Below are 57,671 nucleotides of genomic sequence, written 5' to 3'. Positions count from 1 at the left end.
TGTTACATAGGTTGTCAGGGTATTACTAGCAGTGTCCCAATTGGGGGCTTTAGTTTTAGTAGCACCTATAAAGCTAATAAAGTTCCAACCTGGCATACCTGCAAAGGAAGTCTTGAATTCATTAAACATACTGGCAATGGCCAACATTTCCGCAGGATTATTTGCTGCTGGCTCCACAAGATGTCCCTTATTGTTCGTCGCAGTAGTCACAGCATCGTTAAAAGTCATGCTATTCTGTCTTGCCACGTATACAAAATAACGCCCATCGTAAGCACGCGCAGATGTTTTCCCATCACTCAGCGGTGCCCCTGGCACTACGTTTACTGTGACCTTTTGGGTTTTCTCTGAATCTTGCTTAAATGTCATACCTTGAATTGCTGCCTGGATGTCCTCATAGGTATTGGAGCTTGTAAAATTGAATATCCGATGGGTAGCAGAGGATTTGTCAGTGGTAATACCGCTGATTTTGATACCATCCGTTAACTCAGTAATACCGCTGGCAAGAGTTCCGACGGCAATCGAACCGTTATTTACAGCCACTGTAAAGTATCCGCCCGTTGCTTTAACGACACCTGTGCTTCCAAATGCAGCATTTGCTAGCTGATAGGTCGTTTCGGATAATCGAACGGGGGTACCAGGATCAAGTGCTGGTGTAGCCGCTGCTCTTACTTGTGACGGATGAAATGGCAATATCGTCAATACCATAACGATTGCCATTAGCACCGACAATATTCTTCGATTTTTTAGTTTCACCTTTTTTCCCGCTAACGAAAGCATGTAGGAATGCCCTATTGCCAATTTCTTTCGATTAGCAGATTTCCCCCTTTTTATAGAATGATTGGTCGACTACTTTCAACTCAAGCGCCTCAGCTCTTGCACAACAATTAAACACTCGACAAAAGCTGACACTTTCACATTATAATGACCAAACCTCTACAAAATCTCAACATTCCGAAACATTTTTCGCTTAGGTGTTGACAGCATTCCATTCCCGCAGTATATTTATCTCAATTTAAAGATTATTAATAAAAAGATTCCATTAAGGCTGGTGATTATCATGCCTCTTCAACTGAACGATGCCCAAGCCACTTCACTCAAGTTATTCGTCGTTCTCTCCAAAGCCTACAAAGCCATTTCAGATCAGGTCATAAAGGATATTAGACAATACGGTCTATCCCCTTCCGAATTTATGATTCTGGAGGTGCTATATACGAAGCGGCGTATCCCCCTGCAGCAAATTGGGGAAAAAATATTAGTGACAAGCGGCAGCATCACCTATAATATCGACAAGCTGGAGAAGAAGCTGCTGTTAAGACGCGTTCCCTGCCGGGAAGACCGCAGAGTGATTTATGCTGAAATTACCGACGCCGGCGATGAGTTGTTCAATCGGATCTTTCCGGACCATGCGGCAATTGTCCACCATTTAATGAGTGGAGTTGACCAGGATGATCAGGAGGCGGCGATTGCGCTGCTCAAGAGATTGGGGAAAAGCGTGAAGCCAGGTTAGGCGCACCTCTATCCTTCATATCCTTCATATCCTTCATAATAGTAGCAATTTTACGTTTTCAAAAGGAGGCTGATCATTCATGCAACCAAGAGTATATACCCCTGCCATGCAGGGAAAGGGCGAATTTGACGGCGGGAAAATCAAGGAACAAAAGCCCATCGGCTTCTCGGGCGAAGGATCGGTCATCAAACGTGTCGGACCCCTATTTTATTGGGCCTGGGGAACCTCAAACGCGGACGCCATCATCGGTCTGCACCCACATGAAGGCTTTGAGATTTTGACCTATGTAGTGGAAGGCTGGTCCTCTCACAAGGATACCCTGGGAACGGACAGCGCAGTGGGCGCAGGCGGGGCACAGGTCATGCAAACCGGCTCGGGAGTCAGCCATCAGGAAAAGCTCAGCTCGGATACAGAGTTTTTTCAAATCTGGTTTGAGCCTTATTTGGCGGAAGCGATGCTGAGACAACCGGCCTATCACCAATATGAGCATGCAGATTTCCCACTTGAAAGCTATGAAGCAGGTTATAAAGTAAAAACGGTACTTGGCAGCAACGCCCCTATCAAGCTCGTGGCCGACGCAGAAATGTGGGACGTTGAAGTCAGCGGCGGAGCCCGGTATGAGCACACAGTACCTGCAGGCTACACTTTAACGGCTCTTGCTATTCGCGGGGACGGAGCATGGGGAGAAGCTGGCGCAGCGAAACAGCCCATTCCTTTTCATCATAAAGATTTCGTTGTTGGGTATGCGGATTCAGGTACAACGGTAGAAATCACGAGCCCGAATCAAGGGACTCTGCGGCTAATCCTTATCAAGGTGCCGACAACCGTCAGCTATCCGCTTCAACCGAAGCGTTAATATCAGGAGTGTTAAGCTATGCGCTCCATATATCCCGGCAGATTATTGCCATCGGAGCGCCCAATTTTCCATTTCGGTCAGTGACTGTTTAAAGTCCATTCCTTTCTCCGTCAGACTATACTCAACCGTAACCGGCACGGTAGGAAATACCTTGCGGTGCACGATTCCTTTCACCTCAAGATGCTTAAGCGCGTTCGTTAATGACTGTGTTCTGACGACAGCCACATCACGATGCAGCTGCTTGAATCGTTTCGGCCCGGCAGCCAGCTTGGCAATAATGAGAATCGACCATTTGGCCTCAAGCACCTCCAAGAATGCGCAGGTATGCATAAACTCCTCGTTCATATCCATGATGTACCCTCCACTTTCTAAAGTATAGTTGATCAATTTATTTGGTTTATATCCATTCATTTTGCCTTCTTATCTAAGGTTAGCTTCTTCATTATAATACAACCAAGACTTAAGAAGGGAATGGTACTCATGTATCGATCAGCTATTTACCTGCTTGCGCTGGCGGTGTTTCTGACGGCTACTTCGGAGCTGGTCATCTCCGGTATTCTGTCCATCGTTGCGAACGATATGGGCATTTCACTTGCCGCTGCCGGGCAGCTCATCACCTTTTACTCACTTTCATTTGCCATTGGCACTCCTGTTGTGATATCACTAACGTCCCGCATAGGACGTAAAAAGCTTCTTTTCTCGGCCATGGTTGCTTTCACAGCAGGCTGTGCGTTATCAGCTATAAGCGTATCGGCGGCCATGCTGATGGTGTCGCGGATTATACTTGGCGCAAGTTCCGGCGTTTTTCTGGTCACCGCATTTGGCATAGCAGCCAAGCTGGTGCCCGCTGAGAAGCTGGGCAGCGCGCTCGGAACTATTATTCTCGGCTTCAGTACCGCCATGATTTTGGGCGTGCCCGCAGGCATTACGATCACGGAGTGGCTGAATTGGAAATCCATTTTTGTGCTGCTTGGATTGCTGGGCATCGTGATTGGTATTGTCCTGTTTCGCCTGCTGCCGGAGATGGAAGGAGACGAACCGGCTCCATTTTTTCAGCAATTCAAATGGCTGGGGAGCTCCGCCGTGATTATCGGCCTGTTGATCACTTTGTTCCGTGAAGGCGGGAACTCCGTTATGATGACGTATTTAACGCCATATTTGCAGGAGCTGTATCATTTGCAAACATCGGAGTTGGGGCTTGTTATGCTGGGGCTGGGAGTCATCGGTGCGATTGGTTCCCGGATAGGCGGGTATGGTGTCGACCGCTGGGGGCCCGCCGTTGTCATAGGTTATGCCCTTCTGACTCATGCGGCAGCGTTCATGCTGCTCCCCTTATCCGGCCACGTTCCTGGATTCGGATTTATTTTGATCGCCTTTGCTATTTTGGCCATGTTTGCTGCAGGACCGGCCATGCAGAGCTATTTTATTCAGAAAGCGCCCCATTCAGCTAATTTTATTCTGAGCATAAACACATCCGTCATCCATCTTGGACTGGCGGCAGGAGCAGGCATTGGCGGCATCGCCGTTAACCGGGTAGCAACACTCGCATATCATCCCTGGATTTCGGGCGTTCTGCTGCTGCTCGGGCTATCAGCCTGGACGTGCGGGGCCGTATTGGGCAGAAAACGCGCCGAAACGGTGCAGTGATCATCAATAACCGTTGATAAAAGAAACTGGTTCCTCCTCTGCATTTTTTTATTCATGAGCTAGAAGGATATAAATTCAAGTAACAAGATGATATCGCACCATTTTGAAAATAAACAAGCAAAAAAGCGGCCCTTTCCGGTCGCTTCTGTCATATACATTAACAGTCATCTCCGTTCGCCCCCGTCAACGGATACGATTAACATCCGGTCACCTCACGTGTAAATGACCTTCCATACAGTTTGGACACTTGTCCGGAAACCGTAAACCATCGCTCATGTAATATTCCGGATTCGTCTCTTCAAATATAAAAGGGCCTCCGCAGGACTGACATGCCAAAAAAATCGGGTCCTGCGAGCTAATGATGAGTGATCGGGCACGCTCCGCCAATAACTGCTTCCATTCCGCATCATCCATATCATCGCTCTTTTGCAGCGCCTGGATCACATGGCGTATTTCAGCCTGTACTTTTTTGAAATCGATGCGTTCCCACAAAATCAAAAAGGAAATATACTTCCTATTTCTGGAGCATAAAATTTTGTACAAGAACAAGAAGATCATACCCCGATTTCGTTCTTTCAAATATTCCATGCTGATTGGAGTTACGTTATTCTCCAGCCAGCGATTCCATTCTTGCAGGAACTCTTCAGCCCGTCTCTCCCTCTCGATCGCCCATCCACGAGGAGTAAATACAATTAGAGGGTACTTGCCGCGAGTCTCCGTTTCCAAAAAATCGGTCCGGATCATCTGATCCACTTTATCCATGATCTGCTCCAATGTAAGGTCTTTATAGTAACCATACGAAGGGTTTTGATCTAATCCAAGCTCCAGCACCTTACGATCCTTTGAACCTTTCAAAATTTTCGCAAGCAGCGTCCTTCCGCCCTGGGCAATAATTTCGTCGGCTGCCCGCAGAATGGCCCGTAGTTCAGATTCTGGCAATGGTTCCACTCTCTTTCTCATTCCTCTTCGTCCTCCGGTCTATCAAAAATCAGCCATTTCTCATCCTCACGAACCTACGCTTCATAACTCTCATGCGGAATCGTAGCGTAAAGGCTTTCCTGATCGGCAAGCCTGTCCATCTCCTCCCATGTTATACCATAAGGAAATCCCCACCCCGTATACCCGGCAATATATGCAAACGTCCCATCAGACCATGGAGCTTCGCCTAATTGCTGCTCTCGTTGCCTTGCGGATCTGTCTTGCTCTTGCAGCCGCCTCTCTCTGTTCATTCTTTTGCCCCTTCCGTAGACTTACAAAAAGAACAGCTCAACTTTCCTCAGAATGCTCTTCCAGAATAGAGGCGATGGTCTCCACCGAATGCAACCCTTTAGCAATATCGACGATAAACTCCACGGCATATTTACGTTCCATTTTTAGATGGTTTCCATTTAATATTAAGAACGATTTTGTAACAATATAGGCAGTGCGTTTATTCCCATTATGAAAGCTATGATTTTTGACCAGAGATTCTAACAACGCCGCTGCCTTATCAAATAAGGTTGAATACGCATCTTCTCCAAATATACTTTGCTGAGGTCTATGTATCGCAGATTCCAGTAGGCCATGATCTTTTACACCTGCCTGCTCTGCGTCATTCATTCTTTTCATCATAAAATAGTGTGCTGCAACAACTTCTTCTTTGGTCAAAAGTTTTGTCATATCATCGGTCCCTTAAATCCTCAAAAATCTCCTTGTCCTCTTCAAACACATCAAAGAAAGCTTCCAAAACCTCGGGGCGAACATGATCAGGCAGCTTGCCTTGGCGAGCTTTTTTAACTGTTATTTCACCACGTTCATTTTCAATGAATACGATTTCGTCTCCCTGCGTTACATTTAATTTTTCGGCAAGACTTTTAGGCAAGCTTACACCCAAACTATTTCCCATTCTCCCTACTTTTCTGAAATAACGAGTCACTTCCTGTTTGTCGTTCGCCACCTTGACCACACCATTCATTTTATATTCTCCTATCCATAGTATGATCGATACTCATTCAGTTATACCTTATAATTGTAATAACAGTTGTAACATATTTATGTACATTTATAAAGCAAACCAAACTAATAGTGCTATACTGCTTTATCTCAAATAGGATGCCACCCGTTCTCTCATCTCAAGCGGCGGCTCCAGCCCCAGCTCCATGCGATAAGAAGCCTCGAACCGCGCATAATGCCTGGCGATTTTCTCCTTAAACCCGCGGTCTGCATACATGTCTAACAATATCTGATTCATCTCCTCATCCAGCGGGTACACGGCCAAGTACGCATGGAGCCTGTGCTCTGCACCGATCCAGTTTTCCTCCGATAAATCACGCTGGATCAAACTTCGGGTTAGCGCCGTGAAATGCTTTCCTAACGCTTCCTCATGTGGAACCTTCCACAGATAAGGCTTTCCATCCAATAGCGGTCCCCGGTACAAGGAACAGAGCCGCTCTGCTTCCCCATAATCCGCCAATCGTTCGGTGCGGGTCGGATCAAACCGCTGGTAATCAAGCACATCGAAATGTTCGTCAAGGGTTTCGAGCACGTAGCCATCCCGCGTTTTCCGAATATCCATACCAATGGCATGCCCTTTCAACATTTTCTTGATCTGATAGATCGTTTGGTGCAAGCTGTGGGAAGCCCGTTCTTCCTCAATATCCGGCCACAACAAGTCCGTCAGCAGCCATTTGCCAATCTCCCTGTTCGAATGGCATAGAAAATACGCAAACAATTCTTCCGTCTTGCGGGTTGGAAAACGGATCTGCGCTCCTTTCGGATTGCGCACCTCGAAACTCCCGAAACAACGAATGACGGAAGCACCTCTGCCCCTTCCGCCCGGAACAGCATCATTCTTCCTGTTTGCCAGACGCTCCGTGACCCGCTCGATAGCGGCCGGTGTCACAGGCTTGAGTATATAGTCAAGCGCCTGAACTCCGAACGCATCCAACGCGTATTCCTTGTAGGCCGTCGTGAAGACAATCTGCGTCTGCTTCGATAACTCATTGATATTTTGTGCAAGCTCAAGCCCATTCATCTTGGGCATTTCCACATCGAGGAAAGCGACATCCGGTCTGAGCTCAGACAGACAGGCCAGCGCCTCAAGCGGATTGGTGAAGGCTCCTGTAATCGTATAGTGGGGATTTCGCCCAATGACAACTTTCATTAAATCCAGAATCGGCTTTTCGTCTTCGACAATGACAGTGTTAAACAATTTCGTCCCTCCGATTGTTGGCTATTCAACTCTTTTGGCTTCCGTCCTGATGAAGAGGTAAATATATCGTCACCTTAGTCCCGCGCCCGATCTCGGAGCTTACGGTCAGTGCAGCCCCAGGGATGGAATCGAGACGTCTACGAATGTTGGAGATGCCGATGCCCCCGATGGACCGTTCACCATTCGATATTTGATAAAGAAGATCATCCGGAATGCCGACACCATCGTCTTCGATCACGACCTTCATATAACGGTCTCCCTCGTGAATCGTAAGTGCAATCTGCCCATGTCCCTCTTTCTCGAACAGTCCGTGCCGGATCGCATTTTCAACAAACGGCTGGATGCATAAAGAAGGAATTTCTATATGATGAAGGCTTTCGTCAACATGGCAAACAAAGTCGAACCGCTCCCCGAAACGGGCCATCTCGATCTCGACATATGCATGAATCAGCTCCAGTTCCCGGTATAGAGGAACATACAAAGTAGAACGATCCATCTCCAGAATATAGCGAAAATATTGACTGAGCATCGATAATAAATAGGCCGCTTTTTCTCCATCCGTATAGCAAAATGAAATAACGCTGCTCAGAGCGTTGTACAGAAAGTGCGGCTTGATCTGGGCTTGATGGAATGCATGTTCATTGCGGATCGCCTCCTGAATCGAGGTTTTCATCGCAATCAGCGTCTGAATTCTGGCGATCAGCGTCTCCCCGTCAAACGGCTTGGTCACATAATCGTTCGCCCCTGCCCTGAAGCCGAGCGCAACGTCCTGCGGCGTATCCTTGACCGTCGCAAACAAGATGGGCAGATCAAGAATGGAATAATGAGCGCGCAGCGTCTGGCACAGCTCGATACCTGAAATTCCCGGCATCATCACATCCAGAATGACAAGATCGACATTCGAATACTCGTTCATTTTGGCTATCGCCTCTTTAGCCGAGAACGCTGTAATCACATTGTACCTATGCCTTGTTAGAATATTCAGCAGAATATGGATATTGGAAGCTTCATCATCCACGATCAGGATTGTATGCTCATGCTGGTCCACAATATCCAGCGAAGCATCGTTTAAGGTGTTTCGGGGCCGATCCTCGGCGGTATAAGCCGCTTCATGAAAAGCCGGCATCCGTTCCACACCCGGCAGCGAGAACGCCATTCGTGTTCCTTGTCCGACCTCCGACCAGTCCACCTGGATTTCTCCGCCCATCTGCTCGACGAGCTTCCGGCTAATGTACAGACCAACTCCCATACTTGTATACCCGTCCTGCGGAAGCGGCCCATCAAGCTGTTCGAAGTAATCGAATATCGCTTCATGTTTATCCTCGGGAATCCCGGTTCCCGTATCCTCGACAGAAATACATATCGTATCGCCGGTCACACTTGACATCACCTTGATTGTCCCTTTTTCAGTATACTTCATCGCATTATGGACAAGGTTATACATCACCTGGCGCAGCCGGTTCTCGTCGGCCAGTACCCAGACATCGGGACCGACTTGATTATCCAATCGCACAGCTTTACCTGCAAGCTCAAACTGCAGCACATCACATACAATTTGCGCAGCCACCCTGACATCCACAATCGTCTGCTGCAAGCGCAGCTCCCCATGCCTCAAGCGGGTAACGTCGATCAAATCGTGAATGAGCATGGACAGCTTGACGGACGTATCCTTGATCAACCACAGGTTCTGCTTTTGCTTCTGCGACAGATTTCTTTCCTCATCATCCAGCAGATGGGACGCCATATTCAAAATGCCATGCAGCGGGGTCTTGAGCTCATGGGAAGTGTTCATCAAAAACTCGTCCTTGAGCTGATTGGAGACCTTCAACTGATGCGTAAGGATCTCTGTCTTCTCATAAGCATTCGAGAATCGGACCGCAAGCAAAATATTTATGAAAATGATGAAACAAATCACCCCGAATTTTCCAGCCAAATCCGTCGGCACTACATTCTCTGAATAGAGGCTTCCGTCCACCAGAAAGATCATCAACGCCATACTCCCGCCAATAAACAGCAGCAGTTCCTTCCGCTCGGATGAATCTCTCTTGCTTTGGACATACAGATAAACCATTCTGCCCATAATGTAGATGATAGCCATTCCCATATAAAGAAAGAAAACATATTTTGCTTGGATATGCACACGATAAGGCAACACAACAACCGCCGCAATATATAGGACTACCGGAGCCAGTATCAGTTTCATCATCCGAAGCGACATGAGACGAGCTTCCACAGAGCAGAAAAACAGGATGATCATCGCCGCGCTGATAAATTCGCTTACATCCAGCAGCTTGTAGGCAATGTCAAAAGGAAGGTCAGGCAGCGTCCTCTGCAAAATCTTCTCGCCGTAAAGCGCTTTTTCGAGCAATATAAGCAGCAAATACAGCCCGCTGAGCAAATACGTTTTCTCTCTTCGCCCAAGGAAGTAGAAGCTGAGATGATAGGCTCCGAACATGCCAAGAACCAATATAGTCCCGATATCGGTGCCGAGCTGGATCGCGCTTAGCCTCGCCACATCTTTATCCAATCCGAACGAGATTGGACCAGCGATCCCACCGGTGACAAATACGTAGTTGGACACTTGAATCACAATTTCGATTTCTTTGGAATCGGTATGAAAAAACACTGAATAAGGCGTATTGCCGGGCTGATGCGCCGAGTCATCGGCTGCAGGATGCCCGCTCTCTCCCTTCAGTTTTCCATTCACGAACAACCGATGGGACATGCGGATGCTCTTTATTTTTAGACCTAACACTTCATCCGTCACTTGATCTGTAACCAGCACCTTCAACCGGTACGTTCCGTATCCTTTTCGGTTCATACCGCCATTCGCCGATTTTCCTTTCCATGTGCCAGGTACAGATAAATACGAGACCTCCGGACGCGTTCCTTCACGAAAATCGGCAGGCTCCAGCAATTCGCCTTCATAAAATTCCCATTCTCCATCCAGGTTGACCCATCCCTGCTTATGGAAATCCCAATTTGACAAATCCAACACTCCCCGCTTCGCAGGCGGCATGTCCCGATTCGGTATCGTTTGGGCATAAATAGCGGCGAACAAAGCAATAGAGAATGAAAAGATCAAGCCGATTCCGATGATCTTGCGGTAACGCCCCCTTTTCAATACACAGTCCCCTTCCTTCGCAATTCAACTCTGCTCTTTTCATTCTATCATTACGCACTCACAAAAAAGCAAGGGCCGCCCTTCAGCTTCATATCCGCTTTCGGACGGCCCTGCTCGGGCTGCATATTACTTGTAATCTCTGTCGTCGATCAGCTTAGCCTTTTCCAGCATCCGCTGCACGATGGCCGCAGTCTCCGCTCTCGTAATGTCGCTCGTCGGCTTCAGCCCGGCATCTCTGCCTTGAACCAATCCGCTCTTCACAGCCACAGCGACCGATTGCTTCGCCCACGCGTCTACCGCAGCGCCGTCCGCAAATGCGGCAATGGCTGATACCGCGTCTGTGCTGTTGACGTTTGTGTCGAGTCCCGTCCACTTCATCGCCCGTGCTATCATCACCATCGCTTCTTCACGCGTGATCGTCTTCGCCGGACGGAATGTTCCATCCTCATACCCCTCAATGATGCCGTATTCCTGCGCTTTCGCCACCGCGCCGACGTACCAGTCGCCAGACTTCACATCACCGTACGCTGAGGTTTTCCCGTTGTCGGCCAGTCCCAGTGCTCTGACGATAATCGCCGCAAACTCGGCGCGGGTGATTGCCGCATCCGGATTGTAATGCGTCTCGTCAACCCCGTTCACGATCAGACGCGAAGCCATGTCGCTCACTGCTTCCTTGGACCAATGACCTTCTGTGTCCGCAAACGTCATCGGGTGCCAAATCAAGGTGTACGTGCTGTTCGTCAAGCTGTTCACAACTGCGTAATACTTTCCGTCATGAACGGCACTGAAGGTCGGCACATGAAAGACCGTTCCGTCCGCCGCAAGCACGGTAGCGGTTGTAATCTTGTTGGGATCGATGCCGTCCGGCAGCGGAATTTCACGTTCTACATACGCATTGAACTTGTCTACGTCCGCCGTTTTACCGTTGTACGAAGCAGTTACCGTGAAATCGACCGGCGGTACGACGATGCTGAATTTCCCTTTCTCCGCCGCACTTTCTGCGAGTTTGTTCTTCGCTGCGTCGCTTTTCGCAATGTCCACATGAACGACGATGTCCGGCAGCTTCACTTGCCCGCCAAGCTGCTCCGACAAGCGGGCGATCGCGATTTCCGCCGCAGGCAGCTTGTAGTTTCCGTTAGCCGTCTGCACTTCCAATACGGCCTGCCTGTTCTCCATAGCTTTTATTGCGTCCCCTGTCAATACAACCGTCACTTTGTCCGCACTCACCGAGGCAACAGGAATGATGATGACCGGCTTGTCGCCCTCTTTTGCAAGCTGCTCCATCAATTTGGCCGTATCCACCGTCGCCGCCAGCACCGTTTTTCCGTCCTCATGGGTTGTAGTGCCTGTGGCGATTTGATCATACTTCTTGCCGTTCACAATGACGCTGAACCCTGTCGAGTTATTAGAAGCTGCGCCCCCGCTGTTGGTGGAAGGCGAGCCCGTCGAAGACGAACCGGAGGAGGAAGAGCCTGTACCCGACGAGCGCGTCACCGTCACGGTGTACGTCTGCATCGTGCCGTCCTGCGCCGTCACGACCACCTTGATCGTGTTGATGCCTACGCTCAGCGGCAGCGAATCGGAAGCTGCTCCGCTCGTCAACGCGATCGGACCCATTACCAAAGTGCCTGCGCTGTTATATACGCTCGCCGTCACCGTGGCGTGAGCGGAATCATATACCGCCTCCGTCACTGTCGCATTGCTGTAGCTCACCGTCGGCGTTACCGTAATACTGCTCACACGGTTTCCCACGCTCGCCGTATAGCTTGTCGTGCCCGCCGCAAACGCCGGACTTAAGCTCCCGCTCGACAGCGTCAAGCCGCTCAATTCCGCTTTGCTGCTCAACACGCGCGTTACCGTTACGGTGTACGTATTGGTTGTACCATCCTGCGCCGTCACTACGACCTGGATGGTGTTGACGCCTACATCTAACGGAAGCGAAACCCCCGCTGCTTCGCTGGTCAGGGAAATCGGGCCGTACGTGCCGGAACTATTGTATACGCTCGCCGTTACTGTCGCATTGCTGTCGCTCACCGTCGGCGTTACCATAATGCTGCCCACGCTGTTCGCCACGCTCGCTGTATAGCTTGTCGTGTCTGACGCAAACGCCGGACTTAAGCTCCCGCTCGATAGTGTCAAGCCGCTCAATTCCGCTTTGCTGCTCAACATACGCGTTACCGTCACCGTGTACGTCTGCTTCGTAGTTCCGTCCTGCGCCGTCACCACGACCGTAATCGTGTTGCTGCTCCCCACGCCCAGGCTGATTTCACCCGACGCCGAACCGCTCGTCACTTCCGTTCCGTTCACCGTTACTGTCGCATTGCTGTCGCTCACCGTCGGCGTTACTGTGATGCTGCCCACGCTGTTCGCCACGCTCGCCGTATAGCTTGTCGTGTCTGACGCAAACACCGGACTTAAGCTCCCGCTCGATAGCGTCAAGCCGCTCAATTCCGCTTTGCTGCTCGACGCACGCGTTACCGTCACCGTATACGTCTGCTTCGTAGTTCCGTCCTGCGCCGTCACCACGACCGTAATCGTGTTGCTGCTCCCCACGCTCAGGCTGATTTCACCCGACGCCGAACCGCTCGTCACTTCCGTTCCGTTCACCGTCACTGTCGCATTGCTGTCGCTCACCGTCGGCGTTACTGTTATACTGCCCACGCTGTTCGCCACGCTCGCCGTATAGCTTGTCGTGTCTGACGCAAACGCCGGACTTAAGCTCCCGCTCGATAGCGTCAAACCACTCAAGTTCACGTTGCTGGATGTGAGTCCTACTTTCCGAATCCGATTGTTATTAAAATCCGCGATATACAGATTGCCACTGTTGTCCACAGCTACTCCAAACGGATTATTCAATTGGGCCGTCGTCGCCGCTCCTCCGTCTCCCGAATAGCCCGCTTCTCCCGTGCCCGCCACCGTGCTGATGTTCCCCAACGAATCTACTTTCCGAATCCGTTGGTTAATCGCATCCGCTATGTACAGATTGCCACTGCTGTCCACAGCTACATCAAACGGATAATACAATTGGGCTGTCGTCGCCGCTCCTCCGTCTCCCGAGTAGCCCCACTCACCTGTGCCCGCCACCGTGCTGATGTTCCCCGATGAATCTACTTTCCGAATCCGATTGTTACCCCTATCCGCGATATACAGATTGCCGCTACTATCCACAGCTACTCCTTGCGGGTCACTTAATTGGGCCGTCGTCGCCGCTCCTCCGTCTCCCGAATAGCCATTTTCACCCGTGCCCGCTACCGTGCTAATGTTCCCCGACGAATCTACTTTCCGGATCCGATTGTTCATAAAATCCGCGATATACAGATTGCCGCTGTTGTCCACAGCCACTCCAGTCGGGCCCGCCAATTGGGCTGTCGTCGCCGCTCTTCCGTCTCCCGAATAGCCCTCTGAACCCGTGCCCGCCACTGTACTGATATTCCCCAACGAATCTACTTTCCGAATCCGATTGTTATTAAAATCCGCGATATACAGATTACCACTGTTGTCCACAGCTACTCCAAACGGATTATTCAATTGGGCCGTCGTCGCCGCTCTTCCGTCTCCCGAATAGCCCTCTGAACCCGTGCCCGCCACTGTACTGATATTCCCCGACGAATCTACTTTTCGGACCCGATTGTTCGCATAATCTGCGATATACAGATTGCCACTGCTGTCCGTAGCCACTCCAGTCGGGTTCGCTAATTGGGCCGTCGTCGCCGCTCCTCCGTCTCCCGAATAACCGCTAGTCCCATTACCTGCCGCCGTGCTGATGGCGCCGCTGCTTGCAGCATGGGCTTTTCCCCCTGACAGTTCAGGCAGCATGGCCGCCAACAGCAGAACAATCAGCACACAGGCCATAAGCTGTTTTACCTTTTTACGCATTCATTTTCCTCCATCGCATCGTTAATCACATCTATCCTTGCTTACAACTGTCGAAAACTTGTACAAATCGCGCGTAATAACCGTTCCATTGCTCCTCCTTTCCCATGAAAATCGACTCCTCCCCGGTTGAAACGGCAGCTCGCCTACACGGATGATGCATCGCCATACAGTCTATCAAACCGTTCTCAAAAGATTCTCAAAAAAATCGCGAATGCTGCCGCATCCAATAACGATTAAAAGTATGAAAAATGTTCCTAGAGGAACCTAAAAAATACAATATCTTTGAGCAGGTGCAGAGAAATGCTGCGCAAAAAGAGGCTGTCCCTAAGTCATTCTTCAATGACATTTAGAAACAGCCTCTTTTCCGCTATTTAAGCGAAGTAACGTTCGTATGTTGTATTCTTCCCTCGTCAGATAGCTCTTTTAACTGTACCTGCTTAGTACTTTCCGCCAATACGTTACAACGCGGCGTAGACTTTGTTCATGCTGCTCTCGTTACTCCGTTCAGGACTGTCGTCAGCCGCGCAAATGCTTTCGAAGTGTGACCAAAGTCAGATCATCGCGGAGCGGTACGCCTACACTTGGATCGTCATAAGGAAATGGCTCAATCTCGCCGGTCCGTTGATAGCCCCTTCGCTCGTACCAATTGATCAGTGTGTCCCGAGCGTCGATGACCGAAATCTTCAGGGATCGCGCGCCGCGTTCGACCACGAATGTCTCGGCGGCCGCCATGATCGATTTACCAAGTCCCGCAGTTTGAGATACCGGGCTGACGGCCAGCATCGACAGATACCATTCTGCGTTTTCAGTCGGGCGAACAGCGACGCATCCTTGTATCTCGTCGGATGTCTGTTCCCTTGCGAGCAGAATTGTTGTTGGTCCAGTTTCGATATTGTGAACGAGGGCCTCCCGGTCGACACGAGGTCCTTCAATTAGATCGGCTTCTGTCGTCCAGCCCTGTGACGAGGCGCCGCGATACGCCTGATTGACAAGTTCAACAACGTTGTCGAGATCATCGTAGCCAGCAATTATCAGTTGCATATTATCATTTCTTCCTCCATTGAAAATGGCTCATCTGTCCGAATCAGCATACCCAAGCAATCCCACGGGAGGATCATAGCTGTGAGTGATTTTTTTAGGCGCGAACGCGAAATCATATGCCAATTCTTCTCCTAAATGAGCCAATAATACTGGGAACTTTGCATCAATCCTCGGGAAAATCACTTGGTTAATTTCCTGCTACAATTGTCAATTGTTTTGAATCAATCATCAATCTCTACCTCAAAGCCTTCCTGCAAAACTAGACCTACTTTAACAAAATCAAATTTCTTGGAATACACGATCTCTACTCCGCCTACACCCCTAATTTTGTTCAGAAAGTCTCCAGGTTCAATCTTAACCCCAATATCATCCACTGCATCGGCACCAAAAATCGTCCCCGCCGATCCCGTATAAAGTAATACATTTTTCAAGTGAAGTTCTCTTCCAAGGTAACAAATGGTAACTTCAATAAATGGAAGACCATATCTCACATTAATTTTCATCGCGGTCCTCTTACTCCCGCCCATTTCTCACGAAGTTTCAACATTTCTCGGGAAGTGTGAAAAAAACCATATTCCCGATGAGGCTGCCCTCGGTGCAATTCATAATAGCGTTTCATTGCAATTGTAGAATCGTTAAATCGATCAATCAACGCCACTTCGTCGATAAACCAATACCCGTCCTCTGAACGAGATTTTAATGCCTCACAGACCACCCACTCATTATGAAACTGTTCACGGACTTCCTCCCATCGCATCCTCATCACCTCTGGAAGAATTAATTATTTCCAACGTAGCATAAACGACTAAAACAAAAAGATATGTATGTGTACACGCCTGTTGATTAACCAAAATAAGGTATCTAAAAATTGAAAAAAGGCCGATCTTTCGGTAAAATCGATTCCACCACAGAACTCGATTCGAAAGAGGCGACCTCATGAAAAAGTCTACCACGTTTACAAACCTAGTTCAAATGCTTTTGAAAGAATCAAAGTCGAAGATCTTTTGACTTTGATGGCATTTTATCCATATTGTCCCTTGGTGCAGTCGTTGGAATCGAGCAGTACGACAAACTGTTTTTCTTCCCCAACTACGCCTCTCCCACAACATCTGCATAATCAGTTAAACTTCATCCTCGTCATTCTCATCCGAGAAGCCGCCATACTGATCGGGCGCCTCTCCTTTAGCTTCCAGGAGAGCAGGCAGCTTCGTGCCTCTCAGGTCTCCATCTTCCAAATATTGAACAATGAACCTCCACTCATCACCATAGTCGAATAACAGCAGCATCTTTTGTTTGGGTGTATGAAACACCTTGCTGACTTTAGCCTTCCTCACACCCGGAAAATTCATCCTTTCGCCGACATCGGCAAACAACTCGTATCCTTCCTCAGACCGGGCCCAGTTTTTCAAGTTGTCATAGAATCCGAACAAATGATCCATATCAAAATCAAACTCAGCCAGCGCGACCGCCGCAAGATTGTACAGGCTCGCATTCTCCTGTATGGCAATTTTACGGTAAGGTTTCCCACGAACTGCCCCATTCCAATCCGTCAAGGTTATCTTGAAAATTTTCGCCATATACGTTCACACCAACCCATGGATTTTTTCTTATTCGACAAGCTTTTTTCTTTTCATAGTTTGTGAGAAATTCCGATTCAACTTATGATAGTTACAAAATCAACGTTTTTAGGTCTTCTTAAATCAACTTTCGCATTGGGTAAAGTGAGAGTGACGAACCCCTGTCCGAAGATAACGCCACATAAGCTTCTACGGTGTAGTCACGGTTGTGATGTCACGTAGGCTGACGCCCCATTTAAATAAGTCGCAGGTAAAGATCAAAAGTTCTGTTTAGAGTCCTAGTGACCAAACCTATAAATTGGCTATGATCACCTGTAGTATGAGCCAAATCAAGTGCCCTGTAATATTCAGCTCGATCTTCCTTTTCAATAACGATTGGGGGATAGCCGTTCTTCATCAATTCAAAGTTCAACAGTAAACGAGCTGTTCTACCGTTACCATCGATAAATGAGTGAATTTTCACAAACTCAATGTGAAGTAAAGAGGCCCTCTCCAGAGCATGTACATTCGTTTGCCAATGAAGATCATAATGTTGTATGAGCTCTTCCATAAGAGCCTTTACTTGAACAAAATCAGACGGGATATGTGTGGCCCCGCTAATAATAACATTTTCATTCCGGTAAGCTCCAGCATGTTCGTCATCAATACTCTTAAGTATAAGGCGATGTATGCTCTTAATTTGCCACTCTGATAAAGGCTCCTGCCGTCTAACGATATCCTCCACATAAAGAATGGCTTCTTTATGATTAATCACTTCCAAATGCTCTTTAATGGTTTTTCCACCGATCGTGATTCCTTCGAGGGCTACTTTTGTTTCAGATAACGTTAGGGTGTTCCCTTCTATAGCATTGGAGTGGTATGTCCAGTTTACAATCAGATGCTCTCGGATACTTCGCAAAGTGTGTACGGGCAAGGGCCTCTTTTGATCAAGCTCCTGTTTCTTTTTATCTATTTCCTCAAACATTAACTGTCACTTCCCTTCCCAATACTCAAAATCGATCACCGTTATTATACAACAACTTCATAAACAAAAGAAAAGTACCCACTTGGCTAACTAACTCCCGACTCCCTTACTTTACATATAAACGTGGCTCTTTGGTATATGCCCTCCCTTCAAACCTTCTTCTTTTAGGCAAATATACCGCGTCCGCCACATTTCTAGCCTTGTGAAAAGCAAAAAAGCACATACAGTCCGCATGCACTTTTGCATTAATAAGTACACACCAGCCCTGTCTAGCTTAGCACTAATACCGAGTTTGCAAGTCTCTTTTCTCCACCGAGCACCGTTGTATAGTACCGTTGCTCTATACCATAGAGCAATTTCTTAAGATCATCTTCTGATTTTAGCTTAAAATGAGACTTACTTTCATCATACTGCAAATCTTCACAGTATCCCTTGATATATGAGAATATACTCTGACGGTCTTCATCTGAATAAGTGGAAAGGGTATCCACAGTCAAAGCAATACGCTTCCTATTTGCAGTCTTCACCTTGTTTGCTTCATAACCATCTTCAAGTTGAATGAAATTATTTTGTAGGAACTGTTCAGTCTCTGACTGTGTTGCCTCCTTATACAAGGAAGCAATCCCACAAAAAATACTTGAAATAGTACTTATATCGTCATGACAGGTTGATGTTTATTCAAAACACTTCCGCTCCGTCCGCTTTCCCTGTGAGTCGAATATGATCTCGAATTTATTCCCGTCCGCATCTTCACGAATACGTTTGTTATCTTTGATATAGTACACGGATGCTCCAGATTGCTTGGCTTGTTGACGAGCACGTTGATTGGCCTTCTTAAGTATATGTTGAAGCTGTTCTCGATCGACTGCCATAACATGAACCTCCTTATGCTTTCTGTTCATTGCTTTACATTATTATACACAATAAAAAAGCCATCAACCACATCATTGGCTGAAGGCTTTTTCGTCTTGCTTTTATGGAGGCGAGGGGAGTCGAACCCCTGTCCGAAGATAACGCCACATAAGCTTCTACGGGTGTAGTAACAGTTTTGATGTCACCCTAGAGACTCCCCGTTACCGGATTCCCTTCGGGTCAGCCTGATTGTCTTCTTCAGCTAGCCGCAGGCGGAGACTAGACAGCGTATCCCACTAAAGTTGAGCCCTCATCCCGGTACATGGGCGATACAGAGCGAGAGCACGTGTGCAGGTTATTAAGCTGCTACAGCGTAGTTAGTTGTTTGTTTGCCGTTTAATAGGCTTTAGCGTTGATGAAGCGGACGCGTCCCCACTACCCGCTACTCATGCTCGAACTATCCCCGTCGAATCCATAAACGCCCCCTCATTATAAAAGGGCTTCTGGATTATATCCGGCAATGCCGGGCATAAGCAATGATCTATTCCACATCCTCCCCCTCCATAAAAAGGAAGGATGCTCAGAAGCATCAAGGTGCAGTGCTCATAAGAACACTACTCCGTCAGTATACCATACATCAGCCTTAAAATATATACGTTCTGCTATACTGAGGGTATATAAATTACCCCAATGTAGTTCATCTGAACCTGCGCAAGCAACATGTACCTATACATCCAAATCCGCTTAACGCGCCACCTTCTGCTTCTCGCGCAGCGCACGCTGGATGTCACGCTGGGCATCCCGTTTGGCCGCCGAGTCACGCTTGTCGTATTGCTTCTTACCTTTACCCAACCCAAGCAGCAGCTTCGCGTAACCGTTGCGGACATAAATTTTCAGCGGGACGATCGCATAACCATCCTGCTTCGACAAACCCAACAGCTTGTTGATCTGCTCCTTATGCAGCAGCAGCTTGCGCGTGCGTGTCGGATCGTCGGGATTATGCCGGTTGCCCTGCTCGAACGGGCTGATGTGCATGTTATGAATATGAATTTCTCCGTTGCGGATGGTTGCAAAAGCGTCGCTAATATTGGAACGCCCGTTGCGAACGGACTTGATTTCCGTTCCCGTCAGCACCATGCCCGCCTCATAGGTATCCTCGATAAAATAATCATGGGAAGCTTTTTTGTTCTGGGCGAGCACTTTCCCATCGGCTTTTTTCCCCATGACGATCACTCCCTCAATAAATTGATGTTCCTTTAACCAATATAGCACAGCCAGATATTAATTGTAGCAAATGCGGCTCGGCAAAAGCAAGGATATCCGGCAGCACTTAGAGCATTCGGCATTCAAAGCAGCCCCACAAGCAAACAGTCTGGCGTCATGATGTCCATGATAGGCGGCTTGTCATGGCGTCCATGACAGGCCGCTCGCCGGGAGCACCCATGACTGACTGCCCGCCGTGACGCCCATAGCGGGCCGCTCGTCGGGCGCTGTCCGTGGCCTCTGAGGTAACGACGGCCCACATGCAGGTCGTTCTGCCGTGCTTGCACATAGATCGCCTGTCCGTTTATTTTTTCTTCTTGCGGACAAAGGTTGCCGTCGCATTTCCGCCACTGCCGTCTTTGGACTTCTTCCGCTTGCGGCGCACCGGACCGCTGGCATCGCTGCCCGGCGTGGCCGACTCGCCGATGAAGACGCCGCTCGCCGATGTCTTCTTGCGGCGGCTTCCATTGCCGCCGCTGCCACCTGCAGGCGAGTTGTAGCCGCCCTTACCACTGCCGAATCCGAAGCTGACCGCCGGAGCCGAAGCAGCGCCCCGTTCGGAGCGGCCTCTGTCGCCGCTCCGCTTGCCTTTTCCGCCTCCATTGCCGCCGGAACGGCCCACTTCCGACGCTGCAGCCGCACCATCGCGGCCGCCTCCATTACCGCCCCGCTTACCTTTGCCTCCGGGGCGGCTTCCCTCGGCAGCGACTGCACCGCCACGACCGTCTCCCTTGCCTCGACCACCGCCGCTCTTGCCACGTCCACCTGGCCGTCCTGAGCCGCCGCCTGCCCAGTCAGGCCGTCCACGCTCGCTACGCGGCTTCATGTCCACCAGCTCGAAGTCGATGGTGTGCTCATCCATGTTGACACGCGCCACTCGCACTTTCACTTCATCACCTATACGGAATACGCGGGAGGTGCGCTCCCCGATCAGAGCCATGTGGGCCTCATCAAAGTGATAATAGTCGTCCGTCAGGCCGCCCATCCGGATGAGACCCTCCACCGTATTTTCCAGCTCGATGAACATACCAAAGCCGGTAACGCTGCTGATAATACCGTCGAATTCTTCCCCGACCTTATCCAGCATGTATTCCGCTTTCTTCATCTGCTCTACATCCCGTTCGGCATCCACCGCAACCCGCTCACGCTCGGAGGACTGCTGCGCAATATCCTGCATACGGGAGGCGAGGTATTCCTGCCGCTCCGGCGAAAGTGTGCCGCCGCTCTCCACCACCTCCCGGATCACCCGGTGAATCACCAGATCGGGATAACGCCGGATCGGTGACGTAAAATGCGAATAATATTCTGCTGCCAGCCCAAAATGGCCCGTGGACTCCGCATCATATTTCGCCTGCTTCATCGAACGCAGCATCATCGTGCTCAACACGGTTCGCTCCTTCGTGCCCTGAATATCCTCCAGCAGCGTCTGCAGCGCACGGGGATGAATGGAATTGCCCCGCCCCTTAATCTGATAGCCGAAATTCGCGGCAAACGCCATAAAGTTCTGCAGCTTTTCCTGATCCGGGTCCTCGTGAATCCGATAAATAAACGGCACCTTCAACCAGTGAAAATGCTCCGCCACCGTCTCATTTGCCGCCAGCATGAACTCCTCGATAATCTGCTCGGCTACGGTACGTTCTCTTTTAATAATATCGACGGCCTTGCCTTCCTCATCCACGATAACTTTGGCTTCGTCAAAGTCAAAATCCACCGCGCCCCGTTTCATCCGATGGCTGCGCAGCTTCATCGCCAGCTCTTTCATCAGTTTGAAGGTATCCACCAGATCCTTGTACCGCTCCAGTAGCTCCGGTTCCTCTTCGTCAAGGATTTTGCGAACGTTTTTGTAGGTCATCCGTTCCTTCGTCTTGATCACGCTTGTAAAAATATCATGCCGTACGACCTTCATATTCGAATCGAATTCCATTTCACACGACATCGTCAGCCGGTCTACCTGCGGGTTCAGGGAGCAGATCCCGTTAGACAGACGGTGCGGAAGCATCGGAATAACCCGGTCCACCAGATACACGCTGCAGCCGCGGTTATACGCCTCCTGATCAAGCTTGGAGTTCTCGCGCACATAATACCCTACATCGGCAATATGAACACCGAGCAGGTAGTTTCCGTTTGGCAGGCGCTCCACATTGACAGCATCATCAAGGTCCTTTGCGTCTTCACCGTCGATCGTCACAATCGTTTTGCCGCGCAGATCCCGTCTCCCCTGGCGGATGATCTCATCCTCCGTAATGGAATCGGGAGCCGCCTCCGCTTCCCCCATAACCTCCTCGGGAAAAGATTCCGGAAGCTGATGCTTGCGGATAATGGACAGAATATCCACGCCCGGGTCGTCCTTATGACCAAGAATTTCAATGATTTCACCCTCAGCAGCCGCGCGGCCCTCGGGGTAATTCACAATTTTTACAACGACCTTCTGTCCATTGACCGCTCCATGAAAGCTGGGTTGGGGAATAAAAATATCCCGATTAATCCGTTTGTCATCAGGAATTACGAAGCCGTACACTTCATGGCTCTGGAACACGCCAACCACCTGCAGAATACCACGCTCAACGATCCGTACCACTTCACCTTCCAGGCGTCCGCCCGCAGGTCCTCTGGAGGTCACACGGATGAGCACGGTATCGCCGTTCATCGCCCCCTTGAGATCATTGGCATGAATATAGACGTCAGGATGGTCCCTGTCCTCAGGAATGAGAAAAGCAAAACCCTTGGCGTGAGCTTGCAGGCGTCCGCGCACCAGATTCATTCGCTCCGGAACGCCGTACCGGTTGCCGCTGTTGAGCAAAAGCTTGCCGCTTTCCTCCAAAGCGTTCAGCAGCTTGAGGAATTCCCTGAAATCCGTCGCACTGTCAATCCCGAAATGCTTCTCCAGCTCCTGATAAGTCATCGGCTTGTATGCGGCATCCCGCATAAATTCAAGTATTTGTTCTTCTGTTATCATTTTGTCCACCTCGGGTGACCTTTAATTTCGGCCCATTATCTCTGATCTGTTCCTGCAATACGTCCATGAGTGCAGGCTTCTCATCCGGTCAGGATATGACCAGTCCTAGTATACTCATACCCTAGTATACACAGATTCAATCCCTGGCATCCCTGCTCCAGTGTAAGTATGGATTTCCTATATTAGAATATCGCTTGTTATGTATCTCGGTCACAGCCGTTTGTATTTAAAAAGCCCCCGTTTCGGTTGAAACGAAGGCTTTAAATGTTCGTATTAGCTCACCAGGACGGCAACCAGTATGGCAACGATCATAAACGCCGCTCCAAGCCCGGCTGTAACACGCTGCAGGATCAGATCCATCCCGCGTGCTTTGGTTTTGCCAAACAGATGCTCCGCTCCGCCGGAGATGGCACCGGACAATCCTGCACTCTTACCTTTCTGCAACAACACAACCGCAACCACAGCAATGGACAATACAACGAGCACAATTTTCAAAAACAGTTCCATGTATTCCACCTCCTAAGCCTGAGCATCACTTTTATGCATTAATAATGAAGAGTTCACGTTTCATAAACAGCATTTTCATTTTATCACACCCGTTCGTTTAACACAACCAAACTTTGAATAGCAAAACGCCATCATTAACTCTCGGAAGACAGTCATTCTCCCAAAAAAAACAGGGTATTCCCAGCTATAAGGCCAGGAATACCCTGTTTTGCGTTTACTGCCGAATCAGACAATTATTTCTTCAGGTTGTAAAAGGACTTCAAGCCGTTGTATTGAGCCAGCTCGCCGAGATCGTCTTCGATACGAAGCAGTTGGTTGTATTTCGCGATACGATCCGTACGGGAAGGAGCACCGGTTTTGATTTGACCAGCGTTCGTTGCAACCGCGATATCAGCGATCGTGCTGTCTTCGGACTCACCGGAACGGTGGGATATTACCGCTGTGTAACCAGCGCGTTTCGCCATTTCGATCGCGTCGAACGTTTCAGTCAGGGTACCGATTTGGTTCACCTTGATCAGGATGGAGTTGCCGATGCCTTCTTCGATACCTTTATTCAGACGCTCGGTGTTGGTTACGAACAGGTCGTCACCAACCAGCTGGATTTTGTTGCCCAGCTTCTCGGTAAGCAGCTTCCAGCCTTCCCAATCGTCTTCGGCGCAGCCGTCTTCGATCGTAACGATCGGATATTTATCAACCCAGGAAGCCAGCAGGTCTACGAACTCAGCAGAAGTGAAGGATTTTCCTTCGCCTTCCAGTGTGTACTTGCCGTCCTTGTAGAACTCCGTGGAAGCTACGTCCATGCCGAGCAGAACGTCTTCACCTGGCTTGTACCCTGCTTTTTCAATCGCTTCGATAATGGAGGACAGCGCATCTTCGTTGGATGTGAAGTTAGGAGCAAAGCCGCCTTCGTCGCCAACTGCCGTATTCAGGCCTTTGCCTTTCAGAACGGATTTCAGGTTGTGGAAGATTTCCGCACCCATACGCAGCGCTTCTTTGAAGCTTGGAGCACCTACTGGCAGGACCATGAACTCTTGCACGTCAACGTTGTTGTCGGCATGGGCGCCGCCGTTCACGATGTTCATCATTGGCACAGGCAGTTGCTTCGCGTTGAATCCGCCGAGATATACATACAGAGGCAGACCCAGAGCGTCTGCAGCAGCACGGGCTACAGCCATGGATACCGCCAGAATTGCGTTTGCGCCCAGCTTGCCTTTGTTAGGCGTGCCGTCCAGAGCGATCATCTTTTTGTCGATTTCGAGCTGATTTACAGCGTCTAAACCGATGACTTCCGGTGCGATCACTTCATTTACGTTTTTAACGGCTTGCAGAACACCTTTGCCGAGGTAACGGTCTTTATCGTTATCGCGCAGCTCTACAGCTTCATGCGCACCTGTGGAAGCGCCGGAAGGAACGATTGCGCGTCCCATCGCACCGGATTCCAGATATACTTCAACTTCTACAGTCGGGTTGCCGCGGGAGTCAAGGACTTCGCGAGCGTACACGTCAGAAATAATAGTCATTGTACAGATCTCCTTTTGGTATGTTTATTCTATTCCTAAATTAGCACATCTTATTTACGTCCTGCAATCATGGACGTTCCAGTCATTTCCGCAGGCAACGGCAGACCCATCAGGTCCAGCAGTGTTGGAGCCACGTCAGCCAGGATACCGCCTTCGCGCAGCACCAGGTTTTCATCAGTCACGATGAACGGAACCGGGTTGGTCGTGTGAGCGGTGAAAGGACGTCCCTGCTCATCGATTTCCATATCCGCGTTGCCGTGATCGGCAATGATAACCACAGTACCACCTTTGGCCTTCACGGCGTTCACTACACGTCCAACGCACTCATCCGTCACTTCTACCGCTTTAATCGTAGGCTCCATTTTACCGGAGTGTCCCACCATGTCCGGGTTCGCAAAATTCAGGATAATCGCATCATGCTTGTCGGACTCGATTTCCTTCACGCAAGCATCCGCCACTTCATAAGCGCTCATTTCCGGCTGCAGGTCGTAGGTAGCAACCTTCGGCGAGTTGATCAGAACCCGTGTCTCGCCAGGAAGCTCGACATCACGTCCGCCGCTGAAGAAGAACGTCACGTGCGGGTACTTCTCGGTTTCGGCAATACGCAGTTGCTTCTTGTTATGCTGTACAAGCACTTCACCGAACGTATTGTCCAGATTCTTCGGTTCGTAAGCCACAAAACCGTTCACCGTTTCGCTGAACAAAGTCAGACATACGAAATGTAAATTTTCCGGAAATTTCGGTCCTCTGTCAAATCCGCGGAAATCCGCGTTGGTGAATACTTGAGACAGTTGGATGGCACGGTCAGGACGGAAGTTCAGGAACACAACGGAATCGCCGCTCTCCACCAGTCCTACCGGGCTGCCGTCTGCCTCGGTAATCACGGTCGGTTCCACAAACTCGTCAAATACGGACTTCTCATACGATTCACGCAGGGCCTGCATGGGATCCGTATATTTCGGACCATCTCCGTACACGATGGCACGGTACGATTTCTCAACCCGTTCCCAACGCTTGTCGCGGTCCATTGCATAATAGCGGCCTTGTACGGTCGCGATTTTGCCAACGCCGCTTTCCTGAATTTTGGAAATCAGCTTCTCCATGAAACCAACGCCGCTGTCAGGCATGACGTCACGGCCATCCATAAATGCATGAATATAAACTTCGTGCAAATCCTCTTTCTTCGCCAGGTCGATCATGGCAAACAGATGATCAATGTGGCTGTGTACACCGCCGTCGGACAGCAGTCCGTACAGATGTAGCTTCTTGTTGTTGTTCTTCGCGTAACGAACCGCCTCAACCAATGTTTCGTTATCGAAGAACTCCCCCTCCCGGATGGACTTAGAGATTCTGGTCAGATCCTGATATACAGTCCGCCCTGCGCCAATGTTCAGGTGACCTACCTCCGAGTTGCCCATCTGTCCTTCCGGCAGTCCAACCGCTTCACCGGACGCTGTCAGCGTCGTGTGCGGGTAAATACTTAAGTATTTGTCGTAGTTCGGCTTGTTGGCCTGTGCAACGGCATTGCCTTCCACAGTGTCTCGAAGTCCGAATCCGTCCATAATAATTAATGCAACCGGTCTTGGTGCGGTCATGTTACTTCGCCCCCTCAACAAGCGCGATATAAGAATCCGGCTGCAGGCTTGCCCCGCCGACCAGTGCGCCGTCGATGTCGCTTTGACCCATGTATTCTGTTACATTTTCGGGCTTTACGCTGCCGCCGTATTGAATGCGAACCGCATTGGCCGTGCTCTCATCATACAGTTCTGTAATCAAGGTACGGATATAAGCAATTACCTCGTTGGCATCCTGCGCTGTGGAGGACTTGCCTGTTCCGATCGCCCAGATGGGCTCGTAAGCCACGACAACCTGTGCTGCCTGATCCTTGGCAAGACCCGCAAAAGCCGCCTCTGTCTGCACTTTGCAGACTTCCTTCGTCTGTCCGGCTTCACGCTCTTCCAGCTTCTCGCCAACACATACGATTGGAATCAGATCGTTGCGGAAGGCGGCGTGAACTTTCTTGTTCACCGTTTCATCCGTTTCCGCGAAATATTGACGGCGCTCGGAGTGTCCGATAATAACGTAATCCACGCCCAGATCCTTCAGCATACGGCCGCTGATTTCGCCCGTATAAGCACCGTCCTCAGCGAAGTGAAGGTTTTGTGCTCCAATTTTGATGGAGGTTCCTTTCACAGCTTCCACCAGAGCAGGCAGATTCGTGAATGGCGCACAGATCACGCTCTCCACGCCTTCCACTTCGGCTTTGCCTTTTACGCTCTGGATGAAGTCTGTTGCTTCAGGAACGGTTTTGAACATTTTCCAGTTGCCTGCAATAATCGGTGTTCTCACTTTTTTCAGCTCCCTGCTAATTACTTGTCGTTCAATGCCACAACGCCCGGAAGCGCCTTGCCTTCCATGAACTCAAGGGAAGCGCCGCCACCTGTGGAGATGTGGTCCATTTTATCAGCCAGACCGAATTTCTCGGCTGCAGCCGCAGAATCGCCGCCGCCGATGATGGTGTAGCCTTCGGTTGTTGCGCAAGCTTCCGCTACTTCGCGAGTACCGTTGGAGAATGGTTCAATTTCGAATACACCCATAGGTCCGTTCCACACGACCAGCTTGGAGTTTTTGATCACATCGGCATAGATGGCACGGGTTTTCGGACCGATGTCCACGCCTTCCCAGCCAGCAGGGATACCGTCGATATCAACGATCTGTGTATTGGCAGAAGCGCTGAAATCATCGGCAACCACGATGTCCACCGGAAGGTAGAAGTTTTTGCCCAGGCTTTTCGCTTTTTCGATAAAACCAAGGGATACGTCCAGCTTGGACTCATCCAGCAAGGATAGGCCAATTTCATGACCCTGAGCCTTGAAGAAGGTATAGGTCAGGCCACCGCCGATAATGATGTTGTCCGCAAGGGTGATCAGGTTGTCGATCACGTCGATTTTGTCTTTTACCTTGGAACCGCCAATAATGGCCGTGAACGGACGATCCGGATTGGACAGCGCTTTGCCCAACACGGACAACTCTCTCTCCATCAATAGGCCGGATACGGCCGGCAGTTGATGTGCAATGCCTTCTGTGGAAGCATGCGCACGGTGAGCAGCGCCAAATGCGTCGTTGACGAACAGGTCTGCCAGCTCGGCAAATTGCTTCGCCAGCTCAGGATCGTTCTTCTCTTCGCCTGGATAAAAGCGGACGTTTTCGAGCAACAGTACGTCACCGTTTTGCAGCTCCGCCACTTGTGCTTTCACCGCTTCACCAACAGCCTCATCAGCCTTGGCTACAGGTTTGCCCAGCAGCTCGGACAGGCGTGCCGCCACAGGTGTCAAGCGCATGGATTCAACCACTTCGCCCTTCGGACGTCCGAAATGGCTTGCCAAAATAATTTTAGCACCTTTTTCGATCAGGTAGTTAATCGTTGGCAAGGTTTCACGGATACGCTTGTCGTCAGTAATTTTGCCGTCTTCCACAGGAACGTTGAAATCTACGCGGACAAACACCTTTTTGCCGCTTACTTCTACATCGCGAACGCTTTTTTTGTTCATATCGATACTCCTCCGCACCAGGGATTTGATGATGTGCAAGTCATATATAAAGAGCGGAAACAATAGTCTGTTTCCGCTCTATGTGGTTGCATAACGCCAAGCCGTTATTACTTAGCCAGCTTCGCGAAGTGCTCCAGGGTACGAACCAGCTGAGCTGTGTAGGACATTTCATTGTCGTACCAAGCTACAGTTTTAACCAGTTGTTTGTCGCCAACAGTCAGCACTTTAGTTTGAGTTGCATCAAACAAGGATCCGAAAGTCATACCTTTGATATCGGAAGATACGATCTCGTCTTCAGTGTATCCGTAAGTTTCAGGATCGGAAGCTGCTTTCATAGCTGCGTTAACTTCGTCTACAGTTACGTTTTTCTCCAGAACCGTTACCAGCTCAGTCAGGGAACCAGTTGCAACCGGAACGCGCTGTGCAGCACCGTCCAGTTTGCCTTGCAGTTCAGGAATAACCAGACCGATTGCTTTAGCAGCACCAGTTGTGTTAGGGATGATGTTCTCGGCAGCAGCGCGCGCACGACGGAAGTCGCCTTTGGCATGCGGAGCATCAAGTGTATTTTGGTCGCCTGTGTAAGCGTGGATGGTAGTCATCAGACCTTCCACAACACCGAACTTGTCGTTCAATGTTTTAGCCATAGGAGCCAGGCAGTTAGTTGTACAGGAAGCACCGGAAATTACAGTTTCAGTACCGTCCAGTGTGTTGTGGTTTACGTTGTACACGATCGTTTTCATGTCGCCTGTAGCTGGCGCGGAGATTACAACTTTCTTGGCGCCGCCTTTCAGGTGCTTTTCAGCTGCTTCTTTAGTTGTGAAGAAACCTGTGCACTCCAGCACGATGTCAACGCCCAGCTCGCCCCAAGGCAGTTCTTCAGGGTTGCGGTTAGCCAGAACTTTAACTTCTTTGCCGTTTACTTTGAAGAAGCCGTCATGTACTTCAACGTCTCCGTCGAAACGTCCTTGCGTTGTATCATATTTCAGCAAATGAGCCAGCATTTTGGCATCAGTAAGGTCGTTGATTGCTACTACTTCAATGCCTTCCACATTTTGAATACGACGGAAAGCCAGTCTGCCGATACGTCCAAAACCGTTAATACCTACTTTAACCATGAGTAAGTTCCTCCCAAGTTTTGTTTGTTTTTATTTATTCAAGACAAGTGGTTAGACCTGTCAAGACAACAATTATTAATGCTTCATTTAAAAATAACTCAGCAATTGCGCACGATGATTTCCGCCGCCGCTTCGTCGGTGACCAAAATGTCCTCCTGGCCAAACCGCAATACGGCTTGTATCGCCGCCGCCTTGCTTGCGCCCCCGGCGATGCCGAGTACGATTTCTGTCCGCTTGATGTCTTCGAGGCGCAGCCCAATAGTAAGCATCCGGTGTACAACTACACCCTGTTCGTTAAAGTAGTAGCCAAAAGACTCAGCCACCGCTCCCTCACCCTGGATCTCCGCCACAGTGTCCGCGTCCAGCCTGCGCCTTTTCGCCATTTCCATGGCATTGCCAATCCCGTGGATGATAATCCGGCTCTTACGGATCGTCTCCACGATCTCCTGAATCATATGATCCTGAACAAGCGACTCATAGGCTTCCTGGCTCAACAGATCCGGCACATGCAGCAGCCTGTACTGTGCTCCTACGTTGCGGGCCATATTGGATACGATGGAATTCGCCTGCATTTCCAGACTTTCCCCCAACCCTCCGCGGGCTGGAACAAACCATCCGCCCTTCAGCGGTCCGCTGGACGGTGTTGTCAAATGCTCCGCTACATCGGCGATAGTCGTACCACCCGTAACGGCAACGACATCCTCATCTCCCATGACGCTCAGCAGCGCCTTGGCTCCCGCCCGGCCTAATTCCCGTTTGGTCATCGGCGACGTATCCGAATCACCCGGCACGACGATTACCTTGCGCAGGTTATATGCCTGACGGATTTGATCTTCAAGCAAAGACAATCCAAACAGCTCTTTGGCAATGGGTTCAAGCTGCTCCAGCAGCTCCCTGCCGGCTTCGCTCACCCGCATACCAATGCTCTCAATCTCTATAAGGCCTTGGGCTTTCAAAAGATCGGTTTCGGCTCGCAGCACACGTTCGGTCATATGCAATGAGGCCGCAAGCGTTCTGCGTCCGATGATGTCTGACAGCATGATCTGATGCAGGATGGTATACCTTTTCTTCAATACATCCGTGAGATCTGGCAGAAGCTGCTTCTGAATTTCTAATATATTTCGCATGCTTTCCACTCCCGCAGACTTCCTACTGGTTCATATACACTTATGTCCTTTGTGCTGGCCTCAAAATGTCCCGGGTTAACTTTTTAAGTCCCACAATCATTTTAACCAATTCCAACCTCACATGCAAGTGTCAGAACCTATATTTCTCACTCCTTCAACCGATTGTGCGCAGCGTTTTAGCATCCATTATTAACATAAAAGCCTTTCATCAGACCACCGAAATAAAAACTTGCATTTTGCTCAAGAGTCACATATAATCATTTTTGTGTCCTATTTCTAAGGAATGTTGAATATGCGCCCGTGGTCCAACGGATATGACGTAGGCCTCCGGAGCCTGAGATCGAGGTTCGATTCCTCGCGGGCGCGCCATTTTTATTGATGTTATATATAAGTGTTAACCAACGAGAGCGCAGAGGGCTCTTTTTTTTCGCCAATAGTTTGACTTTCTTTGACTTTTTGCTTGAAATTGTTTATGATGTGGGTAATACGGTAACAGTTTATTATGGAGACTTTACCTGTATCAGGTAGTACGTATCCTAGCACATATTTAAGGGAGGGTTTTACGTGAGCTACATTCCTATGGTCGTTGAACAAACCAACCGCGGTGAGAGAGCCTATGACATTTACTCCAGATTGCTGAAGGACCGCATCATTTTCCTCGGATCTGACGTGAATGACGTGGTCGCCAACTCCATTATCGCGCAAATGCTGTTTCTGTCTGCGGAAGATCCGGAAAAAGACATCCACCTCTACATCAACAGCCCCGGCGGCTCCATCACAGCCGGCATGGCGATTTTCGATACGATGCAGTTTATCAAACCCGACGTATCCACCATCTGTGTGGGGATGGCCGCTTCCATGGGAGCATTCCTGCTGAATGCAGGCGCCAAAGGCAAGCGCTTCGCCCTGCCAAACAGTGAGGTTATGATTCACCAGCCTTTGGGCGGCGCTCAAGGTCAAGCGACAGATATTGAAATCCGCGCACGCCGTATCCTGAAAATGCGGGATAAGCTGAACCGCATCCTCGCCGAGCGTACCGGTCAGCCGCTGGACCGCATCGAGAAGGATACCGATCGTGACTACTTCATGTCGGCTGACGAAGCCAAAGAATACGGTCTCATCGATCAGGTGATTTCCAGCACTCCGACACCAGGAGTCTAACCCGTAACACAAGTCTTTTAAGTCCCATTTGCAAAAAAATCCGTCCCATGTTCCTGTTGCAGGAACGCGGGACGGATTTTTCTTTTCTCCTGGATGATTACTTTCCGAACGGCTTGGCCCCAGCAGGAAGAAGCTCCGTGAAAGCAAAAGGGAACTCCGGAATGCCTGCCGCATAAGCTGTGTACTCGTACTGTTGGAAGAAGATGACGATGCCTGTTCCAGTGACGTAGAAGTCCGGCTGATCCGATAGCCCCTTAAAGTCTCCCAAATCCAAATATCCGTTAGATGCCGGCACTTGTTTGAGCAGCTTGTTGTTCAGTGTTTTCTTGTAATTCGGGTTGGCCTTCAGCACATCGCCAAGCCCCAGCTGCTTGCCATCCGCCAGCGAGAACGTATACCCTGTACGGGTCGTGGAGCCGTGAGCGCCGCCATAGTAGGAGTAGTCCTCTACAATCAGGCTGATATAACCTCCCCTGTTGTAGATCACGGCATAATTGTTTCCAAATTGATAAGGTCGGTCCGCAGTAGCTTCTCCGATCTCTTTGATTTGCTTCTTGATCTCTGCCAGCACCTTTTCTTCATGCTGCTTCAGCACGGCATTGATTTTATCAATACCGGCCTGGCTGCCTGTAAGCTGAGGGTATTTCAGATCGAAGTTCATCGTATCCGATTTTTCCTGAGACAGGCTGACCGTTTTGATGGAGATGGAATTCAGCTGGCCTTTGGTCATGCTGACCGTCTTAGCGGCCGCGTTCCAGGCAGCGTCAATGCCGAGATAAGCCTTCAGGTGGCCGATAGGAACATAAAGCCGGTTGCTGACCATCCGGGCCTGCATATCATACGTGTGCACCCCGTTTACATTGATGTACGGCTCATCGTACCCTGTCGTAATTTCCAGCTTGTTATAGCCGGCACCGATTGTATAAGATTTCTCGGACGCGTTATATGACACAGGCAGCTTCAGATCATCCCTGAGGGCCGCTACAGGGATCAGGGTCTGCCCTTTGAGCATGAGCCCTTTCGTTTGCAGGGTCTTGCCGTTCCATTTCAAGGTTACCTGAGTTTGCTGAGCAGTTTGGGCTGCACCAGCTGCGTGCAGTTCGGAAAAAGGCGCAGTAACGCCGCCGGTGACCAGAGCAGCCGCAAGCATTATTGTACCCAGTCGTTTTGTGTGAATGTTCATTTGTTAATATCCTCCTCTGATCCTTGACGCAAGTCGTGGGATGAAAAAACCATCTGAGTGATATCTTAAAATACTTTGAGCCGGAAAATGTTACAGGCTGGGTTACAATCCTGACTCATTTCCGGCTCATTGATCACTTTCGTGTAATCAGTTCATTTCATACTGGGCACTTAACTGGGTATTGAGCTTAATCTCCCCCGGCTCTACCGCAGTGTTGGCGCCTGCAGAGTCTGCAGCCTTGGCCACAGCAGCCTCCTGATAAAAAACAGGCGGCTGGGCATTCTCCAACGATACATTAAGCAGGCTTCCCAATTGGCGATTGGCCGCTTTAGCCACCGCACCCGCTTTCATCTGCGCGTTGGCGAGCGCTTTGGCAATTACTTCTTGTTCATACTTCTCCGGATTCTCTACCGTAAACCGGACACCGTCAATGTTGTTGGCACCAGCACTTGCTGCTGCGTCAAGCAGCTGCCCAATCTTGGACAAATCACGATAAGCCACGTTCAGCGTATGATAAGCTGTATAACCTTTTAGCTTCTGACCCTCTTGTTCGCTGTAGGCGTAATCTGGCTGAACCGAAAACTGGGTTGTCTTGATATCCTTTGCGTTAATCCCCCAGGTTGTCTTGAGCAGACTGTTCACTTTGTCCATGATCTGTGCATTCTCTTTCTGGGCGGCGACTGCCGTCTTCCCCTGAGTCTGTACACCGATGGACAGGTAGGCGATATCCGGACTTACGGAAATTTCACCTTCGCCATTAACACTGATGACATTGCGGACCACGTTGGCAGCATCAGCATATACGGTTCCACTATAGTTCCCAAAGCCCAATCCGCCAAAACCGCCAACAAACACTGTTCCCGCCAGCAGCACCGCGCCCGCTGTTTTTGCCCACATTTTCATTTGTACCCGCTCCTCATGGCAGTTTTTTCATAAAATTGTTGTACTCTCTAGACGGGGATAGAGCCAAAAGGTTGCAGGACAATCTAAAAAAAGGCCCCCAATCCGGGGACCTCCTGAACAAATTCAGCCGTACTTTACTGGTTTTCCAGCTCTTCCTTGCTGACCAGGCTAACTAAAGCGTTTACAGCCTGTTCTGCATCTGCGCCTTCTGCACTGACATAAATTTCTGTGCCGGAACTAATCGCCAGGCTCATAATACCCATGATGCTCTTGGCATTTACTTTCTTGTCGTCTTTTTCCACAAACACTTCTGAGGAATATTTATTGGCTTCCTGTACGAACAATGCAGCAGGTCTTGCATGCAGGCCTGTTTTCAAACGTACAACTACCGGATGTTTGGTCATGAACAACGGCTCCCCCTTTATGAGTAAATTGACAAATGAATCTAAAATCACATTTATTCCATTTTATTTATCACATTATACCATCAACCCGAATCATAAACTAGAAAAAAAACAGGCACCCATCCCGGTGCGTGCCTGTCAGACAGGCTACAGGATCAATCCCCGCTCTGCCCGGACCTTGTCAGCCAGCTCATCAATCTTCCGCAGCCGATGGTTTACCCCGGATTTGCTGACCGTGCCCTTCAGCAACTCTCCGACCTCTTTCAGATTCATGTCCGGGTGGGCCAGGCGTATTTCAGCCACTTCGCGAAGTTTGTCCGGCAGGGTTTCCAGCCCGACCTCCTTCTGCAGCAGCTTGATATTTTCGATTTGACGGACCGCCGCGCCGATCGTCTTGTTCAGATTCGCGGTTTCACAGTTGACGATCCGGTTAACCGAGTTCCGCATGTCACGCATGATGCGCACATCCTCAAACTTGAACAAAGCCTGATGAGCACCGATAATGCTCAGGAACTCAATAATTTTCTCGCCTTCCTTAATGTAAAGAATGAACCCCTTCTTTCGTTCAATACAACGGGCATTCAAATGAAACTCGTTCGCGAGATCCACCAGTGCCTGGCAGTGTTCTTCATACATCGAGGCAATTTCCAGATGATAGGAGGAGCCCTCCGGATTATTCACCGAGCCCCCGGCCATGAACGCTCCCCGCAGGTAAGCCCGTTTACAACAGTTTTTCCCGATGATTGCCGGATTAATCCCGTCCGTAAACAGAAAGCCCTCCGAGACGATGTACAGCTCCTTCAAAATCTCTTGAACCCGGTCCGGAATGCGGACAATGTACACATTGTTTTTCTTGAGCCGCATTTTCTTGCGGACCAGCAGTTCGGTATGCACCTGAAAATGCTTTTTGATGAAGGAGTAAATGCGCCTTGCAATCGCGGCGTTTTCAGTGGAAATGTCCAATACCACTTTTTTGTTCGAAAGCTGCACGGAGCCTAGCATCCGGATCAGTGCCGACAATTCGGCCTTTTCACAGCAGGGCTGGCCTTCAATCATCGTTAGCTCTTTTTTCGTTTGAGCCGCAAAAGACAAGGGACTCACCTCCTTCTTAAAATCCAGTTTTGCACGAGCTGATAGATGTGCTGGCTCAGCCTGTCGGCATCATGCCTTAAATATGTTCTGAACAGCACCAGTGTATCAGCCACCACTTTGTACCCCTGTCCGGTTACCGATTCCAGGTCCAGCTGAACCGGCCTGGCACCCTGTTCCGCGTATTTATCCAACACCTGGGCCGGAATATCTCCGTTATTAACGATCACGTAGTCAAAAAGCTGATGACCTACATGATCGTAAACGGCCTGCAGATGATCCCCTACACTGTAATTATCCGTTTCCCCCGGCTGAGTCATGACATTGCATATAAAAATCTTGACCGCCTGTGAAGTCACGACCGCTTCGGCCAGCTTGGGCACAAGCAGGTTGGGAAGAATGCTCGTATACAAGCTTCCCGGTCCTATCAGGATAGCATCAGCCCGCTCGATCGCCTCCACCGCCTCAGGCAACGGCTCCACGTGAGTCGGCTCAAGGAAAACACGTTTGATGCGGCCCCCGGCTTCCGGGATCTTGGACTCGCCCGAGACCACGCTTCCGTCTTCCATTTCCGCATGCAGCACCACCGCTTCTCCTGCCGCAGGCAGTACCCGACCGCGTACGGCAAATACACGGCTCAGCTCACGAACACCAGTAACAAAATCACCCGAAATATCGGTCATGGCCGCCAAAATGAGATTACCCAGACTGTGACCCGCCAATCCCGACCCGGAGCTGAAGCGGTATTTGAGCAAATCCGCCATCAGTGGCTCGACATCGGCCAGGGCCGTCAGTACGTTGCGGATATCACCCGGCGGGGGCATTTGCAGCTCGCTGCGCAAGATGCCGGAGCTGCCCCCGTCGTCAGCAACGGTAACGATCGCCGTGATATCCAGCGGCTTCTGTTTTAATCCCCGCAGCATGACGGACAAGCCCGTTCCCCCGCCCATCACGACAATGCGCGGACGCTCCAGCTGTGGTCCCGCTAATTTCATAATTTCACCTCTATATCAATGCCGATCCCGATCCGCGTCCCGATGGCTTACCGCAACGGCCTCCGTTTCACTCGTTCCAAGCATTTTCCCAAGATATTCGGAGATGGCCACCGACCGGTGCTTGCCTCCGGTACATCCTATACCGATAATGACCTGACTCTTGCCCTCCTTGCGGTACTGCGGGATGAGGAAATGCAACATATCCAGCAGCTTTGTCAGAAAGGTCTGGGTTTCTGGCCACTTCATTACATACTCATATACGTCGCTGTCCATCCCGGTATGCGGCCGCAAGGTCTCTATATAATGCGGATTCGGCAGAAAACGCACATCAAACACAAGGTCTGCGTCAATAGGGATACCATATTTGAATCCGAAGGACATGATGTTAATGGATAGCAGACTGCTTTCCAGGTGAGAAAACCTGGATATAATACGCTTTTTTAGCACAGAAGGCTTCATCGTGCTGGTGTCGATGACCTGTGTCGCCGAGCTTTTGAGATCCTCCAGCAGCTTGCGCTCCATACGGATGCCGTCAAGCGGCATGCCATCCGGGGCAAGGGGATGGCGGCGCCGGCTCTCTTTATAACGCTGAACCAGGACGCTGTCATTGGCATCGAGAAAAAGAATTTCACAGTGAATCGTAAAATGATCTTTAATATAATTCAAGGATTCCGAGAGTGCTGTGAAAAATTCCCGGCCACGCAGATCGATCACCAGCGCTACCTTGCCAATTTTGCCGTTGGACTGCTCAATCAGCTCCGCAAATTTGGGAATAAGGACAGGCGGCAGGTTATCAACGCAAAAGAAACCGAGATCCTCCAGGCTCTGTACGGCGATCGTCTTGCCCGCACCGGACATCCCTGTAATAATAATCAGCGTTGCGCCTACCGACGGTGCCGTGTTATTATTCTCCGACATGTTCCTTCTTTCCCCTTCCCGTAATCCAAAATGATAAGCCGGGCTCTAGGACCGCAGAAGCAATCCGGCTGCTCCGACAATACCGGCGTCATTCCCCAGCGTAGCCGGCACAATGGACGTGCCGCGCTGCAGCGGCTCCGGTGTCAGCTTGGCGAACACCTGCCGCAATTCGTCGAACAGAATGTCGCCCGCTTTGGACACGCCGCCGCCGATAATGAACATCTCCGGGTTTAAGAGCGCAGCCGTTGTGGCCATGGCTTTACCCAGATAAAAAGCGGCCCGGGCAACAATACGCAACGCCACTTCGTCCCCGGCCTTGGCCGCGTCAAACACATCCTTGGCCGCAATTTTCTCTACCGTTGCAAGGGACGTGCGGTCACCACGCTGCACCGCATCGTTGGCCATGCGGATAATGCCCGTGGCTGAAGAGACCGTTTCCAGACAGCCCATTTTGCCGCAGCCGCACTGAATCGCTTCGAGGTCAGGCACAACGGCGATATGACCAACTTCTCCTGCCATGCCAGAGAAGCCCTGATAAATTTTACCTTCGATAATAATGCCGCCGCCTACACCAGTCCCTAGCGTGAAGCATATACAATTGTCCACACCTTTGCCTGCTCCGGCCCAGGCTTCGCCCAGTGCCGCTACGTTGGCATCGTTATCAATTTTGACCGGCTTCGCCAGCCGTTCCTCTAATAGGGCCCGAATCGGCACATCACGAAAACCTATATTCGGCGCAAGCACAACAACTCCGTCACGCACATTCAGAAAACCCGCAATACCGGCGCCAATCCCCTTCAACTGATCCCAACCGAATGGCGATTGCTCCACAATAAGTCTTACGTACTTCTCGATATTGGCCAAGACGGAGTCCACACCCTTAGCCACCTCGGTGGGACCTTCATAGGTATGCAAAAGCTGCCCTTCCACATTGCAGATGCCGACTTTGATTGTCGTACCGCCCAAATCCACGCCGATATAGATGCTTTCAGACATGTTACAAGCCACCTTTTTCTATACATATAATGTTGTTCCCGGTCTATAATACAGCACCGGCAAACGATGGTTCCATATCGCAAGTCTCGTATCCAACTATAAGCGAACCTCCCCATCCGGTCAAGGCGCGGAAGCCGCTCCGGGAGTGTGGGGAGTACTTGTGCCCGGCAAAATTTTGCACCCCTCTATTACATCGTCCTCCACTAAAAAGCACCCGCGCCAGAAATGCTGTGCGGGTGCTTCCGGTGAAATCATCGCTGCAAAGCAGAACAAGCTTCTACGGGTTACTTATCGAGTGTTTCACTCCAGTCATGCACTTCGCTGCCTTCGAGGAACTTCTCGGCATCCATAGCTGCCATACAGCCTGTACCGGCCGCAGAAATAGCCTGACGGTAACGGTTGTCCTGTACGTCGCCGCAGGCGAAGACGCCCGGAATATTCGTCTCGGTTGTACCCGGCTTCACTTCAATATAACCCTGAGTATCGGTCGTAATTTGTCCGCCCAGGAAGCCTGTGTTAGGGGTATGTCCGATCGCCACGAATACGCCGTCCGCTTCAATCAATTCCTCCTGGCCGGTCTCATTATTGCGCACCTTCAAGCCTTTTACTCCATTGTCGCCTGCAATGACTTCAACCGGAGTACGGTCCAGCGCCCATTGGATCTTTTCGTTAGCACGGGCACGGTCCTGCATGATTTTGGAGGCGCGCAGCTCCTCACGGCGGTGAACCAGTGTCACCGAGGAAGCAAATCGTGTCAGGAAGCTCGCTTCTTCCATGGCGGAATCGCCACCGCCGACAACCACGATCTTCTTGCCGCGAAAGAAGAAGCCGTCACAGGTTGCACAGGTACTGACCCCGCGCCCTACATTGTCCTGTTCGCCGGGGATACCTAAATATTTGGCGGAGGCACCAGTCGCGATGATGACTGATTCAGCTTCCAGTACACCTTGTCCTTCGACCTTGATTTTGAAAGGACGCTTGCTGAAATCCACTTCCTCTACCCAGCCGGATTTGAATTCCGCACCGAAGCGTTCAGCCTGCTTGCGCATGTTATCCATCAATTCGGGTCCCATAATCCCTTCCGGAAATCCGGGGAAGTTCTCGATTTCGGTCGTCGTCGTCAATTGTCCGCCCGGCTGCATGCCTTCGATGACAAGCGGATTCATGTTGGCGCGTGCCAGATAAATCGCTGCTGTATATCCTGCAGGGCCTGTTCCGATGATAATGGATTTGTACATAGATGGTACCTCCTTCATATTTTATATATTGTTATACCTTCTCGGTAAAAGAAGGGAATCGCTGGGCGATTTTCTGCTTGATCCCGCATACACTGTCAATCTGGCGGGCATAACGGCTGACGGTGGATACCGAAATGCCGTATCGGTCGGCAATCTCTCTATAGGTTGCCCGTGTGTGATGCATTTTGGCTGTCAAATACTCAAGAGCCGCCGCCCAGCCTTCCACATGCTGAATGGAAAAACCCTCCGGGTTGATCCGGTCCAGGTACTCGAACCACAAGGCTTTCAGATCATTCTGCCGGGCGATGTCATAACGCTTGCCCATCACGGAAAATGCCTTATCCAGCACCGCCTGGATCTGCGGGTCGGCAACCGCTGTTCTTTGCTCCAACGGCTGTTCCCCTGGCTGGCCCTCAGACACCGATGCGTATGCAGGCGTCCGGCTTGCATCCATATCCTGCAAAGCTGCCCTTGCCTGCTCTCTCAAGCCCGGAGCCTGAGTCGTATCGGCAAGCAGCAAGCCGAGCGCCTCCCGCACCTCTTCGTCCCCAATGAGCGTCAGAGCTTGAATGACCTGGGACTTCGTGGCATCGTCCCCATGGCGGAGTGCCCAGAAGAACGAAGACCTGACAAGCGGGTCTTTCTTCATTTCCTCCGGCACATGGCGGCTTCCGTACTTCTCCCACAGCTTGAATTGCTCATTAAATGGCAGATGATAATGGTAGCTGAGCTTCTCCATGGGCTTGCCCTTGCTGCGGAGCTCATGCAGCCGGGACAGATAAAACCGCGGTGTCTCCGAAGCCGGGTCGAGCTTCTTGACTTGCTGCCACAGCCGTTCCGCCTCCTCATACCTCCCCGTATTGCTGGCGGCTACGGCAGCGTAGTGATACAGGGATGCATCCGCCTTGTTCCCGCTGTCCCTCAGCAGCCGGTGGAAGTGCTTGTAGGCCTCCTCATGGCGGCCCATAATGCCCATCGTCGTCCCCAGCTTGAATACCTGATCCTGCTGAAAGGGTACGATGACCGCCAGGCTCTCCAGCAACGCATCAAGATGCGGGCCTCCGCCTTCATTCTGATAAAATATAGCCAAGTTGCAGAGCGCATGCAGGTTGCCCGGATCATCCTGCAACACCTGCAGAATGGTCCCCTTCGCCTTTTCGAACATTCCCATATAATAATAGGAAAGCGCCAGGTTATTGCGTGCCGCCAGCAGATCGGGCTGGTCGCCAGAGATTTTCTCCAGCAGCTTTGCAGCCTGCGCAAACTTGCCTTCCTCCAGCAGCAGACGGGCCTGATCGTGCTCAACGGCTCCCTGCCGCGCTTTGATCCGGTTCAGCTTGGTCGGCCGATTCAGCTCATAATACAGCAGCTCCATCATGTCTTCCGCTTCCTCCAGGAAATGGCCCTCCTCATCCTCCTCCAGATAGGTTACAAGCGCTTTCTCGGCCGCCTCGAACTGCTCCATGTTGGCATAGTTGTTGGCCATATAGAAGTAGCATTCCGTCATCGACGGACTGACATTTTGCAGAACGGATTCCAACACCTCATTCGAGCCTTGGTAATCGCCCATCTCAGATAATATACCCGCCATATTGCAATGATTCACCGGATTATCCGGTTCATATTCCACAGCCTTGCGAAAATATTTCAATGCCTTGTCATAATGATTGCGATCCAGCGAGCGGACGGCTCTCTCAAAGAAAAAAGACGCGTCAAGACGCAGGGCAATAATATTGGGGCGAGTGTCCGTAACCCGCAGGTTTTTGCCTTTCATAATAACAAAGGCACCTCCTTTAACTTGCTATTGAGCCTATACATTATAACATAAGTTTGAAGCACTGCTCATCCCATTTGAAAGCATGTTTTCTGTAATTTCACCCAAATGGTTTCATGAAACGCAGCTCAAAGACACGGGCTTTATATACCCGCGTCTTTGAATAGAGTTGCTATAGATCCGCCATCCACAATGATGCGGACGGCGCGGGCCAGCATCGGGGCGACGGGAAGCACCGTAAGCCTGTCCGGGACCTCCTCCGGCAGCTGAATGGAGTCCGTAATCACAATCTCCCGGATATAAGGATGCTTCAGTTTCTCCAGGGCGGAGCCGGAGAACAGGCCGTGGGTGGCGCATACGATGGCCTCTCCTGCCCCTTTCTCCTTCAGCCCCTCAACCACATTAACGATCGTGGAACCGGTATCGATTAAATCTTCAATAATAACCGGCGTTCTGCCTTCCACATCACCTATAAGATGCGTAATGACGGATTCATTGTGGGCCGGTCTTTTCTTGATCATGATGGAAAAAGGCGAGTCCATACGGTTCGCCAGCTTCTCCGCCATGGATGCCCTGCCCGCGTCCGGCGATACGATCACAGGCTTTTCGATACCGCTCGTCCGCAAATATTCACTGATGAGATCAAGCGCGGTCAGATGATCCACCGGAATGTTGAAAAAGCCCTGTATGGCTGCTGCATGCAGATCCAGCGTAACCACTCGAGACGCCCCTACCGTTGTCAGCACATCGGCCACCATTTTGGCGGAAATGGGTTCACGCGGCGCCGACTTGCGCTCCTGGCGGGCATAACCGTAATAGGGAATAATAATGTTGATGGTACGTGCCGAAGCCCGTTTGGCTGCGTCGATCATGACCAGCAGCTCGACGAACAGTTCATTGATAGGATGAGCCAAAGACTGCACAAGAAAAACGTCACAGTTCCGAATGCTTTCTTCATAATGCACATAAATTTCACCGCTTTTGAAACGGGACAGCTTGATCTTGCCCAGCTCAACGCCGAGCTTGTCGCAAATAGCGCGGGCAAGCCTCGGATTCGAAGATCCGGAAAAAATACGCAAGGACGGTTGCATCGTTTTCCTCCTTCGGCAGCTTTACGGTTTCGAACATAGGTTTAGGTAACCCAGTCTATTGTTCGTATATTATACCTTTCAGGGCCGCCATATGGAAATAGCCGGTCATTTGTAGAAATGACCAGCCTGAACATATATTATATGGTTAGCTTTACGCTAGAACGTTCCCTTTTCTCAAAGACAGCCAGCTCACGATAACCAACCTTGTAAAGCAACTCGCGGGCCTGATCCAGATGCTCCGACAGCTTTTCAGGCTGATGTGCGTCAGAGCCTACGGTTACAGGGATGCCGAGACGATGCGCTTCCTCAAGCATGCGCCTGCTCGGGAACATTTCCGCGCACGGCTTGGACAGGCCGGAGGCGTTCAGCTCCATGGCGCGGCTGCTGCGCGCCACTGCGGCAAGAGCCCCCTCTTCCAATGCACGCAACTCCTCTTCCTGCTCCGGAGCAGGCTTATGCCCAAACCTTTTGATTACGTCCAGATGCCCCATGATATCATAAAAGCCCGTGGCAGCGGCTTTGGCTACGGCGTCATAGTATGTACGGTACACGCTGAGCACATTCTTGCCCTCCCAATGATGCACCTGGCGGAAATCCGTCACATCCCATTCGCCCAGAAAATGCACCGATCCGATGACATAATCCCACGGATAAGAGACCACAATGTCCTCAATCTGCCGTTCCCAGCCTTCGATATAATCCCCTTCAAGGCCGACGCGAATGTCGATCTGCCCACGGTAACGCTCTTTCAGCTCCAAGCATTCCTCCACATAACGCGGCAGCTCCTCCATCGGCATGGCCATCTCCGGGTAATAATCCGCCGGATTCACATGCAGGAGCGGCATATGGTCGGACATGCCCAACTGATCCAGCCCGAGACGGATTCCCTGCTGAACATATTGCTCAAGGCTCCCGGACGCATGTCCGCAGCGGGCATGATGCGTGTGGTAGTCAATACGCATAAACGCTACTCCTCTGCAAAGTGATAATTCAAGCCGTTGCTGAGAACTAATCCCTGCGTGGCCGTTCATGTCTGCGGTTCAGCTCGGCCATAATGTCGTCCAGCGGCAGCTTCCGCTCCTGCAGCAGCACTAACAGATGGTAGATCAGATCGCTGACCTCAAGCCTCAGCTCATCGTTATCTTTATTTTTGGCGGCAATAATGGTTTCGGAAGTCTCTTCTCCGACTTTTTTCAGAATTTTGTCCACGCCTTTGTCAAACAGATACGTCGTATACGCACCTTCCGGGCGCGTCCGCTCCCGTTCTGCAATGACAGCCTCCAGCTCGGCCAGCACCGCAAACCGCCCGCTGCTTGAGCGTGCAGCCACCTGCAGTCCTGGGTCCGTGCCGACGGCAATGTCACGGTAAAAGCAGGTCTCTTCCCCGGTGTGGCAGGCCGGGCCCTGCGGATTCACCTGAACGACCAGACTGTCCCCGTCGCAATCGAGGCTCATCCGGACGATCTGCTGTGTATTGCCGGACGTGGCCCCTTTGTGCCACAGCTCCTGCCTGGAACGGGACCAGAACCACGTCTGGCCAGTTTCCAGCGACAGTTTCAAAGACTCCTGATTCATATAAGCCAGTGTCAGCACCTGTCCCGTAGCCGCATGCTGAACAATGGCCGGGACGAGACCCGAAGCGTCCCAACGGATATGTTCAAGAAGCTGCTCCAGAGAAAGCTCCTGCCGTATATCGTCACTCATCGTATTTCCACTCCTCTGCCTTTCAAATCACGCTTCAATTCAGGGATTGCAATTTCCTTATAATGAAAGATGGTCGCCGCCAGCCCCGCATCCGCCTTGCCCTCGGTGAACACATCATAAAAATGCTCCTTCCGCCCGGCCCCGCCGGAGGCGATGACCGGAATGCCGACCGCATCCACGATAGCCGCGGTTAACGGCAGATCAAAGCCGTCCTTCGTGCCGTCCGCATCCATGCTGGTCAGCAAAATCTCACCTGCCCCCAGCCGCTCCGCATCCTTGGCCCAAGCCAGCGCACGGATGCCGGATGGCTTTCTGCCGCCATGGGTATAGACCTCCCACTCGCCCCACGCCTCGTTATACTTCGCATCCATTGCCACGACGATACACTGGGAGCCGAAGCTGCGTGCTCCGTCCGTAATCAGCTGCGGATTGAGCACAGCGGCTGTATTAATACCGATCTTGTCCGCCCCTGCGCGCAAAATCCGTTTCATATCATCTACTTGGGAGATTCCTCCCCCTACCGTAAACGGAATCGTAATTTCTCCTGCGGTCTGGCGTACCACTTCCTCCATAGTCGCCCGGCCTTCAACAGACGCTGAGATATCCAGAAACACAATCTCATCGGCGCCTTCGCGGTCATACAGAGCAGCCAGCTCCACGGGATCGCCCGCATCGCGCAGATTCACAAAATTAACACCTTTGACTACCCGTCCGTCCTTCACGTCCAGACATGGGATAATGCGTTTCGCCAGCATCGATGAGCCCCCTTTTTTCCGCTTCCTGGGCTAACGGATTATGCCCGCCATGGCGCCAACCGCTTCCTTCAGGTTGATGCTGCCTGTATACAGCGCCTTGCCGACGATCGCCCCGCCGATGCCTTCCTGCGCATGGGCAGATAGCTTCAGCAGGTCATCCATCACACTCACTCCGCCGGAAGCGATTACCGTGCGTCCGCTGGCTCTAGCGAGAGAGAGTATTGCGTCTACATTTGGCCCCTGCATCATGCCGTCCCGCGAGATATCCGTGAAGATGAACGTCTCCGCCCCTTTGGCCGCGAGCTCGCGCGCGAGCTCTTCTGCTTTTACCTCCGACGTTTCCAGCCAGCCTCTTGTCGCCACATAACCGTTCCGGGCGTCCAGCCCAATGGCAACCCGGTCTCCGTATGTCCCGAGCACCTCTTCCGTGAATGCGCGGTCTTCAATAGCGGCTGTACCGAGAATGACGCGGCTTACCCCAAGGGTCAGCAGCCGCGCCACATCACTGCGAGTGCGCAGACCGCCTCCAACCTGTACCGGGACATTGACGGCCGATGCAATTCGACCTATCAGTGTATCGTTCACAGGATGTCCAGCCTTGGCGCCGTCCAGGTCAACCAGGTGGATGAATGTGCCTCCAAGTCGCTCCCACTCTTGTGCGACCTCAAGCGGGTTATCATTATAAACCGTTTCACGGTTATAGTCTCCCTGAATCAGACGCACACACTTGCCGTCACGAATATCAATGGCAGGATAGATCGTAAACATGGACTGCCTCCTTAACTATGCTGAAATTAGCTGTATTATGAGCTCTGCCCTTCCGGCTTTCGCGCGGCTCCCGTCAATGCAAGGAAGTTGCCGAGCAGCTTCATGCCCAGCTGGCCGCTCTTTTCTGGATGAAACTGCATGCCGAATACCGAGTCCCGACCAACAATCGCCGTGACCGGTCCGCCGTAATCCGTTATGGCCAGCAGATCGGAGGCTTGCTCCGTCTTGGCGTGATAAGAGTGCACAAAATAGACATGCCCCTCTTCAAGTCCCGTGAACAGCGGATGCTCTGCCTGCGAAAAGTAAAGCCGGTTCCAGCCCATGTGCGGCACCTTCAAGCCCGCAGCGGCCGGGAAGCGCACAACCGTTCCCGGCAAAATATCAAGCCCTTCGTGCCTCCCATACTCCTCCCCGCTGGTGAACAGCAGCTGCATTCCGAGACATACGCCAAGCAGCGGCTGCCCGGCGGACGCTGCTTTCTTGACGACGCGGTCCAGACCGCTGCTGCGCAGGTGTTCCATTGCATCTCCGAAGGCGCCTACCCCCGGCAGGATGACGCCGTCGGCGATCTGGATTGTACCTTCATCACCCGTGACAACGGCCTCATAACCGAGCCGCTCCACCGCCTTGCTGACACTGTGCAGGTTGCCCCTGCCGTAATCCACAATTGCAATAGCCATGGATTACAGCACTCCTTTCGTGGACGGCACTCCCGTCACACGCGGATCGATGCTGGTCGCCTCGTCAAGCGCGCGGCCCAGCGCTTTGAACACCGCTTCAATCATGTGGTGAGTGTTCTGGCCGTAATGCACGATCACATGCAGCGTCATCCGCCCCTCCAGTGCGAGCTTCCACAGAAATTCGTGCACAAGCTCAGTGGAAAAGCCGCCGACCTGCTGGGAAGGATACTGTGCCCGGTATTCGAAGTGCGGGCGGTTGCTCAGATCGATCACCACCTGTGCAAGCGCTTCATCCATTGGTACAAACACGCTGGCATAACGTTTGATGCCTTTTTTATCACCAAGGGCCTGCAGCAGCGTCTGCCCGAGACAGATTCCGATGTCCTCCACTGTATGATGATCATCAATCTCGATATCACCTTTGGCGTCGACCTTCAGGTCGAACTGGCCGTGCTTGGTGAACAGGTCGAGCATATGGTTCAGAAAAGGCACATCCGTCTCGATCTCCGACTTCCCTGTTCCGTCCACCGTAAATGCCAGCTGGATATCCGTTTCATTCGTTCTGCGGCTTACCTCAGCCGACCGTGCCTGTCCGTTGCCGATATTCTCCATCCCTTATCTCGCCTCTCCTTCGTTTTGCAGCCGAACCCCGATCGCCCGGGCATGCCCTTCCAGGCCTTCATGGCGGGCCAGCTCCATGATCGCTGCGCCATTCTTGAACAGGGCTTCTTTACTGTAATAAATCAAGCTGGATTTCTTGATAAAATCGTCCACGTCCACCGGCGAGGAGAATCTCGCCGTCCCGTTCGTCGGGATGATATGATTAGGCCCGGCAAAATAATCACCTACCGGCTCCGAGCTATATGTGCCCAGGAAAATGGCGCCCGCATTTTCAATCAATCCGGCATACGCCATCGGATTCTCCACCATCATCTCCAGATGCTCCGGAGCGAGGCGGTTCACGATTTCGATGCCATCCTGCAGCGTATCTGTCACGATAATCGCCCCATACTGTTCAATGGAGGTCGAGGCGATATCCCGGCGCGGCAGCTCTGCAAGCTGCTTCTGCACCTCGGCCGATACGGCTTCAGCCAGCCTGCGCGAAGGGGTGACGAGAATGGCGGAAGCCATTTCGTCATGCTCTGCCTGGGAAAGCAAATCCGCCGCTACATAAGCCGCATTGGCCGTGTCGTCCGCGAGCACGACGATTTCGCTCGGTCCTGCGATGCTGTCAATATCGACGGCTCCGTATACCTCGCGCTTGGCGAGCGCTACATAAATGTTGCCTGGACCGCATATTTTATCGACCGGCTGAATGGTCTCCGTTCCGTACGCCAATGCCGCAATCGCCTGCGCACCACCGATCCGGTACGCTTCCGTTACCCCTGCCTCGGCAGCGGCTACCAGCGTATAGGGATCGATCCCGGCCTTGCCGCCGGTTGCGGGCGGAGTCACCATCACGATCTCGGGAACGCCGGCAACCTGTGCCGGGATGACATTCATCAGCACCGAGGAAGGATAAGCGGCCTTGCCGCCAGGGACATATACGCCGACCCGCTTCAGCGGACGGATGATCTGTCCGAGCAGGCTTCCGTCCGGCTGCAGATCCATCCAGGAGTTGCGTTTCTGCTTTATATGAAATGCGCGGATATTAGCCGCTGCGGCGCGGATCGCCTCAAGGAAGGATGGCTCCACCCGGCTGTACGCCGCCTGCAGCTCATCCGGGGTTATGCGCAAATCCTGTGGTGACAGCGTCACCCGGTCAAAAGCTTCCGTGTAACGCAGCAGGGCAGCGTCACCCTCGGCGCGCAGGCCGTGAATAATATCTTTAACGGCCTGATTCTGCTCAGGAGTTCCGTAATCCACCTCCCGCTGCAGTTTGAAATCACGGGCAGACACGATCTTCATGCTCTGGTCCCTCCCTGCGTCTGTACGGCTTTGCCCGGGATGATCTGCTGCAGCCGGTCACACAGCTCCTGAATTGCCGTATTTTTCATCCGGTAGCTGACCCGGTTCGCAATCAGCCTGCTTGTGATATCCAAAATGATGGTCTGCTCGACCAGTCCGTTCTCCCGCAGCGTCTGCCCCGTCTCCACCATATCGACAATACGGTCAGCAAGCCCGATCAGGGGGGCCAACTCAATGGAGCCGTTCAGCTTGATGACCTCCACCTGCTGGCCTTGCTCCCTGAAATATTGGGATGCCACACGCGGATACTTCGTCGCCACACGCTGGTGAATGCCCGGCTGCCAATCCGGCAGTCCGATCACGGACATGCGGCAGCGGGCAATTTCCAGATCCAGCAGCTCATATACGTCCTTGCTTTCTTCCAGCAGCACATCCTTGCCCACGATGCCAATATCTGCCGCTCCGTATTCCACATAGGTCGGGACATCGACAGGTTTGGCCATAATAAACTCCATGCCCAGCTCCGGCAGGGGGATAACCAGTTTGCGCGTATCATCCACGTCTGGCGGGATGGGCACGCCTGCTTCGCGCAGCAATTGGGATGCCTGTTTATATATACGCCCTTTGGGCATCGCCACCTTCAGCATATCCGTCATGACGAAACCTCCTTTTCCTGTTACCGAGAGCCGGGAGCCGATGCGCCCGACTTGTAAGTATAAATCGCTTCGTATGATTGCTCGTCTGCAGAAGGCTCCCCGCTGCCGATCAGCCGCGTAACGACAACATTTCCTGCCGCACGAAGCTGGGCTGCTTTTTCAAAAGCTTCCTTGCGCCCGGATTCGTCGTATTTGATCAATATTGGGAGCTGAACCGGCATTTGAATGCCTTCAGTGCCATCCACAATCCGGTTCGTTTTCAGTGCGAAGCCTGTGGCGGGAACGTCGCGTCCGAACTGCTGAAGCAGATTGTCATAGCGGCCTCCGTTGCACACGGGCGAGCCGATCTCGCCCGCATAACCTTCAAAAGTCATGCCTGTATAATAGGAGAAATCCCCGATCATCGTCAGATCGATCAGAACTTGCTCGGCCACACCATATGCCTCAAGCACCTCCCACACCTTGCACAGGTGGGAAATTGAGGACAGGGCCCCCGGTGCTGTGCTAAGCGCCTCCGCCTGCTCACAGACTCCCTTGCCGCCGCGCAGACGCAAAATCGACTCCAGCTTGCTCAAGTGATCCTGTGCAATATCCAGCCTGCCTATAGCCGCCCGGTAACCGACCACATCCCGCTTGAGCAGTAGCTCCTTCAATTTCTCCTGCTCATCCGTACGGCCCGGGATTACCTCCTCAAACAATCCGTTCAGAAATCCGACATGTCCCATCGCAATCTTGAAGGAGGTTACGCCCGCAGCCTGCAGCGAGGCAATCGCCAGAGCTACTACCTCAGCGTCCGCCTCGGGTGAATCGTCCCCCACCAGCTCAAGACCTGTCTGGAAAAACTCCGCTTCCCTGCCCGCCTCTTCCTCTATGGCACGAAACACATTGGCATGATAGGACAATCGGAGCGGCAGCGGCTCTTCCTTCAACAGGGAAGATACCACTCTGGCAATCGGTGCAGTCATATCCCCCCGCAGCACAAGGGTAGTACCCCGATTGTTGAGCAGCTTGAAAAGCTTCTGGTCCGAGGTGGAGCTGGCCACTCCAACCGTATCGTAATATTCCATCGTGGGGGTCATAATTTGACGGTATCCCCAGCCTTCCATGCATTCCAGTACATCACGTTCAATGGCACGCAGCTTGCTGACCGCACGCGGCAGATAGTCCCTGACGCCGGCCGGCTTTTCAAAACCTTTCGGTTTGGACATAGATTATTCACCCCGATAGCCTAATCATTATTATATTCTTTATTATAGTAAAGCGATAATAAACTAAAGTATAAGTATATTGGATATATTAACACGCCTTCCGGCACCCGTCAAACTCAGGCTCTTTGAGTCGTTGATTCACAGCCTCGAACAAAAAAAGGCTGCTCGGATATAGGATTAACCGAACAGTCATTTTGCCGAACCTGATTTGTCATGTATCTGCTTTTTGAACCCGGCCCGCAACCTGCCTTCCTTGAATTCCCCCCACAGCCGTATAAGACTTCGGCACACTTCCCAGAAACAGCCTTACAAACGGAACATACCGGAAGCTGAAAACGACGATGAACCAGGTTATGAACAGTGCTGCAAGCAGCCCGCCCCAAATCCAGACCACGTACGTGAAGGAATCGACGGGGATATAGTAGCGAAAGCGGCGATAGATCGCCAAAATCAGCGGATGAACAAGATAGATTGCAAAAGAAGCTTCCCCCAGGCGGATCAGGAAAGTGACGACTCTCGGGGCCGCCTGATCGTACAGGCGGAAGGCCACCTGCAGCAGCACCAGCGACGACAGCATCGTATGCACATTCCACAGCAGCTCATACCATAGCGAATCGACCCAAATGCCATCATGCCGGCCGTAGTACCACAGTGTCACATGAAACAGTGATACGATCAGCCAGTAGCCCCATAAGAGGAGGGTCCATCTTTTATGATCGGAAGACATCTGCCTCCATGAAGCCTTCAGCCAATCCTTGAATTTATCAAAATGCAGTGCCACATAGGCTCCCATCAAATAATAAGCCAGATAAGAAATGGCGTAGCTTCCCTTGTTCGGGATCTGCCATTCATACTTGTTCAGGAAGATGAAAATCCACTGCAGCGCGAGCCCGATCGGTATCGCCCAGCGCACCATAAAACGTGAGGACTGCAGCAGCTTCAGCATAAACGGAAACAGAATATAAAATTGAACGCTGATAAATACAAAATATAAATGAGTGTAGGCTGAGCCTGTCAGCAATTGGCGCACAAAACTGGACAGATGCTCCATCAGCGGCTGTCCGAGCAAGCCGTTAACCAGTTGGGACAGGATAAAGTACCCGCTAGAAATGATTACATAGGGCACTAGAATGTACCCCAGCCTCTTCCCGTAAAAACGGCTTACCAGCGCACGGTTAAGCGACCTGTCGTAATAGTTGTAGAACAGCACAAAGCTGCTTAGAAAGATAAATGATGGCGTCCCATACTTGAAAAAGATGTTCACAAAATTCAATATGAAATAATAAGGCGAATCCAATGCCTGAACACCGGCCGCGTATGATGTGGCATGTACATGAAGAACACCAAGGATAGCAATAGCCCGGAAAATATCGAGCTGCGGCAGCCTTTCCTTCTGCCCCACTGCCATGGCCACTCCCCCTTTGCAGTTAACTGACCTTTTAACGATACCGGATTATGTATTTCATTTCAACGATTTTCCCCTGTTCCCGCTATTTCTCGAAACATGTCTAAAGCACGCAAAAGCCCGAAACCTCAAGGGTTGCGGGCTGTCTGTGCAACAGATTTCTATGGTAAAAATAGTTATTTAGTCCCGACTCAGTTCCCGCAGCGGATTACCGCCAACAAAGGCGCCGGGAGAAACACTCTTGTGAACCACCGAGCCGGCAGCGACCACCGCTCCGTCCCCAATCGTAACCCCGGGCAAAATCGTAGTGTTCGCTCCGATCAACACCTCATCTCCGATGATCACCTGGCCGAGCCGGTACTCCTTGATCAGATATTCATGGGCGAGAATGGTCGTATTGTAGCCAATGACCGAATTGCGACCGATCGAGATTTTTTCCGGAAAAAACACGTCCACCATAACCATTAATCCAAAAGCGGTATACTCCCCTATCTTCATGCCGAGCAAACGGCGATAAATCCAGTTCTTGAGGGGCAGTACCGGACAATAGCGGGCAAGCTGGATACATATAAAATTTTTGACGCCCTTCCATGGACTGACGGTTTTATAGATCTGCCATAAAGCATTGTGACCCTCTACAGGGTATCGCTCTACGTTTCTCACTTGGCTTCCGTACCTTGAGCGACCAGGTCCAGCAGATCCGTCATGTTCTTGAGCATAAAATCCGGGTTGTAGCCGCGCAGCGTCTCCTCGCCCTTAAGAGACCACGCCACGCCGGCGGATTGGACCCCGGCCGCCTGGGCAGCCAGAATATCAAATGAGCTGTCCCCGACCATCAACGTGTGAGCAGGGTCCGCGCTGAGCTCTTGTATCGCCTTCAATACAGGCTCGGCATGCGGCTTCGGATGCTCTACATCATCCACCGTTATAATGCTGCCCATATAGGAGACCAAATCGAACATTTCCAGTACACGAATCGTGTTAGGTCTTATTTTGGTGGTTACCACGCCCAGCTTAATGCCCTGTTTATGCAAGGTTTTGACAACTTCAAGCACATTCGGAAAAGGTTTGACCATAGTATCATGATGAAGCATACTATAGGCCCGGTAATCCCTTACCAGTCCGGCGACATCTGCCAGACCCGTCAAGGTTTGAAGCTGATTCTCCATCGTTCCGCCCATATGCGGAATAATCACTTCTCTGGTCAGCGGCTGCAGCGTCTTCCCTTGCAAAACATGGAGAAATGAAGTGATGATCAGCTCATTCGTATCAATTATCGTGCCGTCCAAATCAAACAAAATGGTATTGATCATGACTACTCCTTCTTATGCTGGTCTGCGACTGGAATTTCAGGCGCATCAAGCTCGTTCTTCGCATACACCGTACGCTCCTCGTGATGCTGGGTCTGTTCCCCTGCTGCCATATCCGGTAGCTGATCTGCCGTTGCTTTACTGGATACAATCGGATCGCTGTACCGTTCTGGTGCCCTGCCCGACGTGCGCCGCATGATGATAAATATAACTGCAGCTACAACCAGCCCTACCGCCAGCAGCTGGGAGATACGCACATCCCCGTAGGCCGGATCCAGGTACCCTGGCTCAAAGCCGAACCAAGCCATTGGAGACCAAAGACCATTCATGAACGAAACGAGCCATCCCGGTCCCTGGAAGGCCAGGCTGTCCGTTCTCAGCCTTTCAATGAAGAAACGGCCAATCGAGTACCAGATGAAATAGGAAGCAAACAGTTCGCCCGCACGGAGGAAAGGCCGTCTGCGCAGGATAAGCAACACAATAACGCCTGCCAAGCTCCACAAGGACTCATATAAAAAGGTTGGGTGATGATAGACACCGTTCACATTCATCTGGTTCACAATAAAGTCAGGCAGGTTGAGCTGTGAACGCAGGAACGATTCGTCGACAGGTCCACCGTAGGCTTCCTGATTGACGAAGTTCCCCCAACGGCCGATCATTTGTCCGACAAGAAGGCCCGGAGCGCAAATATCGGCAATTCTCCAGAAATTATAGCCTTTATACCGGAAATAAAAGAACCCGCAGATGATGGCGCCAATCAAAGCGCCATAAATCGCTATTCCGCCATTCCATATTTTGAATACATCCCAAAGATTGTCCCGATAATCCTCCCACTTGAAGGCAACATAATAGATCCGAGCCCCGATGATCGCAGACGGAACCCCGAGCAAAAGCATATCCATAAAAAATTCCTGGGGTATTCCGTAACGTTTACCCTCGCGGATCGCGACCACCAAACCCACAAGGGCTGCCAATCCGAGAATGATTCCGTACCAGTGTACCCGCAGGGGCCCGAGCGTAAACGCAATCGGGTCAATCAGCAATGTCGCCATATCGTTCAATCACTCCTTGTTTACCCTTTGCGTTTTCAGTCCAAGTCATCCATATCTTCGGAAATGGTAGCCGTCAGCTTATTCGTAAACTGCAGAGCTGCATTGTAGCCCATTTGCTTCAGGCGGTAATTCATGGCCGCCACTTCAATAATAACCGCAAGATTCCGTCCCGGCCGAACCGGAATGGTGACCAGTGGAACATCAGTATCGATAATGCGCGTGGTTTCCTCGTCAAGCCCCAGACGGTCGTATTGTTTATCCTGCTGCCATGCTTCCAGCCGTACCACCAGCGTAATTCTCTTGTTGTTGCGGATTGCGCCGGCACCGAACAGAGTCATAACATTAATAATGCCGACCCCGCGGATTTCAAGCAGATGCCGAATCAGCTCCGGCGCAGTGCCGTGCAGTTGAAAATCGGAGGTTTGCCGGATTTCCACCGCATCATCCGCAACCAGACGGTGGCCTCGTTTGACCAGTTCCAGCGCGGTTTCACTTTTGCCGATGCCGCTGCCGCCGGTAATGAGCATTCCCACACCATATACATCACAAAGCACACCATGTATGGTCGCAGTAGGAGCGAGCTTGCGCTCCAGGAACCCTGTAATGCGGCTGGATAAAATAGTAGTCGCCATGCTGCTGCGCAGGACGGGAATATTCCGCTCCGCGCTGATCTCGATCAGTTCCTGCGGCACATCAAGCCCGCGGGTAATTACAATACAGGGGGTCTGCTCGGTGCATAACCGGTCCATGCGGTCCCGCCGGTCTTCTACCGGCAGCATGGACACGAAGGCAAGCTCGGTTCTGCCGAGCAGCTGAACCCGTTCCTGCGGGTGATATTCAAAATAGCCGGCCATCTCCAAACCAGGCCGATTCAGGTCATCTACCGTAATGGCTCTGCGGAGCCCATGCTCCCCGGATATAACCTCCAGGTGAAATTGCTGTACAAGCTCTGATACTTTAACCTTTTTTGCCATTGTCGTGTTTTCTTCCTTTCAGCCTCGTCCTAATCCGTTATGTCCGTACGAAAAACTGTCCATGTTTAACACAATATGCGTATCCCCATCGTAAAGGAATTTGTAGCCGAATGCAATGCTCTGGCCGTTGTCGTAACGGTTCCAAACATGCCAAAAGCCGCCTGTCCCGGAGGACAGGCGGCTTGCTTCTTTCTGATTGCAGATTAGTCTGCGATCAGAACGTTCAATTCGGATTCTTTATCGAAAATATGAACTTTGTTCATATCAACCGCCATTTTTGTTGCAGCACCTTCACGTGTATTGGAGCGTCCGTCTACGCGGGCGATGATCGTGTCGCTGCCAGCACCACTCAGATAAAGCAGCATTTCGTGACCCAGGTTCTCGGTTACATCCACATTGGATGTAAAGACCGTTCTCGGAGAAGCCTCCAGGAATACCGGCTCTTCATGGATATCCTCAGGACGAATACCCAAAATAACTTCTTTACCGCTATAACCTTTGCTCTTCAGCACCTGAGCTTTGCCTTCAGGCACAAGCAGATCGATATTGTTAGCCGTAAAATACATGCCGCCGTCTTTTTCAGAGAGCTTGCCGTTAATAAAGTTCATCGTAGGAGAACCGATAAAACCGGCAACAAACAGATTCACCGGTCGGTTGTACAACTCATCCGGAGATGCGGCCTGCTGGATCACACCGTCTTTCATAACAACGATCCGGTCGCCCATCGTCATGGCTTCAACCTGGTCATGCGTTACGTAAATAACGGTAGTCTCAAGGCGTTTAGCCAGCTTGGTAATCTCCGCACGCATCTGGCCGCGCAGCTTCGCATCCAGGTTGGACAGCGGCTCATCCATCAAGAATACTTGCGGATCACGCACAATCGCGCGTCCCAAGGCTACACGCTGGCGCTGACCGCCGGACAATGCTTTCGGCTTGCGGTCAAGCAAATGCTCAATGTCCAAAATTTTTGCGGCTTCCCGTACACGTTTGTCGATTTCATCCTTCTTTACCTTACGGAGTTTCAGACCAAAAGCCATGTTTTGGTATACGTTCATGTGCGGGTAAAGAGCGTAGGATTGGAACACCATCGCGATGTCGCGGTCCTTCGGAGCTACGTCATTAACGACACGGTCACCGATATACAGCTTGCCGTCGGAGATTTCCTCCAGCCCTGCAATCATACGGAGTGTTGTAGATTTACCACAGCCGGACGGACCTACCAGCACCAGAAACTCTTTATCCTGAATGTCCAGATTCACATCGATAACCGTTGGTTTGTCAGAACCCGGATACTTTTTGAAAATATGTTCTAAACGTACACCTGCCATGACTTTTGCCTCCCTGAATCAAATTATGAAATCGAATACATTTATAATGTTATATTACCCGAGCTTGCTCAGGGTGGCTATCCACAAACTGCACAAAAAAACTATTTGCTTTTTGTTACTTTATACAATAACAAAATTAAACGCACCAGCACCGCATCATTGAAAGTCCGAACATCCAGCCCGGTTTCCTGCTTGATTTTATCCAGCCGGTAGATCAGCGTATTACGGTGAACATATAGCCTCTTGGCCGTTTCGCTTACGTTGCAATCCAATTGAAAAAAAGTATCCAGCGTGCTCAGGGTCTCCGCATCCCCGAACAGCCCCGAATTCATGCCGTCCTGTTGAATAAAGCCCTGTCTCTGCTCATCCGGAATGCTGTAGAGCAGCCTTTCCAACCGTAGCTCCCAAGGAAGATGAATATGCTCGGACACATGGAACAGCGCGCCCAAATGCAGCGTCTCCCGCAGCAGAGATAAAATTCCCGGGAGACCTTCCGTCGGCAAAAACGGCCTGCTTATGGAGATATGGAATACACCGCCCCATTCGCTCGCGATCAGCTCATACAGCCCTAGTGCAAATGCAGTCAGCACCTCTTCAACAGGCTCGGCAAGATCCTTGTCCCGCTCGTCTTCTCCGCCAAGAACCAAGCTCTCGCTGGCCAGCATGAGCCACTCTCTCTGTTCCAGTGGAACCAGCAGCACATCTCCTCCCAGATAACTATCCAGAAGCTTGTTCAGTTGGGAGTAAGAGACCTGCAAACCGTCTCCTTGAAGCAGAAGCGGAACCATTCGATTAACCAGATCATCCGACAGGTTCAAATCGGCGGGAGGCAGCCCGTTTTCTTCTATATTCTGCTGCTGCAGCCATTGCCCAAACTGCCTCATTCTTTCCTCTTCACTCAGCCTGCTTTTATGGGACTGTAATGGCCGTGTCTGCAGCCCGGCCAGTAACGCTTCAATTAAATGCCGCTCTCTAAGCGTAATCTGATGTTCATTCACTGTAAAGGCTATCGCGTCTTCCAGTCCAATATAATGTGGAAAATATACAAGCTCATCAAATATAAAAGATGTGGAAAATGAGCCGCTATCCGATTTGTCCTTTTTGAAGAAGTTTGACAACGCCGGCTCCAAACTATCCGTTAAGGAAACTATGCCAAAGGGAGTACCCAAGATTTGCTGGAGCTGCTGCTGAATCGACTCGGCAGATCTCACATCATCACCACTCTTCAGATTATTAATGTAGGCCGAAAATTGATCAGATTGTATGATGCCTCAGTAAACCGACTCTTCTAATATATCCAGATATGCAAAAAAAGCCATCAACCCTAGTTGATGACTTTCAGATGAGCCATGAAGGACTCGAACCTTCGACACCCTGATTAAAAGTCAGGTGCTCTACCGACTGAGCTAATGGCTCTTAAAAACTGGTGGAGGCTGATGGATTCGAACCACCGAACTCGTACGAGAACAGATTTACAGTCTGCTGCGTTTGGCCACTT

Annotated in this window: 54 protein-coding genes, 2 tRNA genes and 1 other RNA gene (1 of these 57 running past the window's edge); 5 read left to right on the top strand and 52 right to left on the bottom strand. The window is 51.1% G+C overall.

The genetic code is table 11. The features are described 5' to 3' along the window. A protein-coding gene (locus ACE5LO_RS16440; RefSeq protein WP_375521097.1) for an S-layer homology domain-containing protein crosses the window boundary here: on the bottom strand, positions 1 to 753 show its 5' end (the start). The gene continues 2,223 nt to the left of window position 1, outside the view; only the first 753 of its 2,976 coding nucleotides appear in the window; it begins with the start codon at positions 751 to 753; its stop codon lies beyond the left edge, outside the window. Between the two features lie 304 nt (positions 754 to 1,057). Here ACE5LO_RS16440 and ACE5LO_RS16435 point away from each other — a divergent pair, with 304 nt between their 5' ends. Beyond that, positions 1,058 to 1,507 carry a MarR family winged helix-turn-helix transcriptional regulator gene (locus tag ACE5LO_RS16435; protein WP_375521096.1) on the top strand — a complete coding sequence of 150 codons (450 nt, stop codon included), beginning with the start codon at positions 1,058 to 1,060 and terminating at the stop codon, positions 1,505 to 1,507. A 79-nt stretch (positions 1,508 to 1,586) separates the two neighbouring features. Beyond that, positions 1,587 to 2,363, top strand: coding sequence for a pirin family protein (locus ACE5LO_RS16430; protein WP_375521095.1), 777 nt, complete (start codon positions 1,587 to 1,589; stop codon positions 2,361 to 2,363). A 42-nt stretch (positions 2,364 to 2,405) separates the two neighbouring features. On the opposite strand, the gene ACE5LO_RS16425 is transcribed toward ACE5LO_RS16430, so the two are convergent. After that, positions 2,406 to 2,714 carry a winged helix-turn-helix transcriptional regulator gene (locus ACE5LO_RS16425; protein ID WP_375521094.1) on the bottom strand — a complete coding sequence of 103 codons (309 nt, stop codon included), beginning with the start codon at positions 2,712 to 2,714 and terminating at the stop codon, positions 2,406 to 2,408. A gap of 129 nt (positions 2,715 to 2,843) precedes the next feature. Here ACE5LO_RS16425 and ACE5LO_RS16420 point away from each other — a divergent pair, with 129 nt between their 5' ends. Beyond that, positions 2,844 to 4,010: an MFS transporter gene (locus ACE5LO_RS16420; protein WP_375521093.1), complete on the top strand. Its 1,167-nt coding sequence runs from the start codon at positions 2,844 to 2,846 to the stop codon at positions 4,008 to 4,010. A gap of 207 nt (positions 4,011 to 4,217) precedes the next feature. On the opposite strand, the gene ACE5LO_RS16415 is transcribed toward ACE5LO_RS16420, so the two are convergent. The 23 genes from ACE5LO_RS16415 to ACE5LO_RS16305 all read right to left on the bottom strand — a co-directional run bounded on the left by ACE5LO_RS16415 (position 4,218) and on the right by ACE5LO_RS16305 (position 30,673). Further along, positions 4,218 to 4,970 (bottom strand): RQC-minor-1 family DNA-binding protein, encoded by a 753-nt coding sequence (locus ACE5LO_RS16415; RefSeq protein WP_375521092.1) that lies wholly within the window; start codon positions 4,968 to 4,970, stop codon positions 4,218 to 4,220. Between the two features lie 53 nt (positions 4,971 to 5,023). Beyond that, positions 5,024 to 5,239, bottom strand: a complete 216-nt coding sequence (locus ACE5LO_RS16410; RefSeq protein ID WP_375521091.1) for a hypothetical protein — start codon at positions 5,237 to 5,239, stop codon at positions 5,024 to 5,026. 37 nt (positions 5,240 to 5,276) lie between these two features. Continuing rightward, on the bottom strand, positions 5,277 to 5,669 hold the full coding sequence (locus ACE5LO_RS16405; protein ID WP_375521090.1) for a type II toxin-antitoxin system death-on-curing family toxin: 393 nt from the start codon (positions 5,667 to 5,669) through the stop codon (positions 5,277 to 5,279). A 1-nt stretch (position 5,670) separates the two neighbouring features. Then, positions 5,671 to 5,964 (bottom strand): AbrB/MazE/SpoVT family DNA-binding domain-containing protein, encoded by a 294-nt coding sequence (locus tag ACE5LO_RS16400; RefSeq protein ID WP_375521089.1) that lies wholly within the window; start codon positions 5,962 to 5,964, stop codon positions 5,671 to 5,673. A gap of 123 nt (positions 5,965 to 6,087) precedes the next feature. Then, on the bottom strand, positions 6,088 to 7,200 hold the full coding sequence (locus tag ACE5LO_RS16395; RefSeq protein ID WP_375521088.1) for a response regulator: 1,113 nt from the start codon (positions 7,198 to 7,200) through the stop codon (positions 6,088 to 6,090). A gap of 25 nt (positions 7,201 to 7,225) precedes the next feature. Next, positions 7,226 to 10,324 (bottom strand): hybrid sensor histidine kinase/response regulator, encoded by a 3,099-nt coding sequence (locus ACE5LO_RS16390; RefSeq protein WP_511227995.1) that lies wholly within the window; start codon positions 10,322 to 10,324, stop codon positions 7,226 to 7,228. Positions 10,325 to 10,450: 126 nt separating this feature from the next. Next, positions 10,451 to 14,200: a cadherin-like beta sandwich domain-containing protein gene (locus ACE5LO_RS16385; RefSeq protein WP_375521087.1), complete on the bottom strand. Its 3,750-nt coding sequence runs from the start codon at positions 14,198 to 14,200 to the stop codon at positions 10,451 to 10,453. Positions 14,201 to 14,716: 516 nt separating this feature from the next. Beyond that, the gene (locus ACE5LO_RS16380; RefSeq protein WP_375521086.1) at positions 14,717 to 15,241 is read right to left on the bottom strand and encodes a GNAT family N-acetyltransferase; all 525 of its coding nucleotides are present in this window, start codon (positions 15,239 to 15,241) and stop codon (positions 14,717 to 14,719) included. Positions 15,242 to 15,462: 221 nt separating this feature from the next. After that, positions 15,463 to 15,744, bottom strand: a complete 282-nt coding sequence (locus tag ACE5LO_RS16375) for a hypothetical protein (protein ID WP_375521085.1) — start codon at positions 15,742 to 15,744, stop codon at positions 15,463 to 15,465. A gap of 618 nt (positions 15,745 to 16,362) precedes the next feature. Beyond that, a complete protein-coding gene (locus ACE5LO_RS16370) occupies positions 16,363 to 16,818 on the bottom strand; it encodes an IS1096 element passenger TnpR family protein (RefSeq protein WP_375521084.1) in 456 nt (151 codons plus the stop codon). A 235-nt stretch (positions 16,819 to 17,053) separates the two neighbouring features. After that, entirely contained in the window at positions 17,054 to 17,782 is a 729-nt protein-coding gene (locus ACE5LO_RS16365; RefSeq protein ID WP_375521083.1) for a Fic family protein, read from the bottom strand. 269 nt (positions 17,783 to 18,051) lie between these two features. Further along, the gene (locus tag ACE5LO_RS16360) at positions 18,052 to 18,396 is read right to left on the bottom strand and encodes a hypothetical protein (protein ID WP_375521082.1); all 345 of its coding nucleotides are present in this window, start codon (positions 18,394 to 18,396) and stop codon (positions 18,052 to 18,054) included. Between the two features lie 60 nt (positions 18,397 to 18,456). Next, positions 18,457 to 18,654: a hypothetical protein gene (locus ACE5LO_RS16355; protein ID WP_375521081.1), complete on the bottom strand. Its 198-nt coding sequence runs from the start codon at positions 18,652 to 18,654 to the stop codon at positions 18,457 to 18,459. Between the two features lie 102 nt (positions 18,655 to 18,756). After that, positions 18,757 to 19,120, bottom strand: a transfer-messenger RNA (tmRNA) gene (gene ssrA / locus ACE5LO_RS16350). Between the two features lie 258 nt (positions 19,121 to 19,378). Beyond that, positions 19,379 to 19,858, bottom strand: coding sequence for an SsrA-binding protein SmpB (gene smpB, locus ACE5LO_RS16345; protein ID WP_375521080.1), 480 nt, complete (start codon positions 19,856 to 19,858; stop codon positions 19,379 to 19,381). 343 nt (positions 19,859 to 20,201) lie between these two features. Then, positions 20,202 to 22,853 carry a ribonuclease R gene (gene rnr, locus ACE5LO_RS16340; RefSeq protein ID WP_375521079.1) on the bottom strand — a complete coding sequence of 884 codons (2,652 nt, stop codon included), beginning with the start codon at positions 22,851 to 22,853 and terminating at the stop codon, positions 20,202 to 20,204. Between the two features lie 273 nt (positions 22,854 to 23,126). After that, positions 23,127 to 23,360, bottom strand: coding sequence for a preprotein translocase subunit SecG (secG, locus tag ACE5LO_RS16335; protein ID WP_375357908.1), 234 nt, complete (start codon positions 23,358 to 23,360; stop codon positions 23,127 to 23,129). Between the two features lie 233 nt (positions 23,361 to 23,593). After that, complete coding sequence (eno, locus tag ACE5LO_RS16330) at positions 23,594 to 24,880, bottom strand: phosphopyruvate hydratase (protein WP_375521078.1); 1,287 nt, start codon at positions 24,878 to 24,880, stop codon at positions 23,594 to 23,596. Between the two features lie 50 nt (positions 24,881 to 24,930). Next, positions 24,931 to 26,475: a 2,3-bisphosphoglycerate-independent phosphoglycerate mutase gene (gene gpmI, locus ACE5LO_RS16325; RefSeq protein ID WP_375521077.1), complete on the bottom strand. Its 1,545-nt coding sequence runs from the start codon at positions 26,473 to 26,475 to the stop codon at positions 24,931 to 24,933. Position 26,476: 1 nt separating this feature from the next. Continuing rightward, positions 26,477 to 27,229, bottom strand: coding sequence for a triose-phosphate isomerase (tpiA, locus tag ACE5LO_RS16320; RefSeq protein ID WP_375521076.1), 753 nt, complete (start codon positions 27,227 to 27,229; stop codon positions 26,477 to 26,479). 20 nt (positions 27,230 to 27,249) lie between these two features. Next, entirely contained in the window at positions 27,250 to 28,431 is a 1,182-nt protein-coding gene (locus tag ACE5LO_RS16315; protein WP_375521075.1) for a phosphoglycerate kinase, read from the bottom strand. 107 nt (positions 28,432 to 28,538) lie between these two features. After that, positions 28,539 to 29,546, bottom strand: a complete 1,008-nt coding sequence (gene gap / locus ACE5LO_RS16310; protein ID WP_355323870.1) for a type I glyceraldehyde-3-phosphate dehydrogenase — start codon at positions 29,544 to 29,546, stop codon at positions 28,539 to 28,541. A gap of 98 nt (positions 29,547 to 29,644) precedes the next feature. Next, complete coding sequence (locus ACE5LO_RS16305; protein ID WP_375521074.1) at positions 29,645 to 30,673, bottom strand: sugar-binding transcriptional regulator; 1,029 nt, start codon at positions 30,671 to 30,673, stop codon at positions 29,645 to 29,647. Between the two features lie 294 nt (positions 30,674 to 30,967). Here ACE5LO_RS16305 and ACE5LO_RS16300 point away from each other — a divergent pair. Both ACE5LO_RS16300 and clpP read left to right on the top strand, forming a co-directional pair. Continuing rightward, positions 30,968 to 31,042, top strand: a tRNA-Arg gene (locus tag ACE5LO_RS16300). A 195-nt stretch (positions 31,043 to 31,237) separates the two neighbouring features. Next, on the top strand, positions 31,238 to 31,834 hold the full coding sequence (gene clpP, locus ACE5LO_RS16295) for an ATP-dependent Clp endopeptidase proteolytic subunit ClpP (protein WP_375357916.1): 597 nt from the start codon (positions 31,238 to 31,240) through the stop codon (positions 31,832 to 31,834). 97 nt (positions 31,835 to 31,931) lie between these two features. Here the strand turns inward: clpP and ACE5LO_RS16290 are convergent, their stop codons facing one another. The 27 genes from ACE5LO_RS16290 to ACE5LO_RS16160 all read right to left on the bottom strand — a co-directional run bounded on the left by ACE5LO_RS16290 (position 31,932) and on the right by ACE5LO_RS16160 (position 57,589). Beyond that, on the bottom strand, positions 31,932 to 33,017 hold the full coding sequence (locus ACE5LO_RS16290) for a PdaC/SigV domain-containing protein (protein WP_375521073.1): 1,086 nt from the start codon (positions 33,015 to 33,017) through the stop codon (positions 31,932 to 31,934). Positions 33,018 to 33,164: 147 nt separating this feature from the next. Continuing rightward, positions 33,165 to 33,920: an SIMPL domain-containing protein gene (locus ACE5LO_RS16285; RefSeq protein ID WP_375521072.1), complete on the bottom strand. Its 756-nt coding sequence runs from the start codon at positions 33,918 to 33,920 to the stop codon at positions 33,165 to 33,167. A 134-nt stretch (positions 33,921 to 34,054) separates the two neighbouring features. Continuing rightward, positions 34,055 to 34,324, bottom strand: a complete 270-nt coding sequence (locus tag ACE5LO_RS16280) for an HPr family phosphocarrier protein (RefSeq protein WP_305757081.1) — start codon at positions 34,322 to 34,324, stop codon at positions 34,055 to 34,057. Between the two features lie 147 nt (positions 34,325 to 34,471). Then, a complete protein-coding gene (gene whiA / locus ACE5LO_RS16275) occupies positions 34,472 to 35,416 on the bottom strand; it encodes a DNA-binding protein WhiA (protein ID WP_375521071.1) in 945 nt (314 codons plus the stop codon). A 5-nt stretch (positions 35,417 to 35,421) separates the two neighbouring features. Next, a complete protein-coding gene (gene mgfK, locus ACE5LO_RS16270; RefSeq protein WP_375521070.1) occupies positions 35,422 to 36,408 on the bottom strand; it encodes a gluconeogenesis morphogenetic factor MgfK in 987 nt (328 codons plus the stop codon). Between the two features lie 15 nt (positions 36,409 to 36,423). Further along, positions 36,424 to 37,326, bottom strand: a complete 903-nt coding sequence (gene rapZ, locus ACE5LO_RS16265; RefSeq protein WP_375357921.1) for an RNase adapter RapZ — start codon at positions 37,324 to 37,326, stop codon at positions 36,424 to 36,426. Between the two features lie 45 nt (positions 37,327 to 37,371). Beyond that, complete coding sequence (locus ACE5LO_RS16260) at positions 37,372 to 38,322, bottom strand: ROK family glucokinase (RefSeq protein WP_375521069.1); 951 nt, start codon at positions 38,320 to 38,322, stop codon at positions 37,372 to 37,374. 284 nt (positions 38,323 to 38,606) lie between these two features. After that, the gene (trxB, locus tag ACE5LO_RS16255) at positions 38,607 to 39,560 is read right to left on the bottom strand and encodes a thioredoxin-disulfide reductase (protein WP_375521068.1); all 954 of its coding nucleotides are present in this window, start codon (positions 39,558 to 39,560) and stop codon (positions 38,607 to 38,609) included. 31 nt (positions 39,561 to 39,591) lie between these two features. After that, entirely contained in the window at positions 39,592 to 41,334 is a 1,743-nt protein-coding gene (locus ACE5LO_RS16250; RefSeq protein ID WP_375521067.1) for a tetratricopeptide repeat protein, read from the bottom strand. A gap of 143 nt (positions 41,335 to 41,477) precedes the next feature. Beyond that, a complete protein-coding gene (locus ACE5LO_RS16245; protein ID WP_375521066.1) occupies positions 41,478 to 42,425 on the bottom strand; it encodes a ribose-phosphate diphosphokinase in 948 nt (315 codons plus the stop codon). A gap of 137 nt (positions 42,426 to 42,562) precedes the next feature. Next, the gene (gene hisJ, locus ACE5LO_RS16240; RefSeq protein ID WP_375521065.1) at positions 42,563 to 43,387 is read right to left on the bottom strand and encodes a histidinol-phosphatase HisJ; all 825 of its coding nucleotides are present in this window, start codon (positions 43,385 to 43,387) and stop codon (positions 42,563 to 42,565) included. A 46-nt stretch (positions 43,388 to 43,433) separates the two neighbouring features. After that, positions 43,434 to 44,129: a bifunctional phosphoribosyl-AMP cyclohydrolase/phosphoribosyl-ATP diphosphatase HisIE gene (gene hisIE / locus ACE5LO_RS16235; protein ID WP_375521064.1), complete on the bottom strand. Its 696-nt coding sequence runs from the start codon at positions 44,127 to 44,129 to the stop codon at positions 43,434 to 43,436. Beyond that, positions 44,126 to 44,884, bottom strand: a complete 759-nt coding sequence (gene hisF, locus ACE5LO_RS16230; protein ID WP_375521063.1) for an imidazole glycerol phosphate synthase subunit HisF — start codon at positions 44,882 to 44,884, stop codon at positions 44,126 to 44,128. Before hisF ends, hisIE begins: the two co-directional genes overlap by 4 nt. A gap of 30 nt (positions 44,885 to 44,914) precedes the next feature. Then, the gene (gene hisA / locus ACE5LO_RS16225; RefSeq protein ID WP_375521062.1) at positions 44,915 to 45,652 is read right to left on the bottom strand and encodes a 1-(5-phosphoribosyl)-5-[(5-phosphoribosylamino)methylideneamino]imidazole-4-carboxamide isomerase; all 738 of its coding nucleotides are present in this window, start codon (positions 45,650 to 45,652) and stop codon (positions 44,915 to 44,917) included. Between the two features lie 35 nt (positions 45,653 to 45,687). After that, entirely contained in the window at positions 45,688 to 46,332 is a 645-nt protein-coding gene (gene hisH, locus ACE5LO_RS16220; protein WP_375521061.1) for an imidazole glycerol phosphate synthase subunit HisH, read from the bottom strand. A gap of 3 nt (positions 46,333 to 46,335) precedes the next feature. Continuing rightward, positions 46,336 to 46,944, bottom strand: coding sequence for an imidazoleglycerol-phosphate dehydratase HisB (gene hisB, locus ACE5LO_RS16215; RefSeq protein ID WP_375521060.1), 609 nt, complete (start codon positions 46,942 to 46,944; stop codon positions 46,336 to 46,338). A gap of 3 nt (positions 46,945 to 46,947) precedes the next feature. Beyond that, complete coding sequence (hisD, locus tag ACE5LO_RS16210; RefSeq protein ID WP_375521059.1) at positions 46,948 to 48,240, bottom strand: histidinol dehydrogenase; 1,293 nt, start codon at positions 48,238 to 48,240, stop codon at positions 46,948 to 46,950. Further along, on the bottom strand, positions 48,237 to 48,896 hold the full coding sequence (gene hisG / locus ACE5LO_RS16205; RefSeq protein ID WP_375521058.1) for an ATP phosphoribosyltransferase: 660 nt from the start codon (positions 48,894 to 48,896) through the stop codon (positions 48,237 to 48,239). Before hisG ends, hisD begins: the two co-directional genes overlap by 4 nt. A gap of 20 nt (positions 48,897 to 48,916) precedes the next feature. Further along, entirely contained in the window at positions 48,917 to 50,104 is a 1,188-nt protein-coding gene (locus ACE5LO_RS16200) for an ATP phosphoribosyltransferase regulatory subunit (RefSeq protein ID WP_375521057.1), read from the bottom strand. Between the two features lie 211 nt (positions 50,105 to 50,315). Then, positions 50,316 to 51,512, bottom strand: coding sequence for an acyltransferase (locus tag ACE5LO_RS16195; RefSeq protein ID WP_375521056.1), 1,197 nt, complete (start codon positions 51,510 to 51,512; stop codon positions 50,316 to 50,318). 177 nt (positions 51,513 to 51,689) lie between these two features. Beyond that, positions 51,690 to 52,172, bottom strand: a complete 483-nt coding sequence (locus tag ACE5LO_RS16190) for an acyltransferase (protein WP_375521055.1) — start codon at positions 52,170 to 52,172, stop codon at positions 51,690 to 51,692. Further along, complete coding sequence (gene ppaX / locus ACE5LO_RS16185; protein WP_375521054.1) at positions 52,169 to 52,822, bottom strand: pyrophosphatase PpaX; 654 nt, start codon at positions 52,820 to 52,822, stop codon at positions 52,169 to 52,171. The genes ACE5LO_RS16190 and ppaX overlap by 4 nt, the downstream gene beginning before the upstream one ends. Before the next feature lie 2 nt (positions 52,823 to 52,824). Then, complete coding sequence (gene lgt / locus ACE5LO_RS16180; RefSeq protein ID WP_375521053.1) at positions 52,825 to 53,871, bottom strand: prolipoprotein diacylglyceryl transferase; 1,047 nt, start codon at positions 53,869 to 53,871, stop codon at positions 52,825 to 52,827. A 35-nt stretch (positions 53,872 to 53,906) separates the two neighbouring features. Next, positions 53,907 to 54,845, bottom strand: coding sequence for an HPr(Ser) kinase/phosphatase (gene hprK, locus ACE5LO_RS16175; protein ID WP_375521052.1), 939 nt, complete (start codon positions 54,843 to 54,845; stop codon positions 53,907 to 53,909). A 203-nt stretch (positions 54,846 to 55,048) separates the two neighbouring features. Further along, positions 55,049 to 56,173, bottom strand: coding sequence for an ABC transporter ATP-binding protein (locus tag ACE5LO_RS16170; protein ID WP_375521051.1), 1,125 nt, complete (start codon positions 56,171 to 56,173; stop codon positions 55,049 to 55,051). Positions 56,174 to 56,274: 101 nt separating this feature from the next. Beyond that, positions 56,275 to 57,384, bottom strand: coding sequence for a PucR family transcriptional regulator (locus ACE5LO_RS16165; protein ID WP_375521050.1), 1,110 nt, complete (start codon positions 57,382 to 57,384; stop codon positions 56,275 to 56,277). 132 nt (positions 57,385 to 57,516) lie between these two features. Then, positions 57,517 to 57,589: transfer RNA gene (locus ACE5LO_RS16160), tRNA-Lys, on the bottom strand. Between the last annotated feature and the right edge of the window lie 82 nt (positions 57,590 to 57,671).

Origin of the sequence: Paenibacillus medicaginis (genome assembly GCF_042138635.1) — a bacterium.
Lineage (GTDB): Bacteria > Bacillota > Bacilli > Paenibacillales > Paenibacillaceae > Paenibacillus > Paenibacillus medicaginis.
The sequence above is the reverse complement of the archived record's forward strand: the minus strand, read 5'-3'. Positions and strand labels throughout refer to the sequence as shown.

Bases quoted from the DNA above. Each gene is read 5' to 3' on its own strand.
- hisA (WP_375521062.1), bottom strand. From the start codon at position 45,652: ATGTTTACGATCTATCCTGCCATTGATATTCGTGACGGCAAGTGTGTG.
- ACE5LO_RS16380 (WP_375521086.1), bottom strand. From the start codon at position 15,241: ATGCAACTGATAATTGCTGGCTACGATGATCTCGACAACGTTGTTGAA.
- ACE5LO_RS16405 (WP_375521090.1), bottom strand. From the start codon at position 5,669: ATGACAAAACTTTTGACCAAAGAAGAAGTTGTTGCAGCACACTATTTT.
- hisIE (WP_375521064.1), bottom strand. From the start codon at position 44,129: ATGAGTGACGATATACGGCAGGAGCTTTCTCTGGAGCAGCTTCTTGAA.
- mgfK (WP_375521070.1), bottom strand. From the start codon at position 36,408: ATGAAATTAGCGGGACCACAGCTGGAGCGTCCGCGCATTGTCGTGATG.
- ACE5LO_RS16410 (WP_375521091.1), bottom strand. From the start codon at position 5,239: ATGAACAGAGAGAGGCGGCTGCAAGAGCAAGACAGATCCGCAAGGCAA.
- ACE5LO_RS16285 (WP_375521072.1), bottom strand. From the start codon at position 33,920: ATGAAAATGTGGGCAAAAACAGCGGGCGCGGTGCTGCTGGCGGGAACA.
- hisG (WP_375521058.1), bottom strand. From the start codon at position 48,896: ATGACGGATATGCTGAAGGTGGCGATGCCCAAAGGGCGTATATATAAA.
- ACE5LO_RS16435 (WP_375521096.1), top strand. From the start codon at position 1,058: ATGCCTCTTCAACTGAACGATGCCCAAGCCACTTCACTCAAGTTATTC.
- ACE5LO_RS16420 (WP_375521093.1), top strand. From the start codon at position 2,844: ATGTATCGATCAGCTATTTACCTGCTTGCGCTGGCGGTGTTTCTGACG.
- ACE5LO_RS16425 (WP_375521094.1), bottom strand. From the start codon at position 2,714: ATGGATATGAACGAGGAGTTTATGCATACCTGCGCATTCTTGGAGGTG.
- ppaX (WP_375521054.1), bottom strand. From the start codon at position 52,822: ATGATCAATACCATTTTGTTTGATTTGGACGGCACGATAATTGATACG.
- ACE5LO_RS16375 (WP_375521085.1), bottom strand. From the start codon at position 15,744: ATGAAAATTAATGTGAGATATGGTCTTCCATTTATTGAAGTTACCATT.
- ACE5LO_RS16355 (WP_375521081.1), bottom strand. From the start codon at position 18,654: ATGGCAGTCGATCGAGAACAGCTTCAACATATACTTAAGAAGGCCAAT.
- gap (WP_355323870.1), bottom strand. From the start codon at position 29,546: ATGGTTAAAGTAGGTATTAACGGTTTTGGACGTATCGGCAGACTGGCT.
- ACE5LO_RS16400 (WP_375521089.1), bottom strand. From the start codon at position 5,964: ATGAATGGTGTGGTCAAGGTGGCGAACGACAAACAGGAAGTGACTCGT.
- secG (WP_375357908.1), bottom strand. From the start codon at position 23,360: ATGGAACTGTTTTTGAAAATTGTGCTCGTTGTATTGTCCATTGCTGTG.
- ACE5LO_RS16385 (WP_375521087.1), bottom strand. From the start codon at position 14,200: ATGCGTAAAAAGGTAAAACAGCTTATGGCCTGTGTGCTGATTGTTCTG.
- ACE5LO_RS16280 (WP_305757081.1), bottom strand. From the start codon at position 34,324: ATGACCAAACATCCGGTAGTTGTACGTTTGAAAACAGGCCTGCATGCA.
- ACE5LO_RS16415 (WP_375521092.1), bottom strand. From the start codon at position 4,970: ATGAGAAAGAGAGTGGAACCATTGCCAGAATCTGAACTACGGGCCATT.
- hisJ (WP_375521065.1), bottom strand. From the start codon at position 43,387: ATGCGTATTGACTACCACACGCATCATGCCCGCTGCGGACATGCGTCC.
- ACE5LO_RS16365 (WP_375521083.1), bottom strand. From the start codon at position 17,782: ATGTTTGAGGAAATAGATAAAAAGAAACAGGAGCTTGATCAAAAGAGG.
- hisF (WP_375521063.1), bottom strand. From the start codon at position 44,884: ATGCTGGCGAAACGCATTATCCCATGTCTGGACGTGAAGGACGGACGG.
- gpmI (WP_375521077.1), bottom strand. From the start codon at position 26,475: ATGACCGCACCAAGACCGGTTGCATTAATTATTATGGACGGATTCGGA.
- ACE5LO_RS16170 (WP_375521051.1), bottom strand. From the start codon at position 56,173: ATGGCAGGTGTACGTTTAGAACATATTTTCAAAAAGTATCCGGGTTCT.
- lgt (WP_375521053.1), bottom strand. From the start codon at position 53,871: ATGGCGACATTGCTGATTGACCCGATTGCGTTTACGCTCGGGCCCCTG.
- ACE5LO_RS16245 (WP_375521066.1), bottom strand. From the start codon at position 42,425: ATGCAACCGTCCTTGCGTATTTTTTCCGGATCTTCGAATCCGAGGCTT.
- hisB (WP_375521060.1), bottom strand. From the start codon at position 46,944: ATGGAGAATATCGGCAACGGACAGGCACGGTCGGCTGAGGTAAGCCGC.
- ACE5LO_RS16260 (WP_375521069.1), bottom strand. From the start codon at position 38,322: ATGTCTGAAAGCATCTATATCGGCGTGGATTTGGGCGGTACGACAATC.
- hisD (WP_375521059.1), bottom strand. From the start codon at position 48,240: ATGAAGATCGTGTCTGCCCGTGATTTCAAACTGCAGCGGGAGGTGGAT.
- hprK (WP_375521052.1), bottom strand. From the start codon at position 54,845: ATGGCAAAAAAGGTTAAAGTATCAGAGCTTGTACAGCAATTTCACCTG.
- ACE5LO_RS16290 (WP_375521073.1), bottom strand. From the start codon at position 33,017: ATGAACATTCACACAAAACGACTGGGTACAATAATGCTTGCGGCTGCT.
- ACE5LO_RS16315 (WP_375521075.1), bottom strand. From the start codon at position 28,431: ATGAACAAAAAAAGCGTTCGCGATGTAGAAGTAAGCGGCAAAAAGGTG.
- ACE5LO_RS16195 (WP_375521056.1), bottom strand. From the start codon at position 51,512: ATGGCAGTGGGGCAGAAGGAAAGGCTGCCGCAGCTCGATATTTTCCGG.
- trxB (WP_375521068.1), bottom strand. From the start codon at position 39,560: ATGTACAAATCCATTATCATCGGAACAGGCCCTGCAGGATATACAGCA.
- ACE5LO_RS16370 (WP_375521084.1), bottom strand. From the start codon at position 16,818: ATGGCGAAAATTTTCAAGATAACCTTGACGGATTGGAATGGGGCAGTT.
- ACE5LO_RS16200 (WP_375521057.1), bottom strand. From the start codon at position 50,104: ATGTCCAAACCGAAAGGTTTTGAAAAGCCGGCCGGCGTCAGGGACTAT.
- smpB (WP_375521080.1), bottom strand. From the start codon at position 19,858: ATGGGGAAAAAAGCCGATGGGAAAGTGCTCGCCCAGAACAAAAAAGCT.
- rnr (WP_375521079.1), bottom strand. From the start codon at position 22,853: ATGATAACAGAAGAACAAATACTTGAATTTATGCGGGATGCCGCATAC.
- ACE5LO_RS16250 (WP_375521067.1), bottom strand. From the start codon at position 41,334: ATGAAAGGCAAAAACCTGCGGGTTACGGACACTCGCCCCAATATTATT.
- hisH (WP_375521061.1), bottom strand. From the start codon at position 46,332: ATGGCTATTGCAATTGTGGATTACGGCAGGGGCAACCTGCACAGTGTC.
- ACE5LO_RS16430 (WP_375521095.1), top strand. From the start codon at position 1,587: ATGCAACCAAGAGTATATACCCCTGCCATGCAGGGAAAGGGCGAATTT.
- ACE5LO_RS16305 (WP_375521074.1), bottom strand. From the start codon at position 30,673: ATGCGAAATATATTAGAAATTCAGAAGCAGCTTCTGCCAGATCTCACG.
- rapZ (WP_375357921.1), bottom strand. From the start codon at position 37,326: ATGTCGGAGAATAATAACACGGCACCGTCGGTAGGCGCAACGCTGATT.
- eno (WP_375521078.1), bottom strand. From the start codon at position 24,880: ATGACTATTATTTCTGACGTGTACGCTCGCGAAGTCCTTGACTCCCGC.